This window comes from Nonomuraea sp. NPDC049725 (assembly GCF_040674795.1).
GTDB lineage: Bacteria > Actinomycetota > Actinomycetes > Streptosporangiales > Streptosporangiaceae > Nonomuraea > Nonomuraea ceibae.
The window spans coordinates 56,887-113,433 of record NZ_JBFANJ010000003.1; the positions used below are offsets into that span (position 1 = coordinate 56,887).

Below are 56,547 nucleotides of genomic sequence, written 5' to 3' on the forward strand. Positions count from 1 at the left end.
TCGATCGGCTGGTGGGTCGGGCCGTCCTCGCCCAGGCCGATGGAGTCGTGCGTCCACACGTACGTGACCGGCAGCTTCATCAGCGCCGCCAGGCGCACCGAGGGCCGCATGTAGTCGGAGAACACCAGGAAGGTGCCGCCGTACGGGCGGGTGCCGCCGTGCAGCGCGATGCCGTTGAGGATCGCGCCCATGGCGTGCTCGCGGATGCCGAAGTGCAGCGTGCGGCCGTAGCGGTTACCGGGGAAGTCCTTGGTCTGGTATTCCTCCGGGATGAAGGACGGCTCGCCCTTCATCGTGGTGTTGTTGGACTCGGCCAGGTCGGCCGAGCCGCCCCACAGCTCCGGCAGCACCGGCGCGAGCGCGCTCAGCACCTCGCCCGACGCCTTGCGGGTGGCCATCGAGCCGCCGGTCTCGAACTCCGGCAGCGCCGTGGCCCAGCCGGCGGGCAGCTCGTGGCGGGAGATGCGGTCGAGCTCGGCGGCCCGCTCCGGGTTGGCCTCGCGCCAGGCGGCGTAGCCGCGCTGCCACTCGGCGTGCGCCTCGCGGCCGCGCCGCGCCACCTCGCGGGCGTGCTCCAGCACCTCGGCGGAGACGTCGAACGTCTTGGCCGGGTCCATGCCCATGACCTGCTTGGTGGCGGCCACCTCGGACTCGCCCAGCGCCGAGCCGTGGATCTTGCCGGTGTTCTGCTTGTTGGGCGCGGGCCAGCCGATGATCGTGCGCAGCCGGATGAACGACGGCCGGTCGGTCTCGGCCTTGGCCGCCTCCAGCGCCTCGTGCAGCGCCTGCACGTCCTCCACGTAGTCGCCCGACTGGGTCCAGTCGACGCTCAGCGTGTGCCAGCCGTAGGCCTCGTAGCGCTTGACCACGTCCTCGGACTTGGCGATGAGCGTGTCGTCCTCGATGGAGATCTGGTTGTCGTCGTAGATGACGACGAGGTTGCCCAGCTTCTGGTGACCGGCCAGGGAGCTCGCCTCGTGGCTGATGCCCTCCTCGATGTCGCCGTCGCTGACGATGCACCAGATGTGGTGGTCGAACGGCGAGCGGCCCGGCTCGGCGTCGGGGTCGAACAGGCCGCGCTCGCGGCGTGCCGCCATCGCCATGCCGACCGCGTTGCCCAGGCCCTGGCCGAGCGGCCCGGTCGTGGTCTCCACGCCGGCGGTGTGCCCGTGCTCCGGGTGGCCGGGCGTCAGGCTGTCCCACTGGCGCAGCCGCCGCAGGTCGTCGAGCGTCAGGCCGTAGCCGGACAGGTAGAGCTGGATGTAAAGGGTCAGGCTGGTGTGCCCGGCCGACAGCACGAAGCGGTCACGGCCGAGCCACGTGGGATCGGTCGGGTCGTGCCGCATCGTGCGCTGGAACAGAAGGTAGGCGGCGGGGGCCAGGCTCATCGCGGTGCCGGGGTGACCCGAACCCGCCTTCTCCACAGCGTCCATCGCCAGGGCTCGAACGACGTCGACCGCCTGCTTGTCCAGGTCGGTCCATTCAAGGGCTGGCACGAGTTCGGTGCTCAAGTGCTCGGTCTCCGGAATCTAGTTGTCCTTGGTGGTGCCGGTTGGCGTATCCCGCCCACACCGGACCCTAACCGAGTGGGACTGGAGATCGATTCCCATCCCACCCCGGAGCGTGTCCGTTCGCGGTGCGAGCCCCCCATTGGCCGGACCGGCCGACCCGGCGACTACAGTTTGGTTGTTCCCTGGTCGCCGCGGCGGCCACTCACGAATCAGCTCCAATCAGAGGTTACGCGTTGACTCCGCACGTGCTGGAAGCGCCTTGACGGTGCTGACGAACAGGCAGACGACGGCGCCGGCCCCCGAGGCCGGGGAGCCGCTCCCGGCCGGCCCGCGCTCGATCGGGTCGGTCGTCAAGGCCTACATCGCGCTGACCAAGCCGCGGATCATCGAGCTGCTGCTGATCACGACGCTGCCGGTGATGTTCCTGGCAGCGGGCGGCCTGCCGCCGCTGTGGACGGCCGTGTCCGTCATGGTGTTCGGCACGCTGTCGGCAGGCAGCGCCAACGCGCTCAACTGCTACGTCGACCGCGACATCGACCAGAAGATGCGCCGGACCCGGCGCCGCCCGCTGGCCAGGCACCAGGTGTCGCCGCGCGGCGCGCTGATCTTCGGCATCGTGCTGGGCGCGCTGTCCACGGCCGGGCTGTGGCTGACGACCAACTGGCTGGCCGCGGCGCTGTCGACCGGCGCGATCCTGTTCTACGTGCTCGTCTACTCGATGATCCTCAAGCGGCGCACCGCCCAGAACATCGTGTGGGGCGGCATCGCGGGCTGCATGCCGGTCATGATCGGCTGGGCGGGCATCACCGAGCGTCTCGACTGGGCGCCGCTGGTGCTGTTCGGCGTGGTGTTCTTCTGGACGCCGCCGCACACCTGGACCCTGGCCATGCGCTACAAGGAGGACTACGCGGCGGCCAAGGTGCCGATGCTGCCCGTGGTCGCCACCGAGCGCCGGGTCATCCTGGAGTCGATCGCCTACACGTGGGCCACCGTGCTGTGCTCGCTGGCGCTGTGGCCGGTGGCCGGCACGACCCTGTTCTACCCGGCCGTCGCCGCCGTCCTCGGCGTGGCGTGCCTGTGGGAGGTGCACCGCCTGCTGAGCCGCCTCAACTCCGGCAAGACCGGCGTGGCGCTGCGGCCGATGCGCTTCTTCCACTGGTCCAACGCCTACCTGGCGCTGCTGTTCCTCGCGGTCGCCATCGACCCGCTGCTGTCCTGACCCGGCACCGCATGACCGCCGGGAAAGCGGGCACATCACCATCCGGGCCTGCCGTGCCGCCTTGGAAGGACAGCGCATTCCTGATCCGTTACAGTCACCGTATGCCGTCCCGTGATCCACGCTGGGTGCTGAAGGACCGCCCGTCGTTCGCGTTGATCACCGGGCTGGTGCTGACCGGGATCTGCGCCCTGGCCTCGTTCGCCATCGACGTGATCAACGGGGAGCCGGTCCAGTTCTTCATCTCGCTCGCCCTGGCCCTGGCGCCCGTGCCGCTGCTGCTGGCCGCCGTGCTCGCGCTCGACCGGATGGAGCCGGAGCCGCGCAGCAACCTGATCTTCGCCTTCGCGTGGGGCGCGGGCGTCGCCGTGCTCGTGGCGGGCGTGGTCAACTCGCTGAACCTGCACTACATCATGGACACCGTCAAGCTGTCGGAGGACACCGCCCGCAACATCGCCGCCACCTTCGGCGCCCCGGTGGTCGAGGAGACGATGAAGGGCCTGGTGCTGCTCGGCCTGCTGCGCTTCCGCCGGGCCGAGCTCGACGGGCTGACCGACGGCATCATCTACGCGAGCATGGTCGGCCTGGGCTTCGCCATGAGCGAGAACGTCAGCTACTACCTCCAGGCGCTCAACTCCGAGGCGGGCGGCGTGAGCCTGGCCGTGACCGTGGTGCTGCGCGGCATCCTGTCGCCGTTCGCCCATCCGCTGTTCACCTCGATGATCGGGGTGGCGGTGGCGCACGCGGCCACCCGCGAGGGGTCGGAGCGGGTCTTCTCCATCATGGCGGGCTGGTCGGGCGCGATGGTGCTGCACGGCCTGTGGAACGGCCTGGTCTCCTACGGCGGCTTCCCGGGGCTCGTGGTCGCGTACGTGACGCTGATGATGGTGCTGGTGGCGCTCATCGTGGTCGTCTTCCGTGACCGGCGCCGCATCGTCGCGCTCATCCAGCGCTACCTGCCGCCGTACGAGCCGACCAAGCTGGTGAGCAAGGACGACATCATCATGCTGTCGGCGCTGCCCAGGCGCCGCCGGGCCCGGCAGTGGGCCAGGATGTACGGCGGCAAGCGCGGGCTGCGGGCGATGAGCGACTACCAGCTCGCCGCGACGGAGCTGGGGCTGCTGCACGAGCGGGCGGCCCGGCGGATGGTCGACGACCAGACCTTCCACGAGGAGCAGCGGGCGCTGCTGGAGTGCATGAGCACGGCCAGGGCCGACTTCCCGATGCCGCCAACGCCGGCCGGCAGCCACGGCTACATGCCGGGCTGAGCCCGGTCAGGCGGGCGCGTCGACGATGCGCCGCAGCGAGGTCTCCACGGGGCCGGGGAAGACCGGGTCGGAACGCAGCAGCAGCGCGTCGGCGAACGCCTTGCCGGTGGCCACCAGCTCGCGCGTGGCGTAGGCGTAGGTGGGGCCCGGCCAGTGCGCGGTGGAGTCGTCGCCGACGCCGAACGTCTCCAGCCCGGCCGTCCGGCAGAGCGTGACGGCCCGGGGCAGGTGGAAGACCTGCGTCACCACGGTCAGCCGTTCGGCGCCGAACACCCGGCGGGCCCGCACGCACGAGTCCCAGGTGTCGAACCCGGCGTAGTCGAGCACCATCACCCGCTCCGGCACGCCCCTGGCCAGCAGGTAGTCGCGCATCGCGGTCGGCTCGTCGTAGGCGGCCCGGCTGTTGTCGCCCGACAGCAGCAGCGCCCTGACCTTGCCGGCGCGGTAGAGCTCGGCGGCGATGTCGAGCCTGCGGGCCAGCATGGGGGAGGGCCGCCCGCCGTACAGCCCGGCGCCGAGGACGAGCGCGGCCTGCGAGGCGGGCACCCGCGCCTGCCAGCCCGCCGTGCCGGCCACCTCGCGGTGGCCGTCGCTGCCGAACCAGGCCCACGTCATGGGTGCCAGCGCGAGCACGCTCGCCAGCACGAGCCCCTGGTACGCGCGCCGCATCGTCTGACGAGTGGGGCGGACGAATCCCCGCAAAAGGGCACCTCACCTCGGTGGGGGGAGTGGCCGACATCTCACCCCATACCCTGGCATACCCCGTCAGGACTTGGCGGGGACTTCGGCGGGGGAGGGGCTGCCCGCCTCACCGGCTTCTTCGCCGGCCGTCTCGCCGGCGGGGTCGTGGGTGCGCAGCGCCGAGACGACGCGCAGCGTGAAGATCCACACCAGCGTGGAGCCGACCACGTGCAGGGCGACCAGCGCGGCCGGGACGCCGAGGAAGTACTGCGTGTAGCCGATCACGCCCTGCAGCAGCTCGACCACCAGCAGCGCGAGCGCCGCGCGCCGGGCCCGCCGGGGCGCGCGGGTCACGTGCAGGGCGAACAGCAGCGCGAACGTCAGCCCGACGACCAGGTAGGCGACGTCGGCGTGCAGCCGGGCCACGCTCTCGATGTCGAGGTCGAAGCGGCTGGCCAGCTCGTCGCCCGAGTGCGGGCCCGTACCGGTCACCAGCACGCCCGCGACCAGCAGCGTGAACACCGCGGCCAGCAGCGCGTGGCCGAGCCGCCGCACGTCGCGGTGGACCAGCCGCCGCGCGGGCGCGTCGCCCTCGCCGGCGCGCGCGTACAGGGCCCAGCAGGCGGCGGTCAGCCCGATCGACAGCAGGTAGTGCATGCCGACCGTGAACGGGTTGAGCAGGGTGCTGACCACCACGCCGCCCCACAGCGCCTGCGCGATGATGCCGATCGGCTGCAGCCAGGCCAGCTTGACCAGCGAGGCGCGCCGCGGCTGGAGCCGGTGGGCGGCCACCCAGCAGGCCACCCCGATGACCAGCACGAGGAACGTGACCAGCCGGTTGCCGAACTCGATGGCCATGTTGATCGGCGCCACCTCGGGGTGTGCGACCGGGACGAAGCTGTCGGGCGTGCAGCGCGGCCAGGTCGGGCAGCCGAGCCCGGAGTTCGTCACCCGCACGACCGCGCCGCTCACCGTGATGCCCGCGTTGGCCACGACGGCGGCCAGCGCCCATCCGCGCAACGTCGCCGTGGTCGGCGACCAGAAGGATGACACGAAGGAGTCGGCGTAGCGCCCGGGTAGCTTCACGTCATCGATGGTAGGTGGCGGGTGTGGCGGTCCCGACACCGGCTTTTCCCTCCGCTGGACATGTGACATATTACTGAGGTGGAGGTGAGCCGATGTCCGACGTGATCGTCGTCGGGGCCGGCGTCGTGGGCGCCGCCTGCGCCTACTACGCCGCGCGCGCCGGGCTGGACGTGACCGTCGTCGACCGGGGCCCCGTCGCGGGCGGCACGACGGGGGCGGGCGAGGGCAACGTGCTCGTCTCCGACAAGGAACCAGGACCGGAGCTCGACCTCGCGCTGCTGTCCAACGGGCTCTGGCGCGAGCTGGCCGAGACCCGCGGCGGCTTCGAGTTCGAGCCCAAGGGCGGGCTCGTCGTCGCCGAGACCGCCGAGATCCAGGACCGGCTCACCGAGCTGGCCCGCAAGCAGGGCGTCGAGCACGAGAGCGTCGCCCCCGGCGCGCTGCGCGACCTGGAGCCGCACCTGGCCGACGGGCTCGCGGGCGGCGTGTTCTACCCGCAGGACGCCCAGGTGCAGCCCATGCTGGCCGCCGCCAGGCTGCTGAGGCACGGCGCCGACAGCTACGGGCACGGCGCCGTCCGGCTGCGCCTCGGCGTCACCGTCACCGGCTTCACCCGCTCCGGCGACCGCGTCACCGGCGTGCGCACCGACCGGGGCGACATCCTAGGCGGCGCCGTCGTCAACGCGGCCGGCACCTGGGGCGGCGAGCTCGCCGCGCTGGCCGGGGTGAGCCTGCCGGTGCTGCCCAGGCGCGGCTTCATCCTGGTCACCGAACCGCTGGCCGAGCCGCTGATCCGGCACAAGGTCTACACCGCCGCCTACGTCACCAACGTGGCCAGCGACTCGGCGGCGCTGGAGACGTCCGCCGTCGTCGAGGGCACCCAGGCGGGCACCGTGCTCATCGGCGCCAGCCGCGAGCGCGTCGGCTTCGACCGCACCACGTCGGTGCCCGTGCTCGCGCGCCTGGCCGAGCAGGCCGTCGCCCTCTTCCCGGCGCTGCGCGGCGTGCGGGTCATCAGGTCCTACTGCGGGTTCCGGCCCTACTGCCCCGACCACCTGCCCGTGATCGGCGCCGACCCGCGCGCGCCCGGCCTGTACCACGCGTGCGGGCACGAGGGCGCCGGCATCGGCCTGGCCCCCGCCACCGGCCACCTGCTCGCCCAGCTCCTCACCGGCCGCGAGCCCGCCCTCGACCCGCACCCGTTCCGCCCCGACCGATTCCCGGAGGAGCCGCGTTGACCTTCCAGATCACGATCGACGGCCGGCCCGTGCCGGTGACGCCGGGCCAGACGATCGGCGCGGCCCTGCACGCGGCGGGCGTGCGCTCCTGGCGCACCACCCGGTTCGGCGGGCGGCCGCGCGGGCTGTTCTGCGGGATCGGCGTCTGCTTCGACTGCCTGGTCACCGTCAACGGCCGGCCGCCCGAGCGCGCCTGCCTGCTGGAGGCCCGGCCCGGCGACGAGGTGACCACCTCATGACGGGCAACCCGTACGACCTGGTGGTGGTCGGGGGAGGCGCCGCCGGGGTCGCGGGCGCGCTGTCGGCCGCCCAGCACGGGCTGCGCGTGGCCCTGCTCGACTCCGGGGCGCGGCTGGGCGGCCAGTACTTCCGCCACCCCGCCGCCCCGCCGAACCCCGGCACGCCCGGCTTCGACGGGTTCGCCCGCCGGGCGCGGGCGCTGGCCGAACGCGCCGACGTGCTGCTCGGGCACCAGGTCTGGAGCGTCACCCGCGAGCCGGACGGCGACCTGACCGCCCACTGCGTCACCACCTCGGACGGCGCCGAGCGGCCGGTGGACGTGCGCGGCAGGCGCCTGCTCATCGCCACCGGCGCGCACGACCGGCCGCTGCCGTTCCCCGGCTGGGACCTGCCCGGCGTGCTCACCGCGGGCGGCGCGCAGGCGCTGCTCAAGGGCAACGGCGTGGTCGCCGGGCAGCGCGTCGTCGTCGCCGGGACCGGCCCGTTCCTGCTGCCGGTCGCCGCCGGGCTGGCCGGGGCCGGGGCACGCGTGCTCGGCGTGCACGAGGCGAGCGCCGGGCTCGGGCTGGCCCGCCACCCCGTGCTCGCCCTGGGCAAGGCCGGGGAGGCCGCCTCGTACGCGCTCACGCTCGCCCGGCACCGCGTCCCGTACCGGCCCCGCACCGCCGTGATCGCCGCGCACGGCCGGGACCGGCTCGAAGCCGTCACCGTGGCCCGCCTCGGCCGCGCCTGGAACGTGCTGTCCGCCCGCCGCGTCGCCTGCGACACGCTGGCCACCGGCTACGGCTTCACCCCCCAGATCGATCTGGGCGTCCAGCTCGGCTGCGCCACCCGGCACGACGCCGACGGCAGCCCCGTCCTCGCCGTCGACGGCCGCCAGGCCACCGGCGTCCCCGGCGTGTGGGCCGCCGGGGAGCCCACCGGCGTCGGCGGCTGGCGGCTGGCCGAGCTCGAAGGCCGCCTCGCCGGGCTCGCCGCCGCCGGCAGGGCCCTGCCCGTCCAGCTCGTCCGGCGGCGCGACAGCCTGCGCGCCTTCGCCCGCGCGCTGCTGGCGGCCTACCCCGTGAAGGACGGCTGGCAGGGCTGGCTGCGCGACGACACGCTCGTGTGCCGGTGCGAGGAGGTGCCGCTGGCCCGCCTGCGCGAGGCGCAGGACCTGGGCGCCACCGACGCGCGCTCGGTCAAGCTGCTGGCCAGGCCCGGCATGGGCTGGTGCCAGGGCCGCATCTGCGGCTACCCCGTCGCCTGCCTCACCGGCGAGCGGCCCGCGCCGCCGCGCCGCCCCGTCGCCCAGCCGATCACCCTCGCAGCACTCGCCGAAGCCGCCGAACCCCCCACGGGAGGACATCCATGACCGAACGCAGCAAGGCCTGGCACGGCATCATGGTCGCCACCGCGCTCCCCCTGCGCGCGGACCTGACCGTCGACTTCGACGCCTACGCCGAGCACTGCCGCTGGCTGGTGGACCAGGGCTGCGACGGCGTCGTGCCCAACGGGTCGCTCGGCGAGTACCAGACGCTCACCGCCGACGAGCGGGCCCGCGTCGTGCGCACCGCCGTCGAGGCCGTGGGCGGGCGCAACGTGATGGCGGGCGTCGGCGCGTACGGCTCGGGCGAGTCGCGGCGCTGGGCCGAGCAGGCCGCCGAGACGGGCTGCGGGTCGGTGCTGCTGCTGCCCCCGAACGCCTACCGCGCCGACGAGGCCGCGGTCGCCGAGCACTACCGCGAGGTCGCCGCCGCCGGGGTGCCCGTGGTGGCCTACAACAACCCCTACGACACCAAGGTCGACCTGACGCCCGCGCTGCTGGCCCGGCTGTTCGACGAGGGCCTGATCGTGGCCGTCAAGGAGTTCACCGGCGACCCGCGCCGCGCCTACGAGATCGCCGAGCTGGCCCCCGGCCTGGACGTGCTGATCGGCTCCGACGACGTGCTGCTGGAGCTGGCCCTGGCCGGCGCGGCCGGCTGGATCGCGGGCTACCCGAACGCGCTGCCCGCCTCCAGTGCCGCCCTCTACAGGGCGGCCGTCGCCGGAGACCTCGGCACGGCCCTGCCGCTCTACCGTAAGCTCCATTCGCTGCTGCGCTGGGACTCCAAGACGGAGTTCGTCCAGGCCATCAAGCTGTCGATGGACCTGGCGGGCCGTCCAGGAGGCCCCTGCCGCCCGCCCCGGCGGCCGCTGACGGACGAGCAGGCCGCCGCCGTGCGCGCCGCCACCGAGAAGGCACTCGCGGAAGGACTGCGATGAGGACCAAACGCGTGTTCCACGCCGTGGACTCGCACACCGAGGGCATGCCCACCAGGGTCGTCACCGGCGGCGTCGGCGTCATCCCCGGCGCGAGCATGGCCGAGCGGCGCGTCTACTTCCGCGACCACCTCGACCACATCCGCAAGCTGCTGATGAACGAGCCGCGCGGCCACGCCGCCATGAGCGGCGCCATCCTGCAGCCGCCCACCCGGCCCGACGCCGACTGGGGCGTGCTGTTCATCGAGGTGTCCGGGCTGCTGCCGATGTGCGGCCACGGCACGATCGGCGTGGCGACCGTGCTGGTGGAGACCGGCATGGTCGAGGTCGTCGAGCCCGTCACCACCGTCCGCCTGGAGGTGCCCGCCGGGCTCGTCGTCGTGGACGTGGCCGTCCGCGACGGCATGGCGACGTCCGTGACGCTCAGGAACGTCCCCTCCTACGCCGACCGGCTCGACGCCACCGTCACCGTGCCCGGCTTCGGGGAGATCCGCTACGACCTCGCCTACGGCGGCAACTTCTACGCCATCGTCGACCTCGACGCGTACGGGCTGCCGTTCGACCGCAAGGCCAAGAACGACATCCTCGCCGCCGGGCTGGCCACGATGGCGGCCGTCAACGCCGCCGACGAGCCCGTGCACCCCGAGGACGAGCGCATCCGCGGCTGCCACCACGTCTACTTCGCCGCGCCCGGCTCCGACGCCCACCACTCGCGGCACGCGATGGCCATCCACCCCGGCTGGTTCGACCGCTCGCCGTGCGGCACCGGCACCAGCGCCCGCATGGCCCAGCTGCACGCCCGGGGCGAGCTGCCGCTGGGCCGCGACTTCGTCAACGAGTCGTTCATCGGCACCCGGTTCATCGGCCGCCTGCTGGAGGACGGCGTCGTCGGCGGCAGGCCCGCCGTCGTCCCGTCGATCACCGGCCGCGCCTGGGTGACCGGCACCGCCCAGTACTTCCTCGACCCGCGCGACCCGTTCCCCGAAGGGTTCGAGCTGTGAGCACCCCCGTGACCCCGCCTGCGAGCACGCCCCTGATCAGCACCGTCGACTACCACACCGGCGGCGAGCCGTTCCGGATCGTCACCGGCGGCGTCCCCGCCATCCCCGGCGCCACCGTGCTCGAACGCCGCGCCAACGCCCCCGCCGCCGCCGACCACGTGCGGCGGCTGCTCTGCCACGAGCCGCGCGGCCACGCCGACATGTACGGCTGCTTCCTCGTCCCGCCCGACGACCCCGGCGCCCACCTCGGCGTCCTGTTCTGGCACAAGGACGGCTACTCCACCGCCTGCGGCCACGGCACCATCGCGCTCGGCGTGCACGCCGTCCGCGAGGGCCTGGTCGAGAGCGACCCTGACGGCGAGACCGACGTCGTCGTGGACGTGCCCTCCGGCCGCGTCACCGCCCGCGTCCGCCGCCAGGCAGGCCGCGTCACCGCCGTCACCTTCGTCAGCGTCCCCTCGTACGTGATCGCGCGCGGCGTCCCGGCCGCCGGGATCGAGACCGACCTGTCCTACGGCGGTGCCATCTACGCCTCGGTGCCCGCCAAGGCCGTCGGCCTGTCCGTCGAGCCGCGCCACGTGGGCGAGCTCATCGCCTGGGGCCGCCGGATCAAGGCCGGGCTGGAGGGGCACCCGGCCACCCGGCACCCCGGCGACGACCGGCTGTCCGGCGTCTACGGCGTGATCTTCTACGACGACCTCGGCCCCGGCCGCCAGCGCAACGTCACCGTGTTCGCCGACGGCGAGGTGGACCGCTCGCCGTGCGGGTCCGGCACCGCCGCCCGGCTCGCCCTGCTGCACGAGGACGGCCACCGCGGCACGCTCGTGCACGAGAGCGTCGTCGGCAGCGTGTTCCGGGCCCGGGTGGCCGCCGAGACGCCCGCCGGGGTGGTGCCCGAGATCGAGGGCATGGCCTACCGCACCGGCAGGCACACCTTCGAGCTCGACCCGGACGACCCCATCGGCACGGGGTTCACGCTGCGATGACCCTTCCCCATCTCGACGCCGACACGGTGCGGCGGCTGGTGCCCGTGGCCGGCGCCGTGCGGCTCCTGGAGGAGGCGCTGCTCGGCGGGCTCGACCCGGAGGCGACGCCGCAGCGGCCCGTCGTCGATCTGCCCGCCGGGCAGCTCCTGCTGATGCCCGCGGCGGCCGGGCGGTACGCCGGGGTCAAGGCCGCCACCGTGGCGCCCGGCAACGCCGCGCTCGGGCTGCCCCGCATCCAGGGCACGTACCTGCTGTTCGACGGCCGCACGCTGGCGCCGCTCGCCACGATGGACGGGATCGCGCTCACCTCGCTGCGCACGCCCGCCGTCTCCGCGCTGGCCGTCCGCCATCTGGCCGAGCCGGACGCCGGCGACCTGCTCGTGTTCGGCACGGGCCCGCAGGCGTGGGGTCACGTCGAGGCGCTCGCCGAGGTCAGGCCCGTCCGGCGGGTCACGGTCGTGGGCCGCGACCCCGGCCGGGCCGGGGCGTTCGCCGCCCGCTGCCGCGAGCTGGGCCTGGAGGCCGAGGCGCTGACCGGCCGGGGTGATCAGACCGGTGAGAAGGCCGGTGATCAGGCCGGTGAGCGGGTCGGCGCGGCCGTGGCGCGGGCGGACCTCGTCGTCTGCTGCACCACCGCCAGGCAGCCGCTGTTCGACGGCGCGCTGGTGCGCGATCGGGCCACGGTGGTCGCCATCGGGTCGCACGAGCAGGACGCCCGGGAGCTCGACGGCGAGCTGATCGCCCGGTCGTGCGTGGTCGTCGAGGCGAGATCCGCGGCGCTGGCCGAAGCGGGGGATGTGGTCATCCCCATCCGCCACGGTACGATCACCACTCATCATCTCGCCGGAAACCTCGCTGAGCTGGTCGCGGGCCGGGTCGTCCCGGGCGACGGGCCCCGCGTGTTCAAGGGCACCGGCATGGCGTGGCAGGACCTGGTCGTCGCGGCCGCCGCGTACGAGGCGTGGTTTCAGCGGACCCGGTCCCGGAGGACCTAGGGAAGGGATGGGCGGATGGCTGCCGAGGACCGGCTCGACCTGCCGATGGTGGGCGAGCGGCAGAGCCTGCGCGAGCAGGTGGCGCACGCGCTGCGGGCCGCGCTGATCACGGGGGAGATGCGCCCCGGCGTGGTCTACTCGGCGCCGGTGCTGGCCGCGCAGTTCGGCGTGTCGGCCACGCCCGTCCGCGAGGCCATGCTCGACCTGGCCAAGGAGGGCCTGGTCGAGGCGGTGCGCAACAAGGGCTTCCGCGTCACCGAGCTGTCCGAGCGCGACCTGGACGAGCTGACCGAGATCCGCAGGCTCATCGAGGTGCCGACCGTGGCGCGGCTGGCCGACACCGGGCGCGCCGCCGACTTCGAGCGGCTGCGCCCGGTCGCCGAGGAGATCGTCGCCGCCGCCGAGCAGGGCGACCTGCTCGCCTACGTCGACGCCGACCTGCGCTTCCACCTGGAGCTGCTCGCGCTGTCGGGCAACGCGCACCTGGTCGAGGTCGTCAGGGACCTGCGCACCCGGGCCCGCCTCTACGGCCTGTCGCAGCTCTCCCAGCGCGGCACGCTGGCCGACTCCGCCCGCGAGCACGTGGAGCTGCTCGACGCGCTCAAGGGCGGCGACGTCGAGGCCGTCCGCCTGATCATGTCGGAGCACATCCAGCACGTGCGCGGCATCTGGGCCAGCAACGCCTGAGCCCGTCCCCGCCCCGGCCCGTCCCAGTCCCGGCCCGCCCTAGCGGCCCGCGCGGGTCGAGCCGAAGCTGGCCGCCACGATGCACAGCACCGCCGCCCACTGCTGCACGTTCAGGATCTCGCCCAGCAGCAGCACGCCGATCAGCGCCGCAGCCGCGGGCTCGACGCTCATCAGGATGCCGAACACGTGCTTGGGCATCCGGCGCAGCGCCTTGAGCTCCAGCGAGTAGGGGATCACCGACGACAGCAGCCCCACGCCCAGCCCGATGAGCACCAGCTCCGGCTGGAGCAGATCGGCCCCGCCCGTCGTGACGCCCACCGGCGCGATCACCACGGCCGACACGATCATCGCGAACGACAGCCCGGTGGTGCCCGGGAAACGGCCGCCGGCCGCCGCCGACAGCAGGATGTAGGCCGCCCAGCAGGCGCCCGCCACCAGCGCGAAGCCGATGCCGGCCCAGCTCACCCCGGCCGACTGCCCCCACGGCGCCAGCAGCACCACCCCGGCCGCGGCCAGGCCGACCCACAGCAGGTCGATCCGCCGTCGCGAGGCCGCCACCGCGACGCCCAGCGGCCCCAGGAACTCGATCGCCACCGCGACGCCCATGGGCAGCCGCGCCAGCGCCTCGTAGAACGTCAGGTTCATCACCGCGAGCGTCACGCCGAACGCCAGGCCCACCGCCCAGTCGCGCCACGCCAGCCCGCGCAGCCGGGGCCGGGCCACCGCCCCCATGATCAGCGCCCCGGCCGCGATCCGCAGGAACACCACCGCGCTCGGCGGGAGCGCCGCGAACAGCTCCTTGGCGAACCCCGCCCCGAGCTGCACGGAGAAGATCCCCAGCAGCACCAGCCCGGACGGCGGAATGGAATCGGCGGCGCCGCGCAGCAGGCTGCCGGCCCGGGGCAGGCGGCCGCCGCGGTCGAGCGGGTCGTCGTAGGCGAAGGCGGTCACGGATCTCCTCACAGCGAAAAGGCCCTCGCAGCCTACCCACCGCCTCCGGCATCGCCGCAGCCGAGGTGATATGACTGCCCGATAACCCCATGAATCGGTAAAGGGACCCATGTCCGCCACTCCCGACAGGCCCCCGTCCTCCCTCGCCGCGGCCTCGTTCGTCAGCTGCTTCGACCGCTTCGCCGTGACGCCCATGCTCGTGCTCATCGCCGTCGACCTCGGCGTCCCGCTGGCCGCCGCCGTCGCCGTGGCCAGCGGCTACTACCTCGCCTACGGGCTGGTGCAGCCGCTGTGGGGCGTGCTGTCCGACCGGTTCGGGCGGGTGCGCGTCATGCGGATCGCGCTGCTCGGCGCGGCCGTGACGGGCCTGGTCTCCGCGTTCATGCCGGTGCTCGGCGCGCTCGTCCTGTCCCGGGTCGCCGCGGGCGCCTGCTTCGGCGCGATCGTGCCCGCCTCGCTCGCCTACGTCGGCGACACCGTCCAGCCGTCCGGCCGCCAGCGCGCCCTGTCGGACCTGATGGGCGTGATGGCGCTGGGCACCGCGCTGGCCACCGGCTTCGGCGGGCTGCTCGGCGACCTGGCGGGCTGGCGGCTGGTGTTCACCGTCCCGGCCGCGTGCGCGCTGGCCTGCGCCGTCGCGCTGCGCGCCCTGCCGGAGCCGCCCAGGAGCGCCGCCGGTCCCGGGCGCGGCGGGCACGTCGGCGCGGTCCTGCGCAGCCCGTGGGCGCTGCTGGTGTTCGCGCTGGCGTTCGTGGAGGGGGCCGTGCTCATCGGCACGATGGCGTTCCTGGCCACCGCCCTGCAGCACGACGGCGTCTCCACCACCGTGGCCGGGCTCTGCGCCGCCGCCTACGGGCTCGGCGTGTGGCTGTTCAGCCGGCTGGTCATGCGGCTGTCGCGCGGGTGGCCCGCGTGGTGGCTCATCGCGGCGGGCGGCGCGCAGATGTGCGCCGGCTACGCCGTCGTCGCCGCCGGGGTGAGCGTGGCCGCCGTCACGGTCACCGCGCTGCTGCTCGGCGGCGGCTGGTCGTTCATGCACTCGTCGCTGCAGACGTGGGTCACCTCCGTGGTGCCGCACGCCAGGGGCACCGCCGTGGCGTTCTTCGCCTCGGCGCTGTTCGTCGGCAGCGCCGCCTCCTCGTGGGCGGCGGGGCCGCTGGCCGGGGACGGCCGCTACGGGTTGCTGTTCGGGCTCGCCGCGGCGGCGGCGCTGCCCCTCACCGTCGTGGCCGCCCTCGCCAGACGCCGCTACGGCGCCCTCGTCGCGGACGCCTCGGCCGGTTAGGTCAGGACATCGTCGCGCGGGTCAGTCCCAGCGGAAGGTGCGGGCGGCCAGGCCCAGGGAGGCCAGCGCCCAGACGGCCAGCACGGCGAGCGCGCCCAGCGGCAGCGCCGCGCCGCCCGACAGGACCGCGCGCAGCCCGCCGGTCAGCGCCGAGATCGGCAGCAGCTCCAGCACCGGCCGCACCGACGCGGGGAACTTCGCCAGCGGGAACACCACCCCGCCCGCCGCCAGCAGCAGCAGGTAGACCAGGTTGGCGGCGGCCAGCGTCGCCTCGGCCCGCAGCAGGCCGGCCATGAGCAGCCCGAGCCCGCTGAACGCGGCGGTGCCCAGCAGCACCAGCAGCGCGGCGGTGAACGGCGACCCGTGCGGCTGCCAGCCCAGCGCCAGCGCGACCGCGACGATCACCGCGACCTGGATGGCCTCCACCGCGATCACCGCGGCCGTCTTGGCCAGCATGAGCCCGCCCCGCGACAGCGGCGTGGCGCCCAGCCGCCTGAGCACCCCGTAGCGCCGCTCGAACCCGGTGGCGATCGCCTGCCCGGTGAACGCCGTCGACATCACCGCCAGCGCCAGCACGCCCGGCGCGAGGAACGCCACCCGGTCGCCGCCGCCCACGTCGATGAGCGGCGCCACCGAGAAGCCGACCAGCAGCAGCACCGGGATGATCATCGTGAGCAGCAGTTGCTCGCCGTTGCGCAGCATGGCCCGGATCTCGGCCCCGGCCTGCGCCAGCACCATGCGCGGGAACGGCGCCGCCCCCGGCGCGGGGGTGAAGTCCAGCGTGGCGCTCATCGCAGCTCCCTGCCCGTCAGCTCCAGGAACACGTCTTCCAGCGTGCGGCGCTCGATGCGCAGGTCGTCGGCCGTGACGCCCTCCGCCGCGCACCAGGCCGTCACGGTGGCCAGCAGCTCCGGGTCCACCTGGCCCTCGATGATGTAGTGGCCGGCCGGCGACTCCTTGGCCGCGCTCCCGGCCGGCAGCGCGTTGAGCAGCTCCTCCAGCCCCAGCCCCGGCCGGGCGCGGAAGCGGAGCTGCCGCTCGGCGCCGGTCAGCGTGGCGGGACTGCCCTCGGCCACCACCCGGCCGCGGTCGATGATGACGACCTTGTCGGCCAGCCGCTCGGCCTCGTCCATGTGGTGGGTGGTCAGCACCACCGACACCCCGGCGGCGCGCAGCTCGCCGACCAGCTCCCAGCACGCGTGCCTGGCCTGCGGGTCGAGCCCGGCCGTCGGCTCGTCCAGGAAGACCAGCTCGGGCCTGCCGATGACGGCCGCGGCCAGCGACAGCCGCTGCTGCTGGCCGCCCGACAGCCTCCGGTACGGGGTCCGTACGTGATCGGAGAGGCCGAGGCGCTCCAGCAGCGCGGCCGGGTCGAGGGGACGGGCGTAGAAGCGGGCGACCAGCCGCAGCCACTCGGCGCAGCGCATCGCGGGCGGGACCCCGCCGGACTGCAGCATGACGCCCACCCGGGGGCGCAGCGCGGCGGCGTCGGGGGCGCTGCCGAGCACCCGCACCGTGCCGGCGTCGGCTTTGCGGAACCCCTCGCAGATCTCCACCGTCGAGGTCTTGCCGGCGCCGTTGGGGCCGAGGACGGCGGTGACCGCGCCGCGCGCGGCCAGCATGCTGAGGCCGTCGACCGCGGTGGTGCCGCCATAGCGCTTGACCAGGTCCGCGATCTCGACGGCTGGGGATTCCATGCGCACGAGTTTAGGGACTGCAGGGGCCGGTCCGGCCCGCAGGGCAAGGTGGGCCGAAATTTATCCCATAATTGGGAATTCGGGGGACCAGATGATGGTTTGACCCCTCGGCCCTCGTGGGCCGTGACGCCTGCGAGGGAGAGGGGCACGCATGTCCGTGGCGGAGGACCTGGCCGCACAAACCACCCGAACGCGACCGGCCGCCAAGGAACGGCGGGGGCTCCTGCTCCTCATCCTGGGCGCGCTGTCGGCGATCGGGCCGCTGTCCATCGACATGTACCTGCCCGCGCTGCCCGCCATCAGCGGCGAGATGCTCAGCCCCGCCGCCCAGGTCCAGCTCACGCTCACCGCCTGTCTCATCGGCGTGTCGGCCGGCCAGGTGATCGCCGGGCCCGTGAGCGACGTGCGCGGGCGGCGGCTGCCGCTGATCGTCGGCGTGGCCGGGTTCGCGCTGACGTCGCTGCTGTGCGCCTTCGCGCCGTCGGTGCCCGTGCTGATCGTGCTGCGGCTGCTGCAGGGCATGCTCGGCGGGGCCGCGCTGGTCATCGTCCGGGCCGTGGTCCGCGACCTGTACGACGGGCCCGCCATCGCCCGCATCTTCGCCACCCTCATGCTGGTCAGCGGCCTGGCGCCGATCCTGGCCCCGGTGGCGGGCGCGCAGCTGCTGGCCTTCACCTCCTGGCGCGGCGTGTTCGTCGCGCTCAGCCTGGCCGGGCTGGTGCTGCTGCTGGCCGTCCTGCCCGGCGTGCGCGAGACGCTGCCCGCCGAGCAGCGGGAGGGCGGCGGGCTCAAGCACACGCTGGCCACGTTCTGGGCGCTGCTGCGCGACCGCGCGTTCATGGGCTGCGCGCTCACGGCCGGGCTGGCCTTCGCCGCCATGTTCGCCTACATCTCCGGCTCGCCGTTCGTGCTGCAGGAGGTGTACGCGGCCACGCCCCAGCAGTATTCGCTCATCTTCGGGCTCAACGCGCTCGGCCTGACCGTGATGGCCCAGGTCGGCGGCAGGCTGTCGGGCCGGGTCCGGCCGGCGCGGCTGGTGTTCGCCGGCCTGTTCGTGAGCCTGGCGGGAGGCGGGCTGCTGCTGGCCGCCGCGGTCACCGGGCTGGGGCTGGCGGGTATCGTGGCGGGGCTGTTCGTCATCATGTGCGGCCAGGGGCTCGTCCTGCCGGGCACCGGCGCGCTGGCGCTGGCCGGGCAGCCCCCGCAGATCGCCGGGTCGGCCTCGGCGCTGCTGGGCGTCCTGCAGTTCGCGCTGGGGGCGGTCGCGGCCCCGCTGGTGGGCCTGGCCGGCCAGGACACCGCCGTGCCGATGGCCGCGCTGATGCTCGCCCTGATGGCCGCTTCGGCGCTCAGCTTCGGCATCCTGGGACGCCAGCGAAATTAGGTAAGCCTACCCTGCGTGAGAAATTGCATTGCCGGGTCCTCCGGATTCATTTGAGATGCGGGAAGGAATTACGGCACACTGATGTTGTGAAAAACGTGCCCACGATCGAGCCAGGCAGCGAGCGCAGCACCCGTGCGCGCGTGGCCCGGCTGATCCTGGAACACGGTCCCATCGCCGCGGCGGCGCTGGGCGAGCGGCTCGGGCTCACGCCCGCGGCCGTCCGCCGTCACCTCGACGCGCTGCTGACCGACGGGATGATCGAGCCTCGCACCGGGCGCCAGCGCGGTCAGCGCGGGCGCGGGCGGCCGGCCAAGCTGTTCGCCATCACCGACGCGGGGCGCAGTGCCTTCGAGCACGCCTATGACGATCTGGCCGGGAGCGCGCTGCGTTTCCTGGCCGAGCGCATGGGAGAAGAAGCCGTGTCCGACTTCGCCCGCTCACAGGTTTCCGGCCTGCTGCGGCGGATGGAGCCGGTCATGCGGGCGGTGCCGGCCGACCAGCGGGTCCAGGTCCTGGCGCAGGCGCTGTCGGCGGAGGGTTACGCGGCCTCGGCCAGCAAGGCCAAGTCCGGCGGCGACCAGCTCTGCCAGCACCACTGCCCGGTGGCGCACGCGGCCGCGGAGTTCCCGCAGCTGTGCGAGGCCGAGACGGAGGCGTTCGCGCAACTGCTCGGCACCCCGGTGCAGCGCCTGGCCACGATCGCGCACGGCGACGGGGTCTGCACCACGCACGTCAGCCCCCAGACGCTGGGGCCCGCACATAGAGCCATCGATAAGAACAAGGAGACCGGAAGGTGACTGTCACCGACCGCCCGGAGCTGGAAGGCCTCGGGAATTACAAGTTCGGCTGGGCCGACCCCGACGCCGCCGGGGCCGCGGCCAAGCGCGGCCTGTCCGAGGAGGTCGTCCGAGACATCTCCGCGCTCAAGAACGAGCCGGAGTGGATGCTCGACCTTCGCCTGAAGGGGCTCCGCCTGTTCGGCAAGAAGCCGCTGCCGACCTGGGGCTCCGACCTCACCGGCATCGACTTCGACAACATCAAGTACTTCGTGCGCTCCACCGAGAAGCAGGCCGCTTCCTGGGACGAGCTGCCCGAGGACATCAAGAACACCTACGACAAGCTCGGCATCCCCGAGGCGGAGAAGCAGCGCCTCATCGCCGGCGTCGCGGCCCAGTACGAGTCCGAGGTCGTCTACCACAAGATCCGTGAGGACCTTGAGGAGAAGGGCGTCATCTTCGTCGACACCGACACGGGCCTGCGCGAGCACGAGGAGCTCTTCAAGGAGTACTTCGGCTCGGTGATCCCGGTGGGCGACAACAAGTTCGCCGCTCTCAACACCAGCGTGTGGTCCGGTGGCTCGTTCATCTACGTGCCGCCGAACGTCGAGGTCGAGATCCCGCTCCAGGCCTACTTCCGGATCAACACCGAGAACATGGGCCAGTTCGAGCGGACGCTCATCATCGTCGACGAGAACAGCTACGTGCACTACGTCGAGGGCTGCACCGCGCCGATCTACTCCTCCGACTCGCTGCACTCCGCGGTCGTCGAGATCATCGTGAAGAAGAACGCCCGCTGCCGTTACACGACCATCCAGAACTGGTCGAACAACGTCTACAACCTGGTCACCAAGCGCGCCGTCGCCTACGAGGGCGCGACCATGGAGTGGATCGACGGCAACATCGGCTCCAAGGTCACCATGAAGTACCCGGCCGTCTACCTGATGGGCCAGCACGCCAAGGGCGAGACGCTGAGCGTCGCGTTCGCCGGCGAGGGCCAGCACCAGGACGCCGGCTCCAAGATGGTGCACCTGGCGCCCAACACGAGCTCCAGCGTCATCTCCAAGTCGGTGGCGCGCGGCGGCGGCCGCACCTCCTACCGCGGTCTCGTGCAGATCGAGGAGGGCGCCCACGGCAGCGCCAGCACCGTCAAGTGCGACGCCCTGCTCGTCGACCAGATCAGCCGCTCCGACACCTACCCGTACGTCGACGTCCGCGAGGACGACGTCTCGATGGGCCACGAGGCCACGGTCTCCAAGGTCAGCGAGGACCAGCTGTTCTACCTCATGAGCCGCGGGCTCGAAGAGGACGAGGCGATGGCGATGATCGTGCGCGGCTTCGTGGAGCCGATCGCGCGTGAGCTGCCCATGGAATACGCGCTCGAGCTGAACCGGCTGATCGAGCTGCAGATGGAAGGAGCCGTCGGCTGATGGGCCTGAACGAGAAGCCCCTGTCGACCCTGCACGAGAAGGCGTCGTACGACCTGGCCGACTTCGAGGTCCCCACGGGCCGCGAGGAGGCGTGGCGCTTCACGCCGCTGTCGCGCCTGAAGGGGCTGCACAACGGCCAGGCCGCGGCCAGCGGCCAGGTGGTCACCCAGGTCTACACGCCCGAGGGCGTGCGGGCCGAGTGGGTCGGCCGCGACGACGAGCGCATCGGCAGGGCGTATGTGCCCGCCGACCGGGTCAGCGCCCAGGCCTACAACGGCTTCGAGAAGGCGCTGGTCGTGACCGTGCCCCGCGAGGCCGCCCCGGCCGACGCGATCTCCGTGGAGATCAAGGGCAACGGCGGCGAGGGCGCCGCGTACGGCCACATCGTGGTCGTCGTCGAGCCGATGGCGCAGGCGACCGTGGTCGTCCAGCACGAGGGCAGCGCCGTCTACGCCGACAACGTCGAGTTCGTCGTCGGCGACGGCGCCACGCTCAAGGTCGTCAGCCTCCAGGACTGGGCCGACGACGCCGTGCACGTGTCCCACCACCACGCCCAGCTCGCCAAGGACGCCACGTTCCGGAGCTTCGTGGTGACCCTGGGCGGCGACCTGGTGCGGCTGTCGCCCAGCGTCTCCTACACCGCGCCCGGCGGCGACGCCGACCTGTCCGGCGTCTACTTCGTCGACGCGGGCCAGCACCTGGAGCACCGCCTGCTCGTCGACCACTCGCAGCCCAACTGCAAGAGCAACGTCGACTACCGCGGCGCGCTCCAGGGCGAGGACGCGCACGCCGTCTGGATCGGCGACGTGATCATCAGGGTCGCGGCCGAGGGCACCGACACCTACGAGCTCAACCGCAACCTCATCCTCACCGACGGCGCCCGCGCCGACTCGGTGCCCAACCTGGAGATCCTCACCGGCGAGGTCGCCGGCGCGGGGCACGCCTCGACGTCGGGCCGCCTCGACGACGAGCACATCTTCTACCTCCAGGCTCGCGGCATCCCGTTCGACGAGGCCCGCCGCCTGGTCATCCGCGGCTTCCTCGGCCAGCTCATCGAGAAGATCCAGGTCGACGAGCTGCGCGAGCGCGTGATGAACGCGGTGGAGGCGGAGCTCGCACGATGAGCGGCTACGAGAAGGTGTGCAAGGTCAGCGACATCCCCGACGAGGGGGTGATCGGCGTCGAGGTGGGTGAGACCCCCGTGGCGCTGGTGCGCAAGGGCGACGAGGTGTTCGCCCTGCACGACATCTGCTCGCACGCCGAGGTCAAGCTCAGCGAGGGCGAGGTGTACGACGGCACCCTGGAGTGCTGGCTGCACGGCTCGTGCTTCGACATCCGCTCCGGCAAGCCCACCGGCCCGCCCGCGACCAAGCCCGTGAACGTCTACACAGTCAAGATCGACGGCGACGACGTCCTCGTCTCGCTCTCGAAGGAGTCATAAACACATGTCCACCCTTGAGATCCGTGACCTGAAGGTCGCCGTCGAGGACAAGGAAATCCTGCGCGGCGTCAACCTGACCGTGAAGGCCGGCGAGACCCACGCCATCATGGGCCCCAACGGCTCGGGCAAGTCCACGCTCGCCTACGCGATCGCCGGTCACCCGAAGTACACGATCACCGGCGGTGAGGTGCTGCTCGACGGCGTCGACCTGCTGGAGCTGTCGGTCGACGAGCGCGCCCGCGCCGGCCTGTTCCTCGCCATGCAGTACCCGGTCGAGGTCCCCGGCGTGTCGGTGTCCAACTTCCTGCGCTCGGCCGTCACCTCCGTCCGCGGCGAGGCGCCCAAGCTGCGCGAGTTCGCCAAGGACCTCAAGAGCGGCATGGACGCCCTGTCCATCGACGCGGCCTTCGCCCAGCGCAACCTGAACGAGGGCTTCTCCGGCGGCGAGAAGAAGCGCCACGAGATCCTCCAGCTCGAGCTGCTCAAGCCGAAGATCGCGGTGCTCGACGAGACCGACTCCGGCCTCGACGTCGACGCCCTGCGCGTGGTGTCGGAGGGCATCAACCGCTTCCGCGCCTCCGGCGAGACCGGCGTGCTGCTCATCACCCACTACACCCGCATCCTGCGCTACGTGAAGCCCGACTTCGTGCACGTCTTCGCGGCCGGCCGGGTCGTGGAGGAGGGCGGGCCGGAGCTGGCCGACAAGCTCGAGGCCGAGGGCTACGAGCAGTACACGAAGGCATCTGCATGACTTCCACCAGCTTGGACGTGGAGAGGATCAGGAAAGACTTCCCGGTCCTCTCCCGCGAGCTGCCCGGCGGGCGTCCGCTCGTCTACCTCGATTCGGGCAACTCCTCGCAGAAGCCCACATCGGTCGTCGAGACCATGCGCGAGCACCTGGCGATGCACTACAGCAACGTCGGGCGCGCCATGCACGTGCTGGGCTCGGAGTCGACCGAGGCGTACGAGAGCGCGCGCGACAAGGTCGCCGCGTTCATCGGCGCCCCGTCGCGCGACGAGGTGGTCTTCACCAAGAACGCCTCCGAGGCGCTCAACCTCGTCGCCTACAGCTTCGGCAACCCGGCGTGCGCCGACCCGCGCTTCACGCTCGGCCCCGGTGACGAGATCGTCATCTCCGAGATGGAGCACCACTCCAACATCGTGCCGTGGCAGATGCTCGCGCAGCGCACCGGCGCGACGCTGAAGTGGTTCGGCGTCACCGACGAGGGCCGGCTCGACCTCGCCGACGGCGTCGTCACCGAACGCACGAAGATCGTCTCGGTCGCGCACCAGTCGAACGTGCTCGGCACCGTCAACCCGGTCGCCGACGTGGTCGCGCTCGCCCGCCGGGCCGGCGCGCTGGTCCTGCTCGACGCCTCCCAGTCCGTCCCGCACCACCCCGTGGACGTGGCGGCGCTGGACGCCGACTTCGTGGCCTTCACCGGCCACAAGATGGTCGGCCCGTCCGGCATCGGCGTGCTGTGGGCGCGCGGCGAGCTGCTGGAGGCCATGCCGCCGTTCCTCGGCGGCGGCGAGATGATCGAGGCGGTCTGGATGGACCGCTCGACGTACGCGCCCGCGCCCCACAAGTTCGAGGCCGGCACCCCGCCGATCGTCGAGGCCATCGGGCTCGGCGCGGCCGTCGACTACCTGACCGGCATCGGCATGGCGGCCGTGGAGGCCCACGAGCGCGAGCTCACCGCCTACGCGCTCGACGCGCTGCGCGAGGTGCCCGGCCTGCGCCTGATCGGGCCCGACTCGCTCGACCTGCGGGGCGGCACGCTGGCGTTCACGCTGGAGGGGATCCACCCGCACGACGTGGGCCAGATCCTCGACGACCGGTTCGGCATCGCCGTGCGGGTCGGCCACCACTGCGCGCGCCCGCTGCACCTCAGGTTCGGAATACCGGCGACCACCAGGGCGTCGTTCTACCTGTACAACACCACGGGCGAGGTCGACGCCCTGGTGCGCGGCCTCCACCACGTACAGAAGGTGTTCGCATAGCCATGATCGGCGAGTCGATGTACCAGGAGCTGATCCTGGAGCACTACAAGCACCCGCAGGGGCGGGGGCTGCGCGAGCCGTACGACACCGAGGTTCACCACGTGAACCCCACGTGCGGCGACGAGATCACGCTGCGCGTCAAGGTGGGCGACGCGGGCCGCATCGAGGACGTCTCCTACGACGGCCAGGGCTGCTCCATCAGCCAGGCCGCCGCCTCGGTGCTGCACGAGCTGACCGCCGGCTCGACCGTCGAGGAGACCCTGTCGGTGGTCGACGAGTTCACCCGGCTCATGCAGGGCAGGGGACAGGTGGAGGCCGACGAGGACGTGCTCGGCGACGCGGTCGCGTTCGCCGGGGTGGCCAAGTTCCCGGCCCGCGTGAAGTGCGCGCTGCTGTCGTGGATGGCCTACAAGGACGCTGTAGTGAGGAGTGCTGCACGATGAGCAAGCCCGTCGAGACCCCGACCGGCTTCGACGGCGAGGCGAGCGTCGAAGAGGTCATGGAGGCGCTCAAGGACGTCGTCGACCCCGAGCTCGGCATCAACGTCGTCGACCTCGGCCTGATCTACGGCCTCAACCTCGACCCGGCCGACGGCGGCGCCAAGCCGGTGGCCACCATCGACATGACGCTGACCAGCGCGGCCTGCCCGCTGACCGACGTCATCGAGGACCAGGCGCACTCCGCCCTGGAGGGCATGGTCTCCGATGTGAAGATCAACTGGGTCTGGCTGCCGCCGTGGGGCCCGGACAAGATCACCGATGAGGGCCGTGAGCAGCTTCGTATGCTAGGCTTCAACGTCTGATCTTTTATTGCTGGTCGGCTGGCGCTCCGCGTCAGCCGCTTCAGCATGCCAGGGGATCCGGAAAGTCCGGCGCCCCGACGGGGAATAGTCTTGATCCTCCCCGCGTTGGCACCAGGGACACCTGACGCCTCATCGCGCGTCCCGCGCCGCCTGCGGCCGGCGCCCAGGTGCGCCTCCCCCTCCGCTCGCCCCCACGGCGGGCGCACTGCACCGTGTACGGCAAGGCCGCCGTACGTCCTGGCTCGTCCTTTCGCAGAAGTGACGTGCCACTTCGACTGAAAGGCACGAAGTTCGTGACCATGCTTGACGCTGCCCTGCCCGAGACGACCCCTGAGCAGGGCCCGTCCGAGTTCGAGCTGCTCGGCCTGCCCAAGCCGCTCATCAGCGGTCTCTCCCGGCAGGGAATCGACAGCCCGTTCCCCATCCAGAGCGCGACGATCCCGGACGTGCTCTCCGGCGCCGACGTCCTCGGCCGCGGCCAGACCGGCTCCGGCAAGACGCTGGCCTTCGGCCTGCCCACGATGGCCCGCCTCGCCGGCGTCAAGCCGGCCCCCGGCCGGCCCCGCGCCATGATCCTCGTCCCCACCCGTGAGCTCGCGCTCCAGGTGCACGACGCCATCGAGCCCCTCGGCCGCGGCCTCGGCCTGCGCATGAAGGTCGTCGTCGGCGGCATGTCCATGGGCAAGCAGATCGAGGCGCTGCGCCGCGGCGTCGACGTCGTCATCGCCACCCCGGGCCGTCTCGGCGACCTCATCCGGCAGGGCGAGTGCTCGCTGGAGGACATCGAGATCAGCGTCCTGGACGAGGCCGACCACATGTGCGACCTCGGCTTCTTCCCCGTCGTCACCGAGCTGCTCGCGCAGACCCCGGCCGATGGTCAGCGGCTGCTGTTCTCCGCCACGCTCGACGGCGACGTCGACAAGCTCGTGCAGCGCTTCCTGAAGGACCCGATCACCCACTCCGTCGCCCCCGCGACCTCCCCGGTCGACACGATGGAACACCACGTCATGCAGGTGACGCGCGACGACAAGTTCGACGTCACGGCCGAGATCGCCAACCGCGAGGGCCGTACGATCATCTTCGTCCGCACCCAGCACGGCGTCGACCGGCTGTGCAAGCAGCTCGCCCGCGTCGGCGTCAAGGCCGGCGGCCTGCACGGCGGCAAGCGCCAGAACCAGCGCACCCGCATCCTCGCCGAGTTCCGCGAGGGCTCGGTCAACGTGCTCGTCTGCACCGACGTGGCCGCCCGCGGCATCCACGTCGACAACATCAGCCTCGTGCTGCACGTCGACCCGCCGCAGGACCACAAGAGCTACCTGCACCGTGGCGGCCGCACCGCCCGCGCCGGCGAGAAGGGCACCGTCGTCACGCTGGTGCTCCCGAACGAGCGCCGCTCCACCGACGCGCTGACCCGGCGGGCGGGCATCCACCCGTTCCGCCTCAAGGCGACGCCCGGCCACCCGCGCCTGGCCGAGATCGCCGGGGCCCGCACGCCCAGCGGCGAGGCCATCCCCGTGTGGGAGCCCGACGTGCGCAAGCCGCTGCGCCCCCGGCGCGAAGGCGGCCACGCCGGCTCCGAGCGCCGCGGCCGGCGTCCGCGCCGTGAGTTCGACGGCGAGCGCCGCCCGCGCCGCCACGACGGCGACCGCCCGCCTTTCGCCGGCCCGCGCCGGACCGAGGACGGCTCGTTCGGCGGCCAGCGCCGCACCGACGACCGCTACCCGCGCCGTCACGACGAGCCCCGCACGTTCGGCGACGACCGCCGCTCCGGCGGCGACCGCCCCCGCGGTGGCTACCGCAACGACGGTGACCGTGGCGGATACTCCGGCGGCGGTGACCGCGGTGGCTTCGGCGGCGGTGACCGTGGCGGTTTCGGGGGCGGTGACCGTGGCGGCGACCGCGGCGGTGACCGTGGTGGCTACCGCAACGACGGCGACCGTGGCGGATACTCCGGCGGCGGTTACCGCAACGACGGTGACCGTGGCGGCTACTCCGGTGGCGGCGACCGTGGCGGCTTCCGCAACGACGGCGACCGTGGCGGTTTCTCCGGTGGCGACCGTGGGCGTGGCGGGTTCCGTGAGGGTGACCGGCCGCGTGGCGGGTTCCGCTCCGACGACCGCCGCCACTCCACCGACCGTGGCCGCCCGTTCTCGGCCGACCGCGAGCGCGGCGTCCGCACGGACGACCGTCCCCGTGACGGCTACCGCTCCGGCGGCGCCCGTCCCGACGACCGCGGCCAGCGGGGCGGCTTCCGCGCCGACGACCGTGGCAACGGCGGCTTCCGCCGGGGCGGCTCCGCCCGCCGCTACGAGCGCTGATCCCCGGGGCCGCACCGCCCCATGAGTCTGACGCCCGCCGTGCCCGGTCCTCCCGGGCACGGCGGGCGTCCGCGTTCCCGCACCCTGGCGGGCGCACCTCACCCGCCCGCCGGTGGCCTGCCTGCACGACGTACGGGCCGTTCCCGGTCCGGACGGCCGCCGCCACGCCGTCACCGGCCTCGGCCGCCGCCTGCCGCCAGGCATGGGCCCCGCGCGACTCGCGGGCGTCTCGGCTGGCGGACGCGGCACGAAGCGGGGTCGCGTGGCGACTAGGCTGTTACCGCACGCCAGCCGATCGACGAGAGAGATCATGAAGACCTTCGAAGAGCTGTTCGCCGAGCTGTCCGAGAAGGCCCGGACCCGGCCCGCCGGCTCCGGCACCGTGGCCGCCATCGACGCCGGCGTCCATGCCATCGGCAAGAAGGTCGTCGAGGAGGCCGCCGAGAGCTGGATGGCGGCCGAGCACGAGTCTGACGACCGGGCCGCCGAGGAGATCTCCCAGCTCCTCTACCACGTCCAGGTGCTCATGATCGCCAAGGGGATCGGCCTGGACCAGGTCTACAAGCATCTCTAGGGCGCCCCCGCGCCCGCCTCCGGTCTTCCGCAACGACTCTGGACACCGAGGAATCAGACATGCTTCGCCTGGCCGTACCGAACAAGGGCACTCTCAGTGAGGCCGCCCAAGTCATGCTCAAGGAGGCCGGCTACCGGTCCCGCAGAGACAGCAAGGAGCTCGTCGTCGTCGACGAGGAGAGCGGCTGCGAGCTGTTCTTCCTGCGCCCGCGCGACATCGCCGTCTACGTCGGGGAGGGCACGCTCGACGCCGGCATCACCGGCCGCGACATGCTCGTCGACTCCGGCGCGTCGGTCGAGGAGGTCATGCCGCTCGGCTTCGGCGCCTCCACCTTCCGGCTGGCCACCCGGGCCGGCACGATGACGTCCGTCAAGGATTTGCAGGGGCTGCGGGTGGCCACCGCCTACGCGGGCCTGCTGGAGAAATACCTGTCCGACCAGGGCGTCGACGCGCGCGTCATCAAGCTCGACGGCGCGGTCGAGACCGCCATAAGGCTCGGCGTGGCCGACGCGGTGGCCGACGTGGTGGAGACCGGCACGACGCTGCGCAACGTCGGCCTGGAGGTGTTCGGCGACCCGATCATGAAGTCGGAGGCGGTGCTCATCAAGCAGCACACCGCCCCGGCGACCAACGGCGTCGAGCAGCTCGTGCGCCGGCTGCAGGGCGTCGTGCACGCCCGCGACTTCGTGATGATGGACTACGACATCCGCGCCGAGCGGATCGAGGAGGCCATCGCGCTCACCCCGGGCATGGAGGGGCCGACGGTCTCGCCGCTGCACCGGGAGGGCTGGGTGGCCGTGCGCGCCATGGTCCGGCGCCGGGGGCACCAGCAGGTGATGGACCAGCTGTGGGACATCGGCGCAAGGGCCATCCTGGTCACCGACATCTACGCCTGCCGCCTGTGACCTCTGCCTGCGCCGTCAGGTAATCGCCGTTCCGGGCGGGAACGTACCGGTCCGTGAGTATCCGACCTGTTACGGAGCGGTGCGCCCGCCGCGCCTTCACTGTGCGCGACGCGTGGACGTGGCTCAAGCACGGCAACCGCCGCTGGGCGGCCGGGACTCCCGGCCGGGCCGGGCAGGACGTGGAGCGGCGGCGGCAGGTGGCGCGGGCGCAGGCGCCGTTCGCGGTGGTGCTGTCGTGCGTCGACTCGCGGGTGCCGCCCGAGGTCGTGTTCGACGCCGGGCTCGGCGACCTGCTCGTCGTCCGCACCGCCGCGCACACGCTCGACCCGCTGGTCAGGGCCGCCGTCCAGTACGGCCCGCACGCGCTGGGCGCGCCGCTCGTGCTGGTGCTCGGGCATCAGCGCTGCGGCGCGGTGACGGCGGCGGCGACGGCCCTGCGCGAGCGCGCCACGCTGCCGGGGGAGCTGCCCGCCGTCGTGGCGGCGCTGGCGGGCGCGTACGAGAGCTCGGGCGGCGACGTGGCCGCGATGACGCGCGCCCACACCGCCGCCACGGTGCGGGAGCTGCGCGACGACCCGCTGCTGCGCGGGCGCGCGACGGTCCTGGGCGCCCACTACTGCCTCGACACGGGCCTGGTCAGCCGCGTCGTCTGACGCACGCCGCCGCCGCTGCCCGGGTGAAACTTTCACCCGGGCGGGGGAGAGCGCGCCAGGTGAGGCAGGGGGCGGGCGGCGAGGGGGATTCCTGTCGTTGACGCGGGGCGAGACCTCGGATGTACTCCGGCACATCGGGCCCCTCGGAGGGGCGCTCTGCGGTACCGAATGTTAGCGCTAACAGCGCAAGTCGGAGGAGGACAACCGGTGAGATCCGCCCTGCGCACGCTTCTGTGTGCCGTCGGCCTGCTGCTTCCGGCCGTGCTGTTCCCGTCGGCGGCCGGAGCCGACAACCCGATCGTGCAGACCATCTACACGGCCGACCCCGCGCCACTCGTCCACGACGGCCGGGTCTACGTCTACACCGGACACGACGAGGACGGCTCCACGTACTTCACCATGCGGGACTGGCGCGTCTACTCCTCCTCGGACATGGCGAACTGGACGGACCACGGCTCGCCCCTGAGCCTGGCCACCTTCGCCTGGGCCGACGCCAACGCCTGGGCCGGCCACGTCGCCCACCGCAACGGCCGCTTCTACTGGTACGTGCCGGTCCGCGACCGTGCCACCGGCTCGATGGCCATCGGCGTCGCGGTCGCCGACAGCCCGACCGGACCCTTCCGGGACGCCATCGGGCGCCCGCTGGTCAACAACGGCGAGATCGACCCCAACGTCCTCATCGACGACAACGGCCAGGCCTACCTGTACTGGGGCAACCCCCGCCTCTGGTACGTCCGGCTGAACACGGACATGATCTCCTACTCCGGCAGCCCCACCCAGATCCCCCTCACCACCGCGGGCTACGGCACGCGCACCGGCAACGCCGCCCGCCCGACCCTCTACGAGGAAGCCCCCTGGGTCTTCAAGCGCAACGGCCTCTACTACAACGTGTTCGCCGCCGAATGCTGCTCCGAGTTCATCGCCTACTCGACGGCGCCCACCGCCACCGGCCCCTGGACCTACCGGGGAACGATCATGCCCAGGCAGGGGAGCAGCTTCACCAACCACGCCGGGATCGTCGACTTCGCCGGCGGGTCGTACTTCTTCTACCACAACGGCGCCCTCCCCGGCGGAGGCGGTTTCACCAGGTCGGTGGCCGTGGAGAAGTTCACGTACAACGCCGACGGCACCATCCCCGTCATCAACATGACCACCGCCGGGCCGCCGCAGATCGGCACCCTCGACCCGTTCGTCCGGCAGGAGGCCGAGACCATGGCCTGGTCCTCCGGGGTCGAGACCGAACCCTCCGCCGAAGGCGGCCTGAACGGGGGCTTCATCGAGAACGGCGACCACCTCAAGGTCAAAGGCGTCGCCTTCGGCAACGGCGCCTCCTCCTTCACCGCCCGCGTCGCCTCGGCCACCAGCGGGGGCCGGATCGAGCTGCGGCTCGGCAGCGCCACCGGCGCCCTCGTGGGCACCTGCGCCGTCACCGGCACCGGCGGGTGGCAGAACTGGGCCTCGGTCACCTGCCCGGTGTCCGGGGCGACCGGCACCCATGACCTCTACCTCCGGTTCGCCGGCGGCAGCGGCTACCTGCTCAACCTCGGCTGGTGGCAGTTCACGCCGAGCGGCGGCAACGGCGCCGAGCTGCTGACGAACGGCGGCATGGAGGACGGCACGACGGGCTGGACCACCTCCGGAGGCACCCTGACCTCCGCCGCCGACGTCGCCCGCACGGGCAGCAGGTCCCTGCTCAACTCCGGCCGTACCGCGGCCTGGAACGGCCCCCACCAGAGCCTGACCGGGCGGCTCACCAACGGCAGGAGCTACACCACGAGCGTCTGGGTGCGGTCGCAGAGCGGAACCCCCAGCGCGAAGGCGACCCTGGCGGTCACGGCGAACGGCACCACGAACTACCACCAGCTCACCCCGGCGCGAACCGTCGGCGCGAACGGCTGGACCCAGCTCACCGGCACCACGACCGTCTCCTGGACCGGAACGCTGACCGGCGCCTCCATCTACGTCGAGACCGTCGCGGGCACCGACGGCCTCTACGTCGACGACGCCTCCTTCCGGTGACCTGGCGGAAGGACCGACCCCGCCCCTTCGACCTCCGAGGTGAGACATCGATGGACAGGAACCGAACGCGCCTCCCCCTGGTCCACGCCGCCGCCGCCATCCTGGCCCTGGCGACCACAGTCGTGGCGATCGGCCCGGCCACGCCAGCGCGGGCGCTGGACAACGGCGTGGGCCGCACCCCGCCGATGGGATGGAACACCTGGAACACCTTCGGCTGCAACATCAACGAGACGCTGATCAAGCAGACGGCCGACGCGCTGGTCAGCTCCGGCATGCGCGACCTGGGATACCAGTACGTCGTGGTCGACGACTGCTGGTTCGATCCGGCCCGCGACTCCGCCGGAAACCTGCGGGCCAACCCGTCCCGGTTCCCGAGCGGCATGAAGGCGCTCGGCGACTACCTGCACGCCAGGAGCCTGAAGTTCGGCCTCTACCAGGCGCCCCTGGACCGGACCTGCGCCCAGTACTTCGGCTCCTACCCGGGGGCGACCGGAAGCCTCGGTCACGAGGTCCAGGACGCCCGGCAGTTCGCCGCCTGGGGCGTCGACTACCTCAAGTACGACTGGTGCTCGCCCACCGGCACCATCGACGACCAGGTGCGCACCTTCGCCAAGATGCGGGACGCCCTGGCCGCCACCGGCCGGCCGATCCTCTACAGCATCAACCCCAACAGCATTCACGAGAAGACCGGCCCGCGCCGAGACTGGGGCGACGTGGCCAACATCTGGCGTACGACCGAGGACATCACCAACGCCTGGAACACGGGCCAGACCAACGGCTACCCGATGGGCATCCAGAACATCGTCGACGTCAACGTCCCCCTCGCGGGCAACGCCCGGCCGGGGCAGTTCAACGACCCCGACATGATGGTCGTCGGCCGGGGCGGCATGAACGACACCGAGATGCGCAGCCACTTCGCCCTGTGGGCCGTCATGGCCGCCCCGCTGATCGCCGGGAACGACGTCCGGAACATGGACGCAGCCACCGAGACGATCATGAAGAATCAGAACCTGATCGCCGTCAACCAGGACCCGCTCGGCCTGCAGGCCACCCAGGTCAGCCACGACGGAACCCGCCGCGTGCTGGCCAAGCGGCTCGGCAACGGCGACGTCGCGGTGGCGCTGTTCAACCAGGGCGGCGCCACCACCACGATCAGCACCACCGCCTCCGCGATCGGCCTGACCGGCGGCCCGTTCACGCTCCGCGACGCCTGGACGAACGCCGTCACCACGACCACCGGGACCATCTCGGCGAGCGTCCCGCCCCACGGCACCGCCGTGTTGCGGGTCAGCGGCGGCACCCCCGCGCCGCCCGCCACCCGGATCCAGGGCGCCGGCTCCGGCAGGTGCCTGGACGTGTCCGGCGCGTCCCAGGTCAGCGGCACCCAGGTGGTGATCTGGGACTGCCACCAGCAGAGCAACCAGCAGTGGACCGCCACCGCCGCCGGCGAACTGCGCGTCTACGGCGGCAAGTGCCTGGACGTCGACAGGGCCGCCACCGCCGACGGCACCGGCGTCATCATCTGGGACTGCAACGGTCAGAGCAACCAGAAATGGCGCTTCAACGCCGACGGCAGCATCACCGCCGTCGGCGCGGGCAAGTGCCTGGACGTGTCCGGCAACGCCACGGCCAACGGCGCCAGGCTCCAGATCTGGTCCTGTAGCGGGGCGCCCAACCAGCGATGGACCCGCCTGTGAGGCCCGGGGCGGCGCTAGCCGAGCTTCTTCACCGCCTCGACGGCCTGGTCGACCTGCTCGGGGGTGGTGACGATGCTGGTGCCGAACCGCAGCAGCGGCGGGTCGTACGGGGTGAGGCTCGTGTCGATCATGCCGGCGCGCAGCCGCTGCATCGCCTCCCCGGGCTGCATGCCGTCGACCGAGACGCACACCAGGCCGGCCGAGAGCGCGGGGTCGGCGGGGGTGGCGAGCGTGACGTGCGGCAGATCGGCCAGGCCGGCCTTGAGCCGGGTGGCCAGCTCCTGGGTGCGCCGCTGGATCCGGTCCAGGCCGATGACCTCCTGGAACCCGAACGCCGCCGGCATCGCCCACCGGTGCTCGAACGCCTTGTAGCCGCCCGGGGTCGCCAGGCGGGCGTCGGTGCGCGCGGGCGGCTCGCCGGTGCGCCACGCCTCGAACGAGCCCTGGCTGAAGGCCGGGATGACGGGGTCGAGCGCGTCCCAGGCGCGGCCCCACACGATGCCGGTGCCGCGCGGCCCGAACAGCCACTTGTGCGTGCCGCTGACCAGGAAGTCGCAGCCCAGCTCGGCCACGCCGTCGGCCATCGCGCCGAAGCCGTGCACGCCGTCGACGCACAGCAGCGCCCGGTCGTGTTCGTCGCGTGACCGGTTGACGTCGGCGAGCATGTCGGCGATCTCCCGGACGGGCAGGCGGACGCCGGTGCTCGAATGCACCCAGGTGATCGCGACGATCCGGGTGCGGTCGCGCAGGCCCTCCCTGATCGCCGTGACGATCCGGCCGGCCGACGCCCGCGCCGGGTCGTCGTACAGCCTGACCCGGCGCACCTCGGCCCCCGTGCGGCGGGCGAGCAGGCGCAGGCCCTCGTGGGTGGCCAGGAAGTCGTGCTCGGTGGTGAGCACATCCTGGCCCTCGCGCAGCCGCAGGCCGGAGTAGAGCAGGCCGAGGCCCATCGTGGTGCTGTCGGTCAGCGCGATGCCGGACGGCTCGGTGCCCAGGTGGCGGGCGGCGGACGCGCGGATCGCCTCGTCCGGGTCGCCGCCGTCCGGCAGGTAGTGCGGGTCACGGTCCAGGGCGTCGCGGTGCTTCTGGACGGCTTCGCGGACCATCGCCGGGGCGGGTGCCAGGATGAACGCCGCGAACTGCGCGTACTTGGGGTCGAGCGCGAACTGGGCGCGTACGGACTCCCAGTCCTGAGGGTCGAAAGGCGGCGCGGAACCCCCAGCGGAGGCTCCAGAGGAGGGAGGCGGAGCGGCAGGGGAGGCGGCAGGAGAGGACGTGCAGGCGGCCACGCTCGCCAGCACTCCCGCGCCGAGCAGGGCCCGTCTGTTCAGCCGAGGAGTCACGCCCTCTTCCTATCCCGGCCCCGCGGCCGTGCCCAGCACCGGGACCGAGTCGTTACGCGCGCATCGCCGCCACCTCCCGGATCAGGTCCGACACGCGGACGATGCCCAGGCAGCGGCTCAGCTCGTCGGTCACCACCAGGTCGTCGTAGACGCGCAGCGCGTCGCGGCCGGCCGCCTGCATGGCCGCCACCGCCGGGGTGGTCTTCGGCACCGTGCGCGGCGGGTCGGCCAGCCGCTGGGCGGGCTTCGAGCCGTGCAGCGCGTGCCCGTAGCGGGAGGCGATCGACAGCAGGAACCGGCTGCGGTCCAGGCTGCCCTTGGGCCGCTGGTACTCGTCCACCAGGATGACGCTGGTGATCGTCGGCTCGTGCCCGAACGCCTCCACCGCCTCCTCCGCGGTCGCCGCCACCGGCAGCGTCACCGCGGGCAGCAGCAGCTCCTGCACGCGTGGCCCGAGCATGACGGCCGCGGGGGAGTCGTCGGCGGGCGGCAGCGGCACCCGCACCCGGCCGTCCGGGCCGGGCGCGAGCAGCGGCCCGTGCGCCAGCCGCACCCCCCACCCGCGTGCCGCCTCCAGCTGCGCCGGGTCCTCCACGCCGGGGGCCAGCACGTGCGCGCCGACGCCGCGCGCCAGCGCCGTCAGCCCCTGCGCCACCGCCGCCGCCCGGTGGTCGCGCGGCGCCCGCGCGATCAGGTCGGGGGCCATCGCCACCAGGTACGGGGCCGTGTCGGCGATGAGGTCGAGCGGCACGCTCTCCGCCCCGGCGCCGCCGAAGCCGAGCAGGTAGCCGAGGTTGCGCAGCCCGTCCAGCGCCACCTTCAGCACCGGCCGGTCGGTCACCGCGCACGGCCCCGACAGCAGCAGGATCGCCTCGCGCGGATGCCTCCGGGCGCGGCGCAGCGCCTCGTGCAGCGGGACGAGCGCCCCGGCGCCCGACAGCACCACCCGCATGGGCAGCTCCAGCACCATCGGAAGCGGCGCGGCCCGCAGCTGGCCCGAGGCGTCCAGGAGCGCGGGGTAGGCGATGACCGATCCGGTGTCGAGGTCCACGACAGGGCCGGTGAGCAGGGAGGACACGTTGAGATGATGGTGTCACCCGAGCACGCGGGGAAGGGCGGTGCGGCGAAGTTCACCGACATTTCTCGCGGTATTTCCCACCCGCTCGAAGGGGAATGCCGTTCGGGTCTACGCTGGTCCCGTGACAACCGAACACACGCGCGACGTGCCGGCGAGCCGCGATCTGCCGCGGCGGATCGCCTGGGGGGCGCTGGCCCTGTTCCTGGCGGCGTTCGCCGTGTTCGAGAGCGTCAAGTACGGCCTGCCGACGACGGCCGCGGCGCTGGCGTTCTTCGCGCTGCCGAGCCTGGCGGGGCTCGCCGGGGCCCGCCCGCCCGGCCTCGTCCACCAGGCCGTGCACCGCGTGTGGATCCCGCTGGCGGTGCTGGTCGGCTACACGTTCGGGCCCGTCGTGTGGCCGCCGCTGTTCACCGCCGGGCTCGGCTGGCTGACCCGCATCGCCGTAGACCGGACCTTCGGCCGCGGCCTGGGCCGCGATCCGGGCCGCGATCCGGGCGACGGCAGGGCGGCGGCGGACGGCGACGAGCCCGCGTGAGGGCCCGGCCCGCGAAGGGCGGCGGCCGCTGGGTGAGCGTGCCGCCGGAGCGGGTGCACCCGTGGATCGACGGGTTCGCCGGACGCCACGGGCCGTTCGAGGCGACCGGCGACGAGCGGGTGGTCCGGCTCACGGCGGCCGACGGGGCGGTGGCCGAGCTGTACGTGCCGTTCCCGCCGATGCGCCCGGGGCCGCCGCACGTCACCCGGCTGGCCGGGCACGCGCGGGAGGACCGCCGGGTGGGCGTGGTGCTGGTGCGGCTCGGCGGCTACGCGGCCGGGGTGTTCCACGGGGGCGAGCTGGTCGCCTCCAAGGTCGGCTCACGGCTGGTCCAGGGCCGCACGGCGGCGGGCGGCTGGTCGCAGCAGCGGTTCGCCAGACGCCGCGAGAACCAGGCGGGCAAGGCGTTCGAGGCGGCGGCCGAGACGGCGCTGCGCGTGCTGACGCCGCACCTCGGCGAGCTGGAGGCGGTGGTGTTCGGCGGTGACCGCAAGGCGGTCGACGCGCTGCGCGCCGACCGCAGGCTGGCGCCGCTGTTCGCGCTGGAGTCGGAGCCGTTCCTGGACGTGCCGGATCCCAGGCTGGCCGTCCTCCGCGACACCCCGGGCCAGTTCCGCGCCGTCCGCATCCTGATCACCGACCCGGCCTGACCTCCCGCCCGGCCCGCCCGGCCCGCCCGGCCCGCCCGGCCCGCCCGGCCCGCCCGGTCCGCCGGGTGTCAGGCGAAGGCGGCCGCGTGCTCGGCGGCGAAGGCGGCCAGCGTGCGGGGCGGGCGGCCGGTGAGGTCGCGGACCGCCGTGCTCAGCGACCACCAGTCCGTACGCCCCATGTCCCGCATCATGGCGGCCAGCGCGCCCGCGGCCGGCTCCGGCAGGCCCCGCGCGACCAGGTGGGCGGTCATCTCGGGCACCGGCAGGTCCACGTAGGCGACCGGCTTCCCGGCGGCGGCGCTGATCACGGCGGCGATCTCCTCGTGCGTGTACGACTGCGGCCCGGTCAGCTCGTGGACCGCCGAGGGCCCCACCGGGGCGGTCAGCAGCGCGGCGGCGACGGCCGCGACGTCGCGGGTGTCGATGTAGTTGACCCGGGCCTCCCCGTACGACCCGTGGAAGCGCCCGTCGCGCACCTCCCCCGGCAGGTTCTGCATGAACCCGCTCGGCCGCAGGATCGCGTACGGGACGCCGCCCGCCCGCAGGTGGTCGTCGATGCGCCCGTGCGGGTCGGCGCCGAGCGGCCCGCCGGGCCGGGCGCCCCGGACGGAGACGGACACGATCTGGGCCACGCCCGCCTCGGCGGCCAGGTCGACGACGGCGCGCTGGGCGTCGGCGACGCCGGGCCAGAGGGAGCTGTTGAGGAACAGCCGGTCGCCGGGGGACAGCAGCCGGCCGATCGTCTCGGGGCGCTCGAAGTCGGCCACGGCCTCCGCGCACGCGAGCCCGGCCGGGCGGCGGACGACGGCCACGACCTCCTCGCGGGGCAGCAGCCCGGTCAGGGCCCTGCCGATGGAACCGGTCGCGCCGGTGACCACGATCACGGCAACCTCCTAAGTGGACGATGAGATTCCGCTTGGACCGTACCGTAACCGGAATCGCATCGTCCACTTGCGTCCCGGTACGCTGGGCGTCGTGCGTGCGGACGCCAGGCGCAACCTGGCCAAGATCGTCGAGGCGGCGGCCTCCGTGATGGCCGAGCGCGGCACCGGCGCCCCGATGGAGCTCATCGCCCGTCGCGCGGGCGTCGGCGTCGGCACGCTCTATCGGCGCTTCCCTGACCGGGAGGCGCTCGTGGCCGCCGTGGCCGAGCACTACGTCGGCTCGCTCGCCGAGGCGCTCGAGCGGGCCGCCGCCGAGGCGCCCGACGCCTGGCAGGGGGTGCGCGCGTTCGCGCTGTGGGCGGCCGACCCGGGGCGCGGCGCGCTCGCCGCCGCGCTCGCCGAGCTGCCGGACGGGACGTACGAGGATCAGGACGGGTTCATCCGCGCCCGCGCCCGCTGGCTGGAGCGGCTCGACGCGCTGGTACGCCGGGCCCAGGCCGACGGCGTCATGCGTGGCGACGTCGGCGCCGCCGACGTGGTGGCCGCGCTCAACCTGTTCGCCTGCCATCCGGAGGCGCTGCCGCCGCACGTGGCGGCCCGCCCGGACTGGTTCCTGGGCCTGATGCTCGACGGGATGACGGCCTGAGCCGGTCTTTGAGACGATTCAAAACAATCTTGAATGCCGCTATGCTGGGGCGCGTCACAGCGGCACGGCCTCGTGAGGATCAATGGGGACCAGGAGCATCAAGGAGGTCGCGCAGCTGGCGCGGGTCTCGGTCGGCACCGTGAGCAACGTGCTCAACCGGCCCGAGATCGTCTCGCCCGCCACGCGGGAGCGGGTCTTCCAGGCGATCCGCGAGCTGGGCTTCGTCCGCAACGAGGTGGCCCGCCACCTGCGCGTCGGCCGCAGCCGCACGGTCGGGCTGGTCGTGCTGGACGTGTCCAACCCGTTCTTCGCCGACGTCGCGCAGGGCGCCGAGGGCCCGGCCGACGAGCACGACACGATGGTCGTGCTGTGCAACAGCGGCGCCGACCCGGTCCGCGAGCGCCGCCACCTCGACCAGCTCGAACAGCAGCGCGTGCTCGGCATCCTCATCACCCCCGTCGACGCGGCCAGCCCCCGCCTCACTGAGCTGGCCGCCCGGGGCACGCCCGTGGTGCTGGTCGACAGCGCCGCCTCCGGCGCCCAGTGCTCGGTGGCGGTCGACGACCGGCTCGGCGGCCGGATCGCCGGGGAGCACCTGATCGAGCGCGGGCACCGGCGCATCGCGTTCATCGGCGGGCCGCCGTCGATCAAACAGGTCGCCGACCGCCACGCGGGCGTCATGAGCGCCGTCGAGGCCGCCGGCGACGGCGTCGAGCTGGTCGCGTGCGCGATGCCCACGCTGAGCTTCGACACCGGCAGGCGGGCGGGCGAGCGGCTGGCCGCGATGCCGCCCGGCGAGCGCCCCACGGCGGCCTTCTGCGCCAACGACGTGGTGGCGCTGGGCTTCCTCCAGGCGATGGCGGCCCGCGGGCTGCGGGTGCCCGCCGACATGGCCATCGTCGGCTACGACGACATCGAGTTCGCGGCGGCGGCGGCCGTGCCGCTGTCGTCGGTGCGCCAGCCGCGCGAGCTGCTCGGCCGCACCGCGATCGAGCTGCTGCTGGAGGAGGTCACCGAGTCTGAGCGGCACCGCCACCGGCAGGTCATCTTCCAGCCCGACCTGGTCGTGCGGACGTCCAGCGAGCCGCGCAGGGGTGGGTGAGGTCCCGGCGGTTTGAGTCGATTCAACAGCCGTCTCGTGGTGACGTGCGAGGTAGCTCGCCGTCCTGGGCGGCGGTGATCATTCGAGCCCGTCATAACTCTTGGTCAGGGCCCTACACTGATCTGTATGCACACTCCCGATTGACCGGCGTCGCACGCCTTCTGAAATCCCTCGTTTCCCTAGCTCGGGAGTGCTGAGCCAACCATGATCATTGCTAGTGACATCGAACTGCGCGCCGGTTCGCGGCTGCTCATCGAGAGCGCGTCCTTCCGGGTCAACCCCGGCGACAAGATCGGTCTGGTCGGCCGCAACGGCGCCGGCAAGACCACCCTCACCAAGGTGCTGGCCGGTGAGGCGCTGCCCGCCGCGGGCGGCGTCACCACCAGCGGCAGCGTCGGCTACCTGCCGCAGGACCCGCGCACCGGCGACCTCCAGGTGCTGGCCCGCGACCGCATCCTGTCCGCCCGCGGGCTGGACGAGGTGATCCGCAAGCTGCGCCAGGCCGAGCTCGGCATGTCCTCCGCCGACGACCGCACCCGGGAGAAGGCGGTGCGGCAGTACGGCCGGCTGGAGGACCAGATGCACGTGCTGGGCGGCTACGCGGCCGAGTCGGAGGCCGCCTCCATCGCCTCCAGCCTCGGCCTGCCCGACCGCGTGCTGGGGCAGCCGCTGGAAACGCTTTCCGGCGGTCAGCGCAGGCGTGTGGAATTGGCGCGAATTCTTTTCAGCGGAGCGGAAACTCTCCTACTCGATGAGCCGACAAACCACCTAGATGCGGACTCAATCGGGTGGCTTCGTGATTTTTTGCGATCCCATCAGGGCGGCTTGGTGATCATCAGCCACGACGTCCAGCTTCTTGAAGCCACGGTCAACAAGGTCCTGCACCTGGACGCCAACCGGTGCGTCATCGACCACTACAACGTCGGCTGGAAGGCCTACCTGGCCCAGCGCGAGACCGACGAGAAGCGCCGCAAGCGCGAGCGGGCCAACGCCGAGAAGCAGGCCGGCGCGCTGCTCGCGCAGGCCGACAAGATGCGCGCCAAGGCGACCAAGGCCAAGGCCGCCCAGGACATGATGCGCCGCGCCCACCGGCTGCTGGCCGGCACCGAGGAGGAGCGCAAGGGCGACAAGGTCGCCAAGCTCCGCTTCCCCGAGCCGCAGCCGTGCGGGCGCACCCCGCTCATGGCCGAGGGCCTGTCGAAGTCGTACGGGTCCCTGGAGGTCTTCACGGATGTCGACGTGGCCATCGACCGAGGTCACCGGGTCGTCATCCTCGGGCTCAACGGCGCGGGCAAGACCACGCTGCTGCGCCTGCTCGGCGGGATCGAGGAGCCCGACACCGGCGCGATCAAGCCCGGCCACGGCCTCAAGATCGGCTATTACGCCCAGGAGCACGAGACGCTCGACGGCTCCCGCACCCTCCTGGAGAACATGCGCTCGGCGGGCGGCACGTTCACCGACACCGAGTTGCGCAAGGTTCTCGGCTCGTTCCTGTTCACCGGCGACGACGTCGACAAGCCGGCCTCGGTGCTCTCCGGAGGCGAGAAGACCCGGCTGGCGCTGGCCATCCTGGTGCTGTCGAGCGCCAACGTCCTGCTGCTCGACGAGCCCACGAACAACCTCGACCCGGTCAGCCGCGAGCAGGTTCTGGAGGCTCTGAGGTCGTATTCAGGAGCGATCGTCCTGGTTACCCATGACGAGGGTGCCGTTGATGCCCTTTCACCGGATAGGGTGATCTTGCTGCCAGACGGAACTGAAGACGCGTGGAGCGAGGAATTTTCCGATCTTGTGGCACTTGCCTGATCTTAATTTGGGTGGGTACGGATCTTTTCCCGTGGAGTAGGTAGCCGATCCCGCTGAAATGACTGATCATGGCGGAGTAACGCTGCGGAAGTCCGGCACTACAGGAGGTACTCGTGGCCGAGACACTGAAGAAGGGCACCCGGGTCACCGGGGCCGATCGTGAAAAACTGGCCGGCGATCTCAAGAAGCGCTATGCCGCGGGTGAGAGCATCCGCGCCCTGGCCGCTTCTACCGGCCGGTCCTACGGGTTCATCCACCGCATCCTGAGCGAGTCCGGCGTGACTCTGCGCGGGCGCGGCGGGGCGACCCGAGGCAAGTCCAAGCGCTGACGGCCGCCTCGGAACGTGCGTCCGCAGCCGCCCGTTCCTAGTCAGCCGCCGTCGCGCCCGAGCCAGAATCATATTCTGTAAGCTCGGGCGCGACGGTAAGCCGACGAGGGAGCAGGCGATGGCGGAAGCGAAGGCGCAACGACAGCGCGGGGGGAATGCGGAGGACGTCTCTGCCGCCACACTGGCGGAGGCCGGTCTGCGCTTCGAGGTGGACGGTGAGATAGCGACGATCACGCTGGACCGGCCGGACAAGCGGAACGCCCAGACGTCCGCGATGTGGTCGGGTCTGGCTCGCATCGGCGACAGCCTGCCGGAGCAGGTGCGCGTGGTCGTGGTGAAAGGTGAGGGACCGTCCTTCTCGGCAGGGATCGACCTGCGCATGTTCACACCTGAGGGGGTGCCCGGACAGGGCTCGTTCAGTTCGGCGGCGCGGCTCGACAGCACCTCGTTCGAGCAGCGGCTGAAGGAGGCCCAGCAGGGATTCCTGTGGCTACGCCGCCCCGAGATCGTTTCCATCGCGGCCGTGCAGGGCCACGCGATCGGCGCGGGATTCCAGCTCGCGCTCGCCTGTGACCTGCGGATCGTGGCCGACGATGTCAAGTTCTGCATGAAAGAGCCCGCACTGGGGCTGGTGCCCGATCTGACCGGCACCAAGCCGCTGGTCGAGCTGGTCGGCCTGGCCAAGGCGATCGACATCTGCCTGACCGCCAGGACCGTGGAAGCCGAAGAAGCCTCGCGCATCGGCCTGGCCGAGCTGGTGGTCGCCGGGGGCGACCTGGCCGGGGCCGTACAAGACAAGATCGCGCAACTGCTGTCCACCAACCGTGACGCGGCCGCCGCGACCAAGCGACTCCTCCAGGGCGCGCGCTCGCGCACCCTGGAGGAGCAGGCCGCCGCCGAAGGCGCCGAACAGGCCCTCCGCCTGCGCGCCCTCTTCGGCGACACCCCCGCCTGACCCACCGGCCCCCCTTGCGCCCGGCCGTCACACCCGCCTGACGCCAGGGGGACACCCTGTACGCCCCGGGGCGCCGCCGCCGGCCCCCACCTGGGATGACGCCCCGCCCCGTCGTTCTTAGGGCGGGGCGGCCAGGGGAAGTGCCCGCCCAGGACGGTGGCCCACCCGCCCAGGACGGTGGCCCAGCCGCCCTGAACCGCGGGCCGCGTCCGGCCGCCTCCGTTGGGCCGCCTCCGTTGGGCCGCCTCTGCTGGGCGGGCTCCGTTGGGCGGCCAATCCCGGCTGGGCGCCCGCCACTAAGCGGGCCCCGCGCCCACCCCTGGGCGGCCCGCCGCTGGGTGGCTCCCGCTCGGTCACCCCCACTGGGCGGCCCCCGTTCGGCCAGCCCGTTGGGTTCCACGCCGCTGGGTGGCTCGCCCCGTTGGGGCTGCGGCGGTGTGGTTCGCTGGGGGGTTCCCAAGGTGGGGTTCTCCTGGGGTTCGGGGGGCTTTGGGGGTGGGCGGTTTCGCGGTGAGCGGATGTGGGAATCGGGGGGCCGTCCGGGGGCGCTCTGCTGGGGGAGGAGGGCTGCCTGATGGCCATGATGGGCGGAGGCTTCGGGCCTCAGGTGTGGGCGTCGCTGCGACGCGACGGCGACGTGACCAAGCAGCGGCTCGCGCCGGGCACGGTGCGGCGCATCGCGGGCTACGCGCGGCCGTACACCAAGCAGATCACCGCGTTCCTGGCGCTGGTCGTGGCGGGGGCGGTGATCGTGATCGCCAATCCGCTGCTGATGAAGGCGATCATCGACGACGGCATCCTGCCGAAGCGGCCCGGCGTGGTGGTGGGGCTGGCGGTGGCGATCGCCGCGCTGGCGCTGGTGGACGCGGGGCTGACGCTGGTGCAGCGGTGGTTCTCGGCGCGCGTGGGCGAGGGGCTGATCTATGACCTGCGCACCGAGGTGTTCGACCACGTGCAGCGGATGCCGGTGGCGTTCTTCATGCGCGCGCAGACCGGCGCGCTGGTGTCGCGGCTCAACACGGACGTGATCGGCGCGCAGCGGGCGCTGACGAGCACGCTGTCGTCGGTGGTGTCCAACGTCGTCAGCCTGGTCCTGGTGCTGGGCGCGATGCTGGTGCTGTCGTGGCAGGTGACGCTGGTCGCGCTGGTGCTGCTGCCGATCTTCATCGTGCCGGCCAAGTGGGTGGGCCGCCGCATGTCGGCGCTGACCCGTGAGCAGATGCAGCTCGACGCCGAGATGAGCTCGGTGACGACCGAGCGGTTCAACGTGGCGGGCGCGACGGTGGCCAAGCTCTACGGCAGGCCGGAGGACGACGCGCGCATGTTCGGCGGCCGGGCCGCGCGGGTGCGTGACGTCGGGGTGACGGTCGGCATGTACGGCACCGTGTTCCGGGTCGCGCTCGGCCTGGTGGCGGCGCTGGCGACCGCGCTGGTCTACGGCATCGGCGGCGTGCTGGCCGTGGGCGGGGTGTTCGAGCTGGGCACGCTGGTGGCGCTGGCGGCGCTGCTGATGCGCCTGTACGGGCCGCTGACCTCGCTGTCGAACGTGCACGTGGACGTGATGACGGCGCTGGTCAGCTTCGACCGCGTCTTCGAGATCCTGGACCTGAAGCCGATGGTGGCCGAGCGGCCGGACGCCCGCCCGCTGCCGGAGGGGCCGGTGACGGTCGAGTTCGACGACGTGCGCTTCCGCTACCCGGCCGCCTCGGAGGTGTCGCTGGCCTCGCTGGAGTCGGTGGCCCGGCAGGACACCGGCCCCTCCCAGCAGGTGCTCGACGGCGTGTCGTTCACCGCCAGGCCGGGGAGGCTGGTGGCGCTGGTCGGCCATTCGGGGGCGGGCAAGACGACGATCACCTCGCTGGTGTCGCGGCTCTACGACGTCAACGAGGGCGCGGTGCGGATCAACGGGATGGACGTGCGCGACGCCACGTTCGCCTCGCTGCGTGACACGATCGGCGTCGTCATGCAGGACTCGCACCTGTTCCACGACACGATCGGCGCCAACCTGCGCTACGCCCGTCCCGAGGCGGACGAGGAGGAGCTGTGGGCGGCGCTGCGGGCGGCGCAGATCGGCGACCTGGTGGAGTCGCTGCCCGACGGGCTCGACACGGTGGTGGGCGAGCGCGGCTACCGGCTGTCCGGCGGGGAGAAGCAGCGGCTGGCGCTGGCGCGACTGCTGCTCAAGGCGCCGCGCGTGGTGGTGCTCGACGAGGCCACCGCGCACCTGGACTCGGAGTCGGAGGCGGCCGTCCAGCAGGCGCTCAAGACGGCGCTGGCGGGCCGCACGTCGCTGGTGATCGCGCACCGGCTGTCGACGATCCGGGAGGCGGACGAGATCCTGGTCGTGCAGGACGGCCGCATCGCCGAGCGGGGCCGGCACGAGGAGCTGCTGGAGCGCGGCGGCCTCTACGCGGAGCTCTACCGCACCCAGTTCGCCTCGTCGGGCAGCCCGTGAGCCGGTCGCGAGTCGCATCCGGAAGGTAAAGTGTGACACCGTTTGGCGGGTGAACGTGCCATTCCCAGCTTTGCAGTCAGGCGACACCGTCGCGATCGTCTCCCCGTCGGGCCCGGCCGACGCCGCCCAGCTCCGGCGGGGCGTCGAGCGCCTGGAGGGGCTCGGCCTGAAGGTGGTCGTGGGCGCCCACGCGCTGGACCGCCAGGAGCTGCCCTATCTGGCGGGCTCCGACGCCGACCGTGCCGCCGATCTGCAGGCGGCCTGGTGCGACCCGGCGGTGTCGGTGGTGTTCTGCTCCCGGGGCGGCTACGGAGCGGCCCGGCTGCTCGGGCTGCTCGACTGGGACGCCATGCGGGCCGCCGGTCCGAAGGTGCTGGTCGGCTCCAGCGACATCACCGCGCTGCACCACTCGTTCGGGGTCGAGCTGGGGGTGCCGACGCTGCACGGCCCGATGCCGGGCGGCCTGCTGCTGGGCGGCGAGGACGGGCCGGAGGCGGCGACGTGGGAGCACCTGCGGGCGGCGCTGACCGGTACGGCTCCCGCGGTGAAGGGGGAGCTGGCGCTCGCGCCGGGCCGCGCCGAGGGTGTGCTGACGGGCGGTAACCTGTCGCTGCTGGCCTCCCTGTGCGGCACCCGCCACCAGCCGTCGTTCGCGGGCCGGATCGCGCTGCTGGAGGACATCACCGAGGAGCCCTACCGGATCGACCGGATGCTCACCCAGCTCCTGCAGTCGGGGGCGTTCGAGGGCGTGCGGGGGATCGCGCTCGGCTCCTGGGTCGACTGCGGCGACCCCTACCCGGTGCTGCGCGACCGGCTGCTCCCGCTGGGGGTGCCGATCGTGGCAGGACTGCCCGTGGGGCATGGGTCTCCCCAGATGAGTGTGTGGCTTGGGGCGCTTGGGGTTATCGATACCGAATCGTGCTCGCTGGCTGGCCCGATCGGGAACGACGAACCGGCAAGGTAGGACTCACATAGGGGACGAACCGGACATTGGGGGGATGCGGCGCGTGAACTTTTTCAAACGTGACCGGGAGCCCTCGCGCCGGGCGGTCGAGGACGTCGACCTCGACTCCCTGCTCGCCCTCGTGGCCGATTCGCTCGGCTACAGCTGCCGCTTCGCCGCCGACGGCGCGTCACTGACGCTCGGCGGCGGGCGGGAGATCGTGGTCAGGCTCACCGGCCTGCGCCGTGAGGCCGGCCGCCGGGCCCGCGAGGACTGGCCGACGCTGGTCTCCGAGCACCTGGCCGGCGCCGTCGCCGCGGCCGACGAGCTGCTCGACGTGTGCGACCTCGACCAGGTCAAGCCGCTGCTGCGGACCCGCGTCGAGGCGGTGGACGAGGTCGCCGACCTGACCCGGGTGGTGGGCCGCCACCTCAACGGCGACGCGGTGGAGCTGCTCACGGTCGGCTCGCGGCCGGTGCGCCCCGAGGAGGCCGGCTGCTGGCCGCTGCCCTCCGGGCAGGCGCTGGAGCTGGCCGTCTCCAACGTCCGGCTGGACGACAAGCTGTCGGTGGAGACCATCGAGCTGTCTGGCACCCCGGTGACCCGGCTGACCGGCCGCATCCCGGCCGCTGCCACCCATCTGCGCTGGCTGGAGGACTACCTGCCGGTGCCCGCCGACGGCGCCCTGGTCGTGCTGCCCGACCCGTACACGCTGCTCGTGCACCCGGTGGACGGGATCGGCGTGGTGCGGGCGATCGAGCGGCTGCGGCTGCACGCGGCCCGCACCGGCGGGCTCAGCCCGCAGGTGCACTGGTGGCACGAGGGGCGGCTGACCCTCATCCGGGCCGACATCGTGCGGCAGCAGGGCCAGACCCGGCTGGTCGTGGCCCCGCCGCCGGAGTTCGCGCGGGTGCTGGCCCGGCTGGCCGTCTAGGGCTCGCGCGGCATCTCGTTCAGCGCCCGGGGCTCCACGCGCGGGTCGCCGCTGAGGGCGCGGGCCGCGTGGATGAGCGGGACGTGCGAGAACGCCTGCGGGAAGTTGCCCACCAGCCGGTCGTAGCGCGGGTCGTACTCCTCGGCGAGCAGGCCGAGGTCGTTGCGCAGCGCCAGCAGCCGGTCGAACAGCGCGCACGCCTCGTCGCGGCGGCCCTGCATGGCCATCACCTCCACCAGCCAGAAGCTGCACGCCAGGAACGCTCCCTCGCCGCCCGGCAGCCCGTCGACGTCGTTGTCCTCGGCCACGGGGTAGCGCAGCACGAACCCGTCGGACATCAGCTCCTTCTCGATGGCGGCCACGGTGCCGATCATGCGCGGGTCGTCCGGCGGCAGGAAGCCGATGATCGGCATGAGCAGCAGCGAGGCGTCCAGCTCGTGCGAGCCGTAGGACTGGGTGAAGGTGTTGCGGCCGGCGTCGTAGCCCTTGTCGCAGATCTCCGCGTGCACCTTGTCGCGCAGCGCCCGCCACCGGTCGACGGGGCCGGTGCGGCCGAAGTTCTCGACGTACTTGACGGCCCGGTCGAGTGCCGCCCAGCACATCATCTTGGAGTGGACGAAGTGGCGGCGCGGGCCGCGGACCTCCCACAGCCCCTCGTCAGGCTCGTCCCAGTGCTCCTCGACGTAGTTGAGCAGCTCGCGCTGGACGGCCCAGCCGCGGTCGTCGGGGGCCAGGCCGGAGGCGCGCGACAGGTAGAGGCAGCTCATGACCTCGCCGTAGACGTCGAGCTGGAGCTGGTTGACCGCCTGGTTGCCGATGCGGACCGGCCGGGAGCGCTCGTAGCCCTCCAGCCAGTCGAGCTCCAGCTCCGGCAGCCGGCGCTCGCCCGCGACCCCGTACATGATCTGCAGGTCCTGGGGGCGGCCGGCGATCGCGCGCAGCAGCCACGACCGCCAGGCGCCGGCCTCCTCCAGGTAGCCGGAGCCGATCAGGGCGTCGAGCGTCAGCGTCGCGTCGCGCAGCCAGCAGAAGCGGTAGTCCCAGTTGCGCACGCCGCCCAGGTCCTCGGGCAGCGAGGTGGTGGGGGCGGCCACGATGCCGCCGGTGGGCGCGTAGGTGAGGGCCTTCAGCGTGATCAGGGAGCGGACCACGGCCTCCCGCCAGGGGCCGTCGTAGGTGCACCGCGACACCCACTCGGCCCACATGGCCTCGGTCTCGGCGAGCTGGTTCTCGCAGTGGATCTGGGGCGGCATCGGCTCGTGCGAGGGGTGCCAGGTGAACACGAACGGCAGCCGGTCGCCCTCCTTGACCTCGAACGTGGCCACGTGGGCGTAGTCGCCGCCCTTGAGCGGCACGGGGGAGTGGAGCCAGACCGAGTCGGGGCCGCCGACCGCCTGGAGGTGGCCGTCGGTGCGGCGCATCCACGGCACGATCCGCCCGTAGTCGAAGCGCACCCGCAACTGCGTGGACATCTCCACGGTGCCGGACACGCCCTCCACGATGCGCACCACGTCGGGGTTGACGTCACGCGGCGGCATGAAGTCGATCACCCGGACGGTGCCGGTGGGGGTGTCCCACTCGCTCTCCAGGATGAGCGTCTCGTGCCGGTAGCGGCGCCGGTCGGCGGGTCTGCGCCCGGTCGGCCCCAGCCACCAGTGGCCGTTGCGGTCGCTGCCGAGCAGGCCCGCGAAGCAGGCGGGGGAGTCGAACCTGGGCAGGCAGAGCCAGTCGATGGAGCCGTCCCTGCCGACCAGGGCGGCCGACTGCATGTCACCGATGAGCGCGTAGTCCTCGATCCGCATGTCTCGACGCTACACGCGCCGGGGCCGGTCATGTCGCGTCATGACCGGCCCCGGGGCGCGCTCACCGCAGCGGGAACCACCGGGTGAAGACCTGGGTCAGCGGGCCCACGGCGAGGGCGAACAGCAGGGTGCCGAGCCCGACCGTGCCGCCCAGCAGCCAGCCCGCCGCCAGCACGGTGATCTCGATGAGGAAGCGGCTCAGCCGGACCGACAGGCCGAGCCGGACCAGGCCGGTCATGACGCCGTCGCGCGGGCCCGCGCCCATCCCGGCGCTGATGTAGAGCACGGTGGCCAGCGCGATCGACGAGACGCCGAGCGCCACGTACAGCCAGCCGAGCACCGGGTGGCCCGAGGAGGGGAGCAGGAGGATGGCGGCGTCGGCGAAGAGCCCCACGAAGATCACGTTGCTGATCGTGCCGAGGCCCGGCCGCTGCCGCAGCGGGATCCAGGCGAGCATCACGACCGCGCCGACGATGATGATGACGGTCCCGATGCTGAGGCCGGTCCAGCGGGCCACGCCCTGGTGGAAGACGTCCCACGGGCCGTTGCCGAGGCCGGACTCGACCTGGAGGCCGATGCCGGTGCCGTACAGGGCCAGGCCGCCGTAGAGCCGCAGCAGGCGCAGGGGCAGGGAGCCGATCGGGGTGACAGTCGCTTCGCTCATGATGGACCCAGAGTGGCACGCTCCCGGTTTGCCCTTACAGGGCCAATCAGGAAAAGTGGCCTTATGAAGCATCTGTCGGCTCAGCAGGTGGCCCGGCTCGCCGACGTCCCACCGGACGCCCGGCCCTACTACCGGGCGCTCGCCGACGCCGTGCGCGCCCTCGTGATGGACGGCCGCATCCCGGTCCGCGTGCGCATGCCCGCCGAACGGCACCTGGCCGGCACGCTCCAGGTCAGCCGCACCACCGTGACCGCCGCCTACGACCTGCTGCGCGAGCGCGGCTACCTGGAGAGCCGGCAGGGCTCGGGAAGCTGGACCGCGCTGCCCGACCCCGCCGTGTCGTCCGACAACCCGTGGCTGGCCGTCGACGACGGCGGTCTCATCCAGATGCACGCCGCCGCCCCGCCCGCGCCCTCCGCGCTGCGCGAGGTGATGGCCGCCGCCGTCGACGACCTGCCCCGCTACGGCATGGGCAACGGCTACCACGCGCTCGGCCTGCCCGTGCTGCGCGAGCGGATCGCCGCCTACTACACCGGGCGCGGCCTGGCCACCCGGCCGGAGCAGATCCTCGTCACCACCGGCTCGCAGAACGCCATCCAGCTCGTCCTCGGCGTGCTCACCGGGCCGGGCGACCCCGTCGTGGTCGAGTCGCCCACCTACCCGCACGCCATCGACGCCGTCCGCCTGCGCGGCGCCCGGATCGTCCCCGTCGGCGTCACCCACGAGGGCTGGCAGCCCGACCTCGTCGCCGCCGCCATGCGCCAGCCGGCCGCCCGCCTCGCCTACCTGATGCCCGACTTCCAGAACCCCACCGGCGCGCTCATGGACGACGCCACCCGCGCCGCGCTCACCGGCGCCGCCCGGCGCTGCGGCACCACGCTGCTCGTCGACGAGACGTGGGCCGAGCTGGCCCTGGACGACGTGCCCCGCACCGCCCCCATGGCGGCCTTCGACACCGACGGCCGGGTGATCAGCATCGGGTCGGCGTCCAAGCTGTGGTGGGGCGGGCTGCGCATCGGCTGGATCCGCACCACCGCCGCGCTGGCCCGGCGCATGGCGCTGCACCGCGCCGCCGCCGACATCGCCAGCCCGGTGCTGGAACAGCTCGTCGTCGCGCGGCTGTTCGACCGGCTGGAGGAGACCAGGGCCGAGCGCCGCCGCGCCCTGCGCGCCTCCCGCGACGCCCTGGTCACCGCGCTGCGCGCGCACCTGCCCGAGTGGGAGTTCGCGGTGCCGCGCGGCGGCGGCACGCTGTGGATCCGGCTCGGCTCCGGCTCCGCCGTCTCCCTCGCCGAGGCGGCCGCCGGTCATGGCGTACGGATCGCGCCCGGCCCCTGGTTCGGACTGGAGGGCACGCTGGAGGGTTACCTGCGGCTGCCCTACACGCTGCCGCCCGCGCTCCTGCGGGAGGCGGTCACCCGCGTCGCCGCCGCCCACCGGCACGGCCCGATCGGCCCCGCCCGGGTCCCCGACTCCCTCAGCCCGATGGTGTGAGCGACGTCATTCGGTGATCCCCCTGGCCAGGGGTGCGCGCCAGTTGAGGCGCATGGCGGCGATCCGCAGCACGAAGGCGAGGACGGCCGCGCCCAGCGTGGCCGGCCAGCCGTGCAGGCCGAGCTCCGACAGGATCGCCATGGCCGCCGAGCCCAGCAGGGCGGGCAGCGCGTACAGCTGCCGGTCGTACAGGAGGGTGGGGATCTCGCCGGCCAGGACGTCGCGCAGCATGCCGCCGCCCACGGCCGTGACGACGCCCAGCAGGGCGGCGTGCAGCGGGCTCAGCCCGTACTCCAGGGCCTTGGCCGTGCCGACGGCGCAGAACAGGCCCAAGCCGGCGGCGTCGAGCACGAGGATGGCGGGCATGACGCGCGCCACGTGCGGGTGCCAGAAGTAGACCACGGCCGTGGCCACGACCGGCACCAGCACGTAGCCGAGGCTCTGGAACGCGGCGGGCCGCACGTTGAGCACCAGGTCGCGCACGATGCCGCCGCCCAGCGCGGTCATCTCGGCGAGCACCGCCATGCCGACCACGTCGAGCCGCTTGCGCACGCCCATGAGGGCGCCCGACAGCGCGAAGACGAAGATGCCGGCGAGATCGAGAAGTTCTGACACGTTGGCAATGTCTACAGGATGTCCGCGCGACGGCTAGCGGATGGGGGGCATGGCGGGCACGTGGTGCTCGGCCATCAGCGCGCGCAGCTTGCGGGTGAACATGAACAGCGCCAGCCCGGCGACGATCGCCAGCGCCGCCAGCAGCAGGTAGTAGGCGGGCTCGGACATCACGTTGCCGAGCCGCCCGGTCTGCCCGCCGACGGCGTCGCCCACCGACACCGCGATGAACCACACGCCGAGCATCTGCCCCTTGAACGCCTGCGGCGCCAGCTTGGTGGTGACCGAGAGGCCGACCGGGCTGAGCGACAGCTCGCCGAACACCTGCACCAGGTAGACCAGCACCAGCCACCAGACCGACACCCGGCCGCTCTGCGCCAGCGACGCCGCCAGCGCCATGATGACGAAGCTGAGCCCCACCATGACCAGCGCGAAGGCGAACTTCTGCGGCGTGCTGACCCGGTTGCCCAGCTTGACCCAGAGCGCCGCGAACACCGGCACGAAGATCATGATGAACAGCGGGTTGAACGACTGCGTGGTCGCCGCCTGGATCGGCACCCCGAACAGCGACAGGTCGGTGTTGTTCTGCGCGAAGAACAGCAGCTTGCTCGGCGCCAGGTCGTAGATCATCCAGAAGATGGCGGCGGCGATGAACAGCCAGATGTACGCCTTCATCCTGGACCGCTCGTCCTCGGTCAGGTCGTGGCTGCCGAGCATGATGTAGCCGAAGTAGACGACGGGCACGGCCAGGATCACGATCGTCACCACGAGCGTGAACCGGCTGAGCGTGAACGTGCCGGTCGCCGCCCACGCGCCCAGCGCCACAGCCGCGACCGCCACCGCCGCGCAGGTCATCAGGCCGAAGCGGCGCAGCTCGGCGGGCGACAGCGGCATGCCCGGCCGCTCGCCGACGCCGCGCAGGCTGCGGCGGCCGCCCCAGGCGTACTGCGCCAGGCCCAGCGCCATGCCGACCGCCGCCGCGCTGAAGCCCAGGTGCCACCGGTCGCCGGCGGCCAGCCAGCCCACCACGATCGGGGCGAAGAACGCGCCCAGGTTGATGCCCAGGTAGAACAGCGAGAACCCGGCGTCGCGGCGCGCGTCGGCGTCGTCGGGGTAGAGCTTGCCCACCATGACGGAGATGTTCGGCTTGAGCAGGCCGGTGCCCGCGATGATCAGCAGCAGGCCGAGCCACACGAAGATCGGCCCCTGGACCGGGATGGCCATGCTGATGTGGCCGCACATGATGACGAACCCGCCCCAGAACACCGACCGGCGCGGCCCGAGGATCCGGTCGGCGATCCAGCCGCCGGGCAGCGCCACCAGGTAGATCAGCGCGCCGTAGACGCCGACGACCGCCTGGGCGGTCTCCTCGGTCATGCCGAGCCCCTGGTTGGCGGGGGAGGCCACCATGAACGTCGCCAGGATGGCACGCAGCCCGTACCAGCTGAACCGCTCCCACATCTCGGTGCCGAACAACGTCGCCAGGGCCCACGGGTGACCGAAGAACGTCCTGCCGCCGTTACTCATCCGTGCCCCCGATGGTCACTCAAAGCGTGTGAAAGATTACTCTACGTCACAGATGTGCCAGACCCTTGCCGCTACCCGCGCGGTGTGGTGCGATGCATGCCAAATGTGTAAGTGGTCGCTGACTGGAGGCCCGCGCCATGGCAGAAGTCCTCGAAGTCCGGGCGGAGATCGAGCGGCTCATCGCCGGCCGCACCGTGTGCGAGCAGCTCCGACAGGTCGCCGAAAGCCACCCCGACGCCCCCGCCTACTCCGATCCCGTCGAGGGCCCGGCCGGCGGCTGGGCCACGCTCACCTACGCCGAGGCGCGCGGCCGCGTGCTGGAGATCGCCGCCGCCTTCGCCGCGCTCGGGCTGGAGCCCGGCGACCCGGTCGCGCTGATGATGGTCAACCGCAGCGAGCACGTGCTGGCCGACCTGGGCGCCGTGCACGCGGGCGGCGTCGGCTGCACCGTCTACTCCACGTTCGCGCCCGACCAGATCGCCTTCGTCGCCGGCGACGTCGGCGCCCGCTACGCGGTGCTCGGCGGCCCCGCCGAGCTCGCCCGCTGGGAGCCCGTCCTGGACCGGCTGCCCGGCCTCCGCACGATCATCATGCTGGAGGGGGCGCCCGACGGCGACCGGTTCATGTCCTGGCAGGACTTCCTCGACCTGGGCCGCGCCCGCCTGGCCGAGGACCCCGCCACCGTCGAGGCCCGCTGGCGGGCCGTCACCCCCGCCGACGTCGCCACCGTCCTCTACACCTCGGGCACCACCGGCATGCCCAAGGGCGTGCCGCTCAGCCACACCAACATCTTCTACGAGGTCGAGTCCACCGACCGGATGGCCTCGCTGCCGCTGCTCGGCACCCAGATCTCCTACCTCACCTACGCGCACATCGCCGAGCGCGTCCTCAGCCTCTACCTGCCGCTGGTCAAGGTCTCCCACGTGCACTTCTGCACCGACCTGGCCAACCTCGGCGCCACGCTCGGCCAGGTCAGGCCGATGCTGTTCTTCGGCGTCCCCCGCGTGTGGGAGAAGATGATGGCCCGCCTCCTCACCGTCCTGGCCACCCAGCCCGAGGAGCAGCAGGAGGCCGTACGGCAGGCCATGGCGGCCGGCGTCGCCTACGTCGAGGCCGGGCAGTACGGCGCCACCCTCACCCCCGAGATCGAGGCCGCGTACGAGAAGGCCGACGCCTCGCTCCTGTCGGTCATCCGCGGCATGATCGGCTTCGACCGCGCCCAGTGGACCGCCACCGGCGCCGCCCCGCTCGCCGGCGAGGTCCAGCGCTTCTACGCCGGGCTCGGGCTCAAGGTCATCGACGTGTACGGGATGACCGAGACCACGGGGGCGTTCACCGGCAACGGCCCTGCCTGCTACCGCCTCGGCACCGTCGGCCGCGCCGAGCCCGGCGTCGAGGTGCGCATCGCCGGCGACGGCGAGCTCCTCACCCGCAGCCCGCTCAACACCACCGGCTACCTCGGCCGCCCGGAGGCCACCGCCGAGCTCATCGACGCCGACGGCTGGCTGCACACCGGCGACATCGGCACCGTCGACGCCGACGGCTTCTACCGGGTCGTCGACCGCAAGAAGGAGCTGATCATCACCGCCGGGGGCGAGAACATCTCCCCGGCCGAGATCGAGAACCACCTCAAGGAGCACCCCCTCATCGGCCAGGCCCTCGCCTACGGCGACAACCGGCCGCACCCGGTGGCCGTGCTCACCCTCGACGGCGAGGTCGCGCCCGGCTGGGCCCAGGCGCGCGGCATCGCGTTCACCACGCTCGCCGACCTGGCCGCCCACCCCGACGTGCTCAAGGAGGTCGAGACGGCAGTCGAGGCCGCCAACGCCAAGCTCGCCCGGGTCCAGCAGGTCAAGCGGTGGGCGCTGCTCGGCGCCGAGTGGACCGCCGAGACCGAGGAGCTGACGCCCAGCCTCAAGCTCAAGCGGCGGGTGGTCCACGCCAAGTACGCCGACCTCATCGCCGGGCTGTACGACTCCTGACCTTTTGCCATCGGTTGCCATCGGGGGCGTGTGTCGTGGTCCAGGTCATGACCGGGCGGTTCGTACCGTCTTGATCATGACCAGAAGCCTTCTTCTCGTCTCGCTCGCGGCGGGTGCGCTCACGGTGCCCGCACCGGCGTCCTCCGCCGCGACCGAGCTCGCCATCCGGGAGATCACCGTACGGCCGGCCGCTCCGGTGGTCGGGGCCGGCGACTCCGTCCGCCTGGTGATCGACGTGGTCGCCAAGGGGGTGCGGGGGCGCGACGGGGTGACCGTCACGGTCGAGCCCGGCTCGCCGCCCGCCGGCGCGGAGCGCCCGTCGCCGCCCGGCCGGCCCCGCGTCCTCGCCCCGGACGAGAACGTCACCGAAGGCGGCGCCGACGCCCTGCCACCGGCGCAGGCCGTACAGGAGAACCCGGCCCGGCCCGGCACAGCGGACGGCACATCTAACGGCGCGGCGGACGGTGCGGCTAACAGTGCGGCGGACGGCGCGGATGCGGCGCGGCCCGGCGGGGAGGCCGGCGGGCCCGGGGCGGACGCCGTCCGGTCGGGGGCCGAGGCGGTGCGCTCGGCCGCCGAGACCGTGCGGACGGCGGCGGGCGCGTTCCGGCCGCAGGTGGTGCGCGAAGAGGGCGCCGAGGGGCGGCCCGGGGTGCCGGTGCGGCTGGTGTGGCGGCTGGCGCCGAGCCCGATGCGGATGAGCGGCGGCTGGCAGACCTGGCGCTTCCTGCCGGACAAGGAGCTGACCCGCTTCTACCCGGCCGGCACCTGGACGATCACCGCGACGGCCAAGGGCGCGCAGGGCGCGAGCGTGACCGCGTACGAGACGTTCCAGCTCAGGCGGGAGACGCGGCTGTCGGACGTCGCGGTGGAGCGGTCCCGCCACGCCGAGGGGGTGCGGCTGCACGGCTCGCTGAAGAGGGCCGACGCGCGCGGCCTGACCGGGCTCTCGCCGTTCGGCGGGCAGCGGGTGGAGCTCCTGTGGCGGCAGAGCCCGTCCGGCGAGTGGGCGCACGCCGGGTACGTCACCACGGACGCCAAGGGCTCGTTCACGCACACGGTGCGCGACCGGACGGGCGGCTTCTGGCGGGTGCGGTACGCGGGCACCGGCCACTACGCGCCTGACCAGTCCAAAATCCACGAAATCGCAGGATAAAAGCCCTAATACAACTCCATAAAAGACATCACCGGAATTGGTGTTGCGAAATTGTGATCGTCCGTTTCGCAACCTTTCTTTACCCTTACGCGTCATTGGACGGTGACGTGTGCCGTCCCGGCGCGCGTTCCATACGGGGAAGGAAGTCAGTTTCATGATGCGACGACTCGCCGCCGGAGTGGCGGCGGCCGCCATGGGCGCCACCGTGCTCGCGGGAGCGGCCGCGCCCGCGATGGCCGACCCCGGCTACGACAGTGGCCAGACCCGGCTCGACCTCGACGTCAACCCCGAGCCCGCCTGGCGCGGCAAGCCGCTGACCGTCGAGGGCAAGCTGTCCGTGCACTGCGACGAGGACTTCGCCAGCGGCCTCGTCGTGGTCCTGCACGACAACCGCTGCAAGGAAGGCAGCTGGCACCGGCTCGGCTGGAAGCGGATCGTCATCCTCTTCAAGCCGTCCTACAGCGGCCGCTGGGAGTACGTCGACACGCTGAAGACCGGCCGCGACGGCTACTTCCACACCCGGGTCGAGGCCCGTTCGTCCGGGACCTGGCGGGCGGTCTTCGAGGG

Annotated in this window: 53 protein-coding genes (2 of these 53 cut by a window edge); 40 read left to right on the plus strand and 13 right to left on the minus strand. The window is 72.7% G+C overall.

Going from position 1 to position 56,547, the window contains the following annotated elements; genetic code table 11:
- Positions 1–1,496, minus strand: partial view of a transketolase gene (tkt, locus tag AB0J53_RS08325; protein ID WP_364169975.1) — the 5' portion only. It extends 598 nt beyond the left edge of the window; only the first 1,496 of its 2,094 coding nucleotides appear in the window; the start codon lies at positions 1,494–1,496; its stop codon lies beyond the left edge, outside the window.
- Between the two features lie 274 nt (positions 1,497–1,770).
- Here tkt and AB0J53_RS08330 point away from each other — a divergent pair, with 274 nt between their 5' ends.
- Both AB0J53_RS08330 and AB0J53_RS08335 read left to right on the plus strand, forming a co-directional pair.
- Positions 1,771–2,730, plus strand: a complete 960-nt coding sequence (locus AB0J53_RS08330; RefSeq protein WP_219509943.1) for a heme o synthase — start codon at positions 1,771–1,773, stop codon at positions 2,728–2,730.
- 101 nt (positions 2,731–2,831) lie between these two features.
- Positions 2,832–3,995 (plus strand): PrsW family intramembrane metalloprotease, encoded by a 1,164-nt coding sequence (locus AB0J53_RS08335; RefSeq protein WP_364169978.1) that lies wholly within the window; start codon positions 2,832–2,834, stop codon positions 3,993–3,995.
- A 6-nt stretch (positions 3,996–4,001) separates the two neighbouring features.
- On the opposite strand, the gene AB0J53_RS08340 is transcribed toward AB0J53_RS08335, so the two are convergent.
- Positions 4,002–4,664 (minus strand): ElyC/SanA/YdcF family protein, encoded by a 663-nt coding sequence (locus AB0J53_RS08340; RefSeq protein ID WP_357586673.1) that lies wholly within the window; start codon positions 4,662–4,664, stop codon positions 4,002–4,004.
- Between the two features lie 96 nt (positions 4,665–4,760).
- Positions 4,761–5,762: a COX15/CtaA family protein gene (locus AB0J53_RS08345; protein WP_364169981.1), complete on the minus strand. Its 1,002-nt coding sequence runs from the start codon at positions 5,760–5,762 to the stop codon at positions 4,761–4,763.
- Positions 5,763–5,854: 92 nt separating this feature from the next.
- On the opposite strand from AB0J53_RS08345, the gene AB0J53_RS08350 reads away from it, so the two are divergent.
- The 8 genes from AB0J53_RS08350 to AB0J53_RS08385 are packed head-to-tail and all read left to right on the plus strand — an operon-like array spanning position 5,855 to position 13,150.
- The gene (locus AB0J53_RS08350) at positions 5,855–7,000 is read left to right on the plus strand and encodes an FAD-binding oxidoreductase (RefSeq protein ID WP_364169984.1); all 1,146 of its coding nucleotides are present in this window, start codon (positions 5,855–5,857) and stop codon (positions 6,998–7,000) included.
- Positions 6,997–7,239: a (2Fe-2S)-binding protein gene (locus AB0J53_RS08355; RefSeq protein ID WP_231618791.1), complete on the plus strand. Its 243-nt coding sequence runs from the start codon at positions 6,997–6,999 to the stop codon at positions 7,237–7,239. Before AB0J53_RS08350 ends, AB0J53_RS08355 begins: the two co-directional genes overlap by 4 nt.
- Positions 7,236–8,594, plus strand: coding sequence for an NAD(P)/FAD-dependent oxidoreductase (locus AB0J53_RS08360; protein WP_364169987.1), 1,359 nt, complete (start codon positions 7,236–7,238; stop codon positions 8,592–8,594). The genes AB0J53_RS08355 and AB0J53_RS08360 overlap by 4 nt, the downstream gene beginning before the upstream one ends.
- Positions 8,591–9,484 (plus strand): dihydrodipicolinate synthase family protein, encoded by an 894-nt coding sequence (locus tag AB0J53_RS08365; RefSeq protein ID WP_364169990.1) that lies wholly within the window; start codon positions 8,591–8,593, stop codon positions 9,482–9,484. The genes AB0J53_RS08360 and AB0J53_RS08365 overlap by 4 nt, the downstream gene beginning before the upstream one ends.
- A complete protein-coding gene (locus tag AB0J53_RS08370) occupies positions 9,481–10,482 on the plus strand; it encodes a proline racemase family protein (protein ID WP_364169992.1) in 1,002 nt (333 codons plus the stop codon). The genes AB0J53_RS08365 and AB0J53_RS08370 overlap by 4 nt, the downstream gene beginning before the upstream one ends.
- On the plus strand, positions 10,479–11,468 hold the full coding sequence (locus tag AB0J53_RS08375; RefSeq protein ID WP_364169995.1) for a proline racemase family protein: 990 nt from the start codon (positions 10,479–10,481) through the stop codon (positions 11,466–11,468). The genes AB0J53_RS08370 and AB0J53_RS08375 overlap by 4 nt, the downstream gene beginning before the upstream one ends.
- On the plus strand, positions 11,465–12,463 hold the full coding sequence (locus AB0J53_RS08380; protein WP_364169998.1) for an ornithine cyclodeaminase family protein: 999 nt from the start codon (positions 11,465–11,467) through the stop codon (positions 12,461–12,463). Before AB0J53_RS08375 ends, AB0J53_RS08380 begins: the two co-directional genes overlap by 4 nt.
- A 15-nt stretch (positions 12,464–12,478) precedes the next feature.
- Positions 12,479–13,150: a GntR family transcriptional regulator gene (locus AB0J53_RS08385; RefSeq protein ID WP_219505715.1), complete on the plus strand. Its 672-nt coding sequence runs from the start codon at positions 12,479–12,481 to the stop codon at positions 13,148–13,150.
- 39 nt (positions 13,151–13,189) lie between these two features.
- On the opposite strand, the gene AB0J53_RS08390 is transcribed toward AB0J53_RS08385, so the two are convergent.
- The gene (locus AB0J53_RS08390) at positions 13,190–14,101 is read right to left on the minus strand and encodes a DMT family transporter (RefSeq protein ID WP_364170000.1); all 912 of its coding nucleotides are present in this window, start codon (positions 14,099–14,101) and stop codon (positions 13,190–13,192) included.
- Positions 14,102–14,210: 109 nt separating this feature from the next.
- Between AB0J53_RS08390 and AB0J53_RS08395 the strand changes: the two genes are divergently transcribed.
- Complete coding sequence (locus tag AB0J53_RS08395) at positions 14,211–15,386, plus strand: MFS transporter (protein WP_364170003.1); 1,176 nt, start codon at positions 14,211–14,213, stop codon at positions 15,384–15,386.
- 21 nt (positions 15,387–15,407) lie between these two features.
- Here AB0J53_RS08395 and AB0J53_RS08400 read toward each other — a convergent pair whose 3' ends face one another.
- The gene (locus AB0J53_RS08400) at positions 15,408–16,178 is read right to left on the minus strand and encodes an ABC transporter permease (protein ID WP_364170006.1); all 771 of its coding nucleotides are present in this window, start codon (positions 16,176–16,178) and stop codon (positions 15,408–15,410) included.
- Entirely contained in the window at positions 16,175–17,083 is a 909-nt protein-coding gene (locus tag AB0J53_RS08405; RefSeq protein WP_364170009.1) for an ABC transporter ATP-binding protein, read from the minus strand. Before AB0J53_RS08405 ends, AB0J53_RS08400 begins: the two co-directional genes overlap by 4 nt.
- Positions 17,084–17,234: 151 nt before the next feature.
- On the opposite strand from AB0J53_RS08405, the gene AB0J53_RS08410 reads away from it, so the two are divergent.
- From AB0J53_RS08410 to AB0J53_RS08480, 15 genes are all read left to right on the plus strand, one after another.
- Entirely contained in the window at positions 17,235–18,467 is a 1,233-nt protein-coding gene (locus AB0J53_RS08410; protein ID WP_364170012.1) for a multidrug effflux MFS transporter, read from the plus strand.
- Positions 18,468–18,562: 95 nt separating this feature from the next.
- Complete coding sequence (locus tag AB0J53_RS08415; RefSeq protein WP_219505750.1) at positions 18,563–19,264, plus strand: metalloregulator ArsR/SmtB family transcription factor; 702 nt, start codon at positions 18,563–18,565, stop codon at positions 19,262–19,264.
- Positions 19,261–20,673 (plus strand): Fe-S cluster assembly protein SufB, encoded by a 1,413-nt coding sequence (sufB, locus tag AB0J53_RS08420; protein ID WP_219505706.1) that lies wholly within the window; start codon positions 19,261–19,263, stop codon positions 20,671–20,673. Before AB0J53_RS08415 ends, sufB begins: the two co-directional genes overlap by 4 nt.
- The gene (gene sufD, locus AB0J53_RS08425) at positions 20,673–21,797 is read left to right on the plus strand and encodes a Fe-S cluster assembly protein SufD (protein ID WP_364170017.1); all 1,125 of its coding nucleotides are present in this window, start codon (positions 20,673–20,675) and stop codon (positions 21,795–21,797) included. Before sufB ends, sufD begins: the two co-directional genes overlap by 1 nt.
- Positions 21,794–22,114, plus strand: a complete 321-nt coding sequence (locus AB0J53_RS08430; protein ID WP_219505703.1) for a non-heme iron oxygenase ferredoxin subunit — start codon at positions 21,794–21,796, stop codon at positions 22,112–22,114. Before sufD ends, AB0J53_RS08430 begins: the two co-directional genes overlap by 4 nt.
- Positions 22,115–22,118: 4 nt before the next feature.
- Positions 22,119–22,865 (plus strand): Fe-S cluster assembly ATPase SufC, encoded by a 747-nt coding sequence (gene sufC, locus AB0J53_RS08435; protein WP_364170020.1) that lies wholly within the window; start codon positions 22,119–22,121, stop codon positions 22,863–22,865.
- Positions 22,862–24,118, plus strand: coding sequence for a cysteine desulfurase (locus AB0J53_RS08440; protein WP_364170022.1), 1,257 nt, complete (start codon positions 22,862–22,864; stop codon positions 24,116–24,118). The genes sufC and AB0J53_RS08440 overlap by 4 nt, the downstream gene beginning before the upstream one ends.
- A gap of 2 nt (positions 24,119–24,120) precedes the next feature.
- Positions 24,121–24,561 (plus strand): Fe-S cluster assembly sulfur transfer protein SufU, encoded by a 441-nt coding sequence (gene sufU, locus AB0J53_RS08445; protein ID WP_219505699.1) that lies wholly within the window; start codon positions 24,121–24,123, stop codon positions 24,559–24,561.
- Entirely contained in the window at positions 24,558–24,920 is a 363-nt protein-coding gene (locus AB0J53_RS08450; protein ID WP_219505697.1) for a metal-sulfur cluster assembly factor, read from the plus strand. The genes sufU and AB0J53_RS08450 overlap by 4 nt, the downstream gene beginning before the upstream one ends.
- Before the next feature lie 299 nt (positions 24,921–25,219).
- The gene (locus tag AB0J53_RS08455) at positions 25,220–27,238 is read left to right on the plus strand and encodes a DEAD/DEAH box helicase (RefSeq protein WP_364170026.1); all 2,019 of its coding nucleotides are present in this window, start codon (positions 25,220–25,222) and stop codon (positions 27,236–27,238) included.
- Between the two features lie 310 nt (positions 27,239–27,548).
- Positions 27,549–27,812 carry a phosphoribosyl-ATP diphosphatase gene (locus AB0J53_RS08460; protein WP_219505694.1) on the plus strand — a complete coding sequence of 88 codons (264 nt, stop codon included), beginning with the start codon at positions 27,549–27,551 and terminating at the stop codon, positions 27,810–27,812.
- A gap of 59 nt (positions 27,813–27,871) precedes the next feature.
- Positions 27,872–28,717, plus strand: a complete 846-nt coding sequence (gene hisG / locus AB0J53_RS08465; RefSeq protein ID WP_219505693.1) for an ATP phosphoribosyltransferase — start codon at positions 27,872–27,874, stop codon at positions 28,715–28,717.
- A gap of 53 nt (positions 28,718–28,770) precedes the next feature.
- Complete coding sequence (locus tag AB0J53_RS08470) at positions 28,771–29,370, plus strand: carbonic anhydrase (RefSeq protein WP_219505692.1); 600 nt, start codon at positions 28,771–28,773, stop codon at positions 29,368–29,370.
- A 207-nt stretch (positions 29,371–29,577) separates the two neighbouring features.
- Positions 29,578–31,389 (plus strand): family 43 glycosylhydrolase, encoded by a 1,812-nt coding sequence (locus tag AB0J53_RS08475; RefSeq protein ID WP_364170031.1) that lies wholly within the window; start codon positions 29,578–29,580, stop codon positions 31,387–31,389.
- Between the two features lie 50 nt (positions 31,390–31,439).
- On the plus strand, positions 31,440–33,086 hold the full coding sequence (locus tag AB0J53_RS08480) for a lectin (protein WP_364170034.1): 1,647 nt from the start codon (positions 31,440–31,442) through the stop codon (positions 33,084–33,086).
- A 14-nt stretch (positions 33,087–33,100) separates the two neighbouring features.
- Here AB0J53_RS08480 and AB0J53_RS08485 read toward each other — a convergent pair whose 3' ends face one another.
- Entirely contained in the window at positions 33,101–34,429 is a 1,329-nt protein-coding gene (locus tag AB0J53_RS08485) for an aminotransferase class V-fold PLP-dependent enzyme (RefSeq protein ID WP_364170037.1), read from the minus strand.
- 52 nt (positions 34,430–34,481) lie between these two features.
- Positions 34,482–35,507 carry an EAL domain-containing protein gene (locus AB0J53_RS08490; protein ID WP_308125780.1) on the minus strand — a complete coding sequence of 342 codons (1,026 nt, stop codon included), beginning with the start codon at positions 35,505–35,507 and terminating at the stop codon, positions 34,482–34,484.
- 121 nt (positions 35,508–35,628) lie between these two features.
- Between AB0J53_RS08490 and AB0J53_RS08495 the strand changes: the two genes are divergently transcribed.
- Both AB0J53_RS08495 and AB0J53_RS08500 read left to right on the plus strand, forming a co-directional pair.
- The gene (locus AB0J53_RS08495) at positions 35,629–36,042 is read left to right on the plus strand and encodes a hypothetical protein (RefSeq protein ID WP_364170040.1); all 414 of its coding nucleotides are present in this window, start codon (positions 35,629–35,631) and stop codon (positions 36,040–36,042) included.
- Positions 36,039–36,692 carry an acVLRF1 family peptidyl-tRNA hydrolase gene (locus tag AB0J53_RS08500; RefSeq protein WP_364170043.1) on the plus strand — a complete coding sequence of 218 codons (654 nt, stop codon included), beginning with the start codon at positions 36,039–36,041 and terminating at the stop codon, positions 36,690–36,692. Before AB0J53_RS08495 ends, AB0J53_RS08500 begins: the two co-directional genes overlap by 4 nt.
- A 68-nt stretch (positions 36,693–36,760) precedes the next feature.
- Here the strand turns inward: AB0J53_RS08500 and AB0J53_RS08505 are convergent, their stop codons facing one another.
- Positions 36,761–37,576 (minus strand): NAD(P)H-binding protein, encoded by an 816-nt coding sequence (locus AB0J53_RS08505; RefSeq protein WP_364170046.1) that lies wholly within the window; start codon positions 37,574–37,576, stop codon positions 36,761–36,763.
- A gap of 91 nt (positions 37,577–37,667) precedes the next feature.
- Between AB0J53_RS08505 and AB0J53_RS08510 the strand changes: the two genes are divergently transcribed.
- The 8 genes from AB0J53_RS08510 (at position 37,668) to AB0J53_RS08545 (ending at position 46,743) form a co-directional block, all read left to right on the plus strand.
- Entirely contained in the window at positions 37,668–38,222 is a 555-nt protein-coding gene (locus tag AB0J53_RS08510) for a helix-turn-helix domain-containing protein (RefSeq protein ID WP_357586713.1), read from the plus strand.
- Positions 38,223–38,304: 82 nt separating this feature from the next.
- Entirely contained in the window at positions 38,305–39,324 is a 1,020-nt protein-coding gene (locus tag AB0J53_RS08515) for a LacI family DNA-binding transcriptional regulator (protein ID WP_364170050.1), read from the plus strand.
- A gap of 204 nt (positions 39,325–39,528) precedes the next feature.
- The gene (locus AB0J53_RS08520) at positions 39,529–41,127 is read left to right on the plus strand and encodes an ABC-F family ATP-binding cassette domain-containing protein (RefSeq protein ID WP_219505678.1); all 1,599 of its coding nucleotides are present in this window, start codon (positions 39,529–39,531) and stop codon (positions 41,125–41,127) included.
- A 113-nt stretch (positions 41,128–41,240) separates the two neighbouring features.
- The gene (locus tag AB0J53_RS08525; protein WP_020547488.1) at positions 41,241–41,456 is read left to right on the plus strand and encodes a helix-turn-helix domain-containing protein; all 216 of its coding nucleotides are present in this window, start codon (positions 41,241–41,243) and stop codon (positions 41,454–41,456) included.
- 118 nt (positions 41,457–41,574) lie between these two features.
- Positions 41,575–42,411, plus strand: coding sequence for an enoyl-CoA hydratase/isomerase family protein (locus AB0J53_RS08530; protein ID WP_357586718.1), 837 nt, complete (start codon positions 41,575–41,577; stop codon positions 42,409–42,411).
- A 574-nt stretch (positions 42,412–42,985) separates the two neighbouring features.
- The gene (locus tag AB0J53_RS08535) at positions 42,986–44,866 is read left to right on the plus strand and encodes an ABC transporter ATP-binding protein (RefSeq protein WP_364170053.1); all 1,881 of its coding nucleotides are present in this window, start codon (positions 42,986–42,988) and stop codon (positions 44,864–44,866) included.
- Between the two features lie 49 nt (positions 44,867–44,915).
- Entirely contained in the window at positions 44,916–45,830 is a 915-nt protein-coding gene (locus AB0J53_RS08540) for an LD-carboxypeptidase (RefSeq protein ID WP_364170056.1), read from the plus strand.
- A gap of 34 nt (positions 45,831–45,864) precedes the next feature.
- Positions 45,865–46,743 carry a hypothetical protein gene (locus tag AB0J53_RS08545; RefSeq protein ID WP_364170059.1) on the plus strand — a complete coding sequence of 293 codons (879 nt, stop codon included), beginning with the start codon at positions 45,865–45,867 and terminating at the stop codon, positions 46,741–46,743.
- Here the strand turns inward: AB0J53_RS08545 and AB0J53_RS08550 are convergent.
- A complete protein-coding gene (locus AB0J53_RS08550; RefSeq protein ID WP_364170061.1) occupies positions 46,740–48,545 on the minus strand; it encodes a glycoside hydrolase family 15 protein in 1,806 nt (601 codons plus the stop codon). The two genes, AB0J53_RS08545 and AB0J53_RS08550, sit on opposite strands and share 4 nt — an antisense overlap.
- Before the next feature lie 61 nt (positions 48,546–48,606).
- Positions 48,607–49,209 (minus strand): hypothetical protein, encoded by a 603-nt coding sequence (locus tag AB0J53_RS08555; RefSeq protein ID WP_357586726.1) that lies wholly within the window; start codon positions 49,207–49,209, stop codon positions 48,607–48,609.
- 63 nt (positions 49,210–49,272) lie between these two features.
- Here AB0J53_RS08555 and AB0J53_RS08560 point away from each other — a divergent pair, with 63 nt between their 5' ends.
- The gene (locus tag AB0J53_RS08560) at positions 49,273–50,703 is read left to right on the plus strand and encodes a PLP-dependent aminotransferase family protein (RefSeq protein WP_364170064.1); all 1,431 of its coding nucleotides are present in this window, start codon (positions 49,273–49,275) and stop codon (positions 50,701–50,703) included.
- 6 nt (positions 50,704–50,709) lie between these two features.
- Here the strand turns inward: AB0J53_RS08560 and AB0J53_RS08565 are convergent, their stop codons facing one another.
- Together AB0J53_RS08565 and AB0J53_RS08570 are read right to left on the minus strand one after the other, a co-directional pair.
- Entirely contained in the window at positions 50,710–51,318 is a 609-nt protein-coding gene (locus AB0J53_RS08565; RefSeq protein ID WP_219505662.1) for a trimeric intracellular cation channel family protein, read from the minus strand.
- A gap of 33 nt (positions 51,319–51,351) precedes the next feature.
- Positions 51,352–52,842: an oligopeptide:H+ symporter gene (locus tag AB0J53_RS08570; protein WP_364170068.1), complete on the minus strand. Its 1,491-nt coding sequence runs from the start codon at positions 52,840–52,842 to the stop codon at positions 51,352–51,354.
- Between the two features lie 137 nt (positions 52,843–52,979).
- Between AB0J53_RS08570 and AB0J53_RS08575 the strand changes: the two genes are divergently transcribed.
- The 3 genes from AB0J53_RS08575 to AB0J53_RS08585 form a co-directional block, all read left to right on the plus strand.
- The gene (locus tag AB0J53_RS08575; protein ID WP_364170071.1) at positions 52,980–54,824 is read left to right on the plus strand and encodes an AMP-dependent synthetase/ligase; all 1,845 of its coding nucleotides are present in this window, start codon (positions 52,980–52,982) and stop codon (positions 54,822–54,824) included.
- A gap of 76 nt (positions 54,825–54,900) precedes the next feature.
- Positions 54,901–55,980, plus strand: a complete 1,080-nt coding sequence (locus tag AB0J53_RS08580) for a hypothetical protein (protein WP_364170074.1) — start codon at positions 54,901–54,903, stop codon at positions 55,978–55,980.
- A 154-nt stretch (positions 55,981–56,134) separates the two neighbouring features.
- Positions 56,135–56,547 carry the 5' portion of a hypothetical protein gene (locus AB0J53_RS08585; protein ID WP_219505654.1) on the plus strand. The gene runs 70 nt beyond the window's last position, so the window shows 413 of its 483 coding nt (coding positions 1–413); its start codon is at positions 56,135–56,137; its stop codon lies beyond the right edge, outside the window.

Coding starts and splice junctions, on each gene's coding strand:
- AB0J53_RS08335 (WP_364169978.1), top strand. CDS start 2,832: ATGCCGTCCCGTGATCCACGCTGGGTGCTGAAGGACCGCCCGTCGTTC.
- AB0J53_RS08340 (WP_357586673.1), bottom strand. CDS start 4,664: ATGCGGCGCGCGTACCAGGGGCTCGTGCTGGCGAGCGTGCTCGCGCTG.
- AB0J53_RS08350 (WP_364169984.1), top strand. CDS start 5,855: ATGTCCGACGTGATCGTCGTCGGGGCCGGCGTCGTGGGCGCCGCCTGC.
- AB0J53_RS08360 (WP_364169987.1), top strand. CDS start 7,236: ATGACGGGCAACCCGTACGACCTGGTGGTGGTCGGGGGAGGCGCCGCC.
- AB0J53_RS08365 (WP_364169990.1), top strand. CDS start 8,591: ATGACCGAACGCAGCAAGGCCTGGCACGGCATCATGGTCGCCACCGCG.
- AB0J53_RS08370 (WP_364169992.1), top strand. CDS start 9,481: ATGAGGACCAAACGCGTGTTCCACGCCGTGGACTCGCACACCGAGGGC.
- AB0J53_RS08380 (WP_364169998.1), top strand. CDS start 11,465: ATGACCCTTCCCCATCTCGACGCCGACACGGTGCGGCGGCTGGTGCCC.
- AB0J53_RS08385 (WP_219505715.1), top strand. CDS start 12,479: ATGGCTGCCGAGGACCGGCTCGACCTGCCGATGGTGGGCGAGCGGCAG.
- AB0J53_RS08395 (WP_364170003.1), top strand. CDS start 14,211: ATGTCCGCCACTCCCGACAGGCCCCCGTCCTCCCTCGCCGCGGCCTCG.
- AB0J53_RS08400 (WP_364170006.1), bottom strand. CDS start 16,178: ATGAGCGCCACGCTGGACTTCACCCCCGCGCCGGGGGCGGCGCCGTTC.
- AB0J53_RS08405 (WP_364170009.1), bottom strand. CDS start 17,083: ATGGAATCCCCAGCCGTCGAGATCGCGGACCTGGTCAAGCGCTATGGC.
- AB0J53_RS08410 (WP_364170012.1), top strand. CDS start 17,235: ATGTCCGTGGCGGAGGACCTGGCCGCACAAACCACCCGAACGCGACCG.
- sufD (WP_364170017.1), top strand. CDS start 20,673: ATGGGCCTGAACGAGAAGCCCCTGTCGACCCTGCACGAGAAGGCGTCG.
- AB0J53_RS08430 (WP_219505703.1), top strand. CDS start 21,794: ATGAGCGGCTACGAGAAGGTGTGCAAGGTCAGCGACATCCCCGACGAG.
- sufC (WP_364170020.1), top strand. CDS start 22,119: ATGTCCACCCTTGAGATCCGTGACCTGAAGGTCGCCGTCGAGGACAAG.
- AB0J53_RS08440 (WP_364170022.1), top strand. CDS start 22,862: ATGACTTCCACCAGCTTGGACGTGGAGAGGATCAGGAAAGACTTCCCG.
- sufU (WP_219505699.1), top strand. CDS start 24,121: ATGATCGGCGAGTCGATGTACCAGGAGCTGATCCTGGAGCACTACAAG.
- AB0J53_RS08450 (WP_219505697.1), top strand. CDS start 24,558: ATGAGCAAGCCCGTCGAGACCCCGACCGGCTTCGACGGCGAGGCGAGC.
- AB0J53_RS08455 (WP_364170026.1), top strand. CDS start 25,220: ATGCTTGACGCTGCCCTGCCCGAGACGACCCCTGAGCAGGGCCCGTCC.
- AB0J53_RS08460 (WP_219505694.1), top strand. CDS start 27,549: ATGAAGACCTTCGAAGAGCTGTTCGCCGAGCTGTCCGAGAAGGCCCGG.
- hisG (WP_219505693.1), top strand. CDS start 27,872: ATGCTTCGCCTGGCCGTACCGAACAAGGGCACTCTCAGTGAGGCCGCC.
- AB0J53_RS08480 (WP_364170034.1), top strand. CDS start 31,440: ATGGACAGGAACCGAACGCGCCTCCCCCTGGTCCACGCCGCCGCCGCC.
- AB0J53_RS08515 (WP_364170050.1), top strand. CDS start 38,305: ATGGGGACCAGGAGCATCAAGGAGGTCGCGCAGCTGGCGCGGGTCTCG.
- AB0J53_RS08520 (WP_219505678.1), top strand. CDS start 39,529: ATGATCATTGCTAGTGACATCGAACTGCGCGCCGGTTCGCGGCTGCTC.
- AB0J53_RS08530 (WP_357586718.1), top strand. CDS start 41,575: ATGGCGGAAGCGAAGGCGCAACGACAGCGCGGGGGGAATGCGGAGGAC.
- AB0J53_RS08535 (WP_364170053.1), top strand. CDS start 42,986: ATGGCCATGATGGGCGGAGGCTTCGGGCCTCAGGTGTGGGCGTCGCTG.
- AB0J53_RS08545 (WP_364170059.1), top strand. CDS start 45,865: ATGCGGCGCGTGAACTTTTTCAAACGTGACCGGGAGCCCTCGCGCCGG.
- AB0J53_RS08550 (WP_364170061.1), bottom strand. CDS start 48,545: ATGCGGATCGAGGACTACGCGCTCATCGGTGACATGCAGTCGGCCGCC.
- AB0J53_RS08555 (WP_357586726.1), bottom strand. CDS start 49,209: ATGAGCGAAGCGACTGTCACCCCGATCGGCTCCCTGCCCCTGCGCCTG.
- AB0J53_RS08560 (WP_364170064.1), top strand. CDS start 49,273: ATGAAGCATCTGTCGGCTCAGCAGGTGGCCCGGCTCGCCGACGTCCCA.
- AB0J53_RS08570 (WP_364170068.1), bottom strand. CDS start 52,842: ATGAGTAACGGCGGCAGGACGTTCTTCGGTCACCCGTGGGCCCTGGCG.
- AB0J53_RS08575 (WP_364170071.1), top strand. CDS start 52,980: ATGGCAGAAGTCCTCGAAGTCCGGGCGGAGATCGAGCGGCTCATCGCC.
- AB0J53_RS08580 (WP_364170074.1), top strand. CDS start 54,901: ATGACCAGAAGCCTTCTTCTCGTCTCGCTCGCGGCGGGTGCGCTCACG.